Annotated in this window: 49 protein-coding genes (2 of these 49 only partly in view); 17 read left to right on the top strand and 32 right to left on the bottom strand. The window is 66.6% G+C overall.

Going from position 1 to position 57,671, the window contains the following annotated elements; genetic code table 11:
- Positions 1-381, bottom strand: the 5' portion of a protein-coding gene (locus tag ACIQCN_RS03525; protein ID WP_400604204.1) for a type IIA DNA topoisomerase subunit B. Its footprint begins 1,728 nt before the window's first position; only the first 381 of its 2,109 coding nucleotides appear in the window; its start codon is at positions 379-381; its stop codon lies off the left edge, out of view.
- Between the two features lie 191 nt (positions 382-572).
- On the opposite strand from ACIQCN_RS03525, the gene ACIQCN_RS03520 reads away from it, so the two are divergent.
- Entirely contained in the window at positions 573-794 is a 222-nt protein-coding gene (locus ACIQCN_RS03520; protein ID WP_377215535.1) for a hypothetical protein, read from the top strand.
- Positions 795-969: 175 nt separating this feature from the next.
- Here the strand turns inward: ACIQCN_RS03520 and ACIQCN_RS03515 are convergent, their stop codons facing one another.
- From ACIQCN_RS03515 to ACIQCN_RS03500, 4 genes are all read right to left on the bottom strand, one after another.
- On the bottom strand, positions 970-2,277 hold the full coding sequence (locus ACIQCN_RS03515) for an RNA polymerase sigma factor (RefSeq protein WP_400604206.1): 1,308 nt from the start codon (positions 2,275-2,277) through the stop codon (positions 970-972).
- Between the two features lie 293 nt (positions 2,278-2,570).
- The gene (locus ACIQCN_RS03510) at positions 2,571-3,776 is read right to left on the bottom strand and encodes a DUF4192 domain-containing protein (protein WP_400609427.1); all 1,206 of its coding nucleotides are present in this window, start codon (positions 3,774-3,776) and stop codon (positions 2,571-2,573) included.
- Between the two features lie 94 nt (positions 3,777-3,870).
- A complete protein-coding gene (locus ACIQCN_RS03505; RefSeq protein WP_400609425.1) occupies positions 3,871-5,217 on the bottom strand; it encodes a nitrate/nitrite transporter in 1,347 nt (448 codons plus the stop codon).
- Between the two features lie 60 nt (positions 5,218-5,277).
- The gene (locus ACIQCN_RS03500; RefSeq protein WP_400604212.1) at positions 5,278-6,216 is read right to left on the bottom strand and encodes a proteasome assembly chaperone family protein; all 939 of its coding nucleotides are present in this window, start codon (positions 6,214-6,216) and stop codon (positions 5,278-5,280) included.
- A gap of 251 nt (positions 6,217-6,467) precedes the next feature.
- Between ACIQCN_RS03500 and ACIQCN_RS03495 the strand changes: the two genes are divergently transcribed.
- The 5 genes from ACIQCN_RS03495 (at position 6,468) to ACIQCN_RS03475 (ending at position 12,474) form a co-directional block, all read left to right on the top strand.
- On the top strand, positions 6,468-7,991 hold the full coding sequence (locus ACIQCN_RS03495) for a leucyl aminopeptidase (RefSeq protein ID WP_400604214.1): 1,524 nt from the start codon (positions 6,468-6,470) through the stop codon (positions 7,989-7,991).
- A 249-nt stretch (positions 7,992-8,240) separates the two neighbouring features.
- Complete coding sequence (lpdA, locus tag ACIQCN_RS03490) at positions 8,241-9,623, top strand: dihydrolipoyl dehydrogenase (protein ID WP_400609423.1); 1,383 nt, start codon at positions 8,241-8,243, stop codon at positions 9,621-9,623.
- A 115-nt stretch (positions 9,624-9,738) separates the two neighbouring features.
- Complete coding sequence (gene sucB / locus ACIQCN_RS03485; RefSeq protein ID WP_400609421.1) at positions 9,739-11,472, top strand: 2-oxoglutarate dehydrogenase, E2 component, dihydrolipoamide succinyltransferase; 1,734 nt, start codon at positions 9,739-9,741, stop codon at positions 11,470-11,472.
- 152 nt (positions 11,473-11,624) lie between these two features.
- On the top strand, positions 11,625-11,975 hold the full coding sequence (locus ACIQCN_RS03480; RefSeq protein ID WP_400604220.1) for a hypothetical protein: 351 nt from the start codon (positions 11,625-11,627) through the stop codon (positions 11,973-11,975).
- A 70-nt stretch (positions 11,976-12,045) separates the two neighbouring features.
- Complete coding sequence (locus tag ACIQCN_RS03475) at positions 12,046-12,474, top strand: OsmC family protein (protein ID WP_400604221.1); 429 nt, start codon at positions 12,046-12,048, stop codon at positions 12,472-12,474.
- Between the two features lie 96 nt (positions 12,475-12,570).
- On the opposite strand, the gene ACIQCN_RS03470 is transcribed toward ACIQCN_RS03475, so the two are convergent.
- The gene (locus ACIQCN_RS03470) at positions 12,571-16,029 is read right to left on the bottom strand and encodes a S41 family peptidase (RefSeq protein WP_400609419.1); all 3,459 of its coding nucleotides are present in this window, start codon (positions 16,027-16,029) and stop codon (positions 12,571-12,573) included.
- A gap of 72 nt (positions 16,030-16,101) precedes the next feature.
- Between ACIQCN_RS03470 and ACIQCN_RS03465 the strand changes: the two genes are divergently transcribed.
- Complete coding sequence (locus ACIQCN_RS03465; RefSeq protein ID WP_400609418.1) at positions 16,102-16,998, top strand: TIGR01777 family oxidoreductase; 897 nt, start codon at positions 16,102-16,104, stop codon at positions 16,996-16,998.
- A gap of 68 nt (positions 16,999-17,066) precedes the next feature.
- Here the strand turns inward: ACIQCN_RS03465 and ACIQCN_RS03460 are convergent, their stop codons facing one another.
- Positions 17,067-18,764 carry a serine/threonine protein kinase gene (locus tag ACIQCN_RS03460; protein WP_400609416.1) on the bottom strand — a complete coding sequence of 566 codons (1,698 nt, stop codon included), beginning with the start codon at positions 18,762-18,764 and terminating at the stop codon, positions 17,067-17,069.
- 138 nt (positions 18,765-18,902) lie between these two features.
- Between ACIQCN_RS03460 and lipB the strand changes: the two genes are divergently transcribed.
- From lipB to ACIQCN_RS03440, 4 genes are all read left to right on the top strand, one after another.
- Entirely contained in the window at positions 18,903-19,571 is a 669-nt protein-coding gene (gene lipB / locus ACIQCN_RS03455; RefSeq protein ID WP_400609414.1) for a lipoyl(octanoyl) transferase LipB, read from the top strand.
- Positions 19,568-20,581 (top strand): lipoyl synthase, encoded by a 1,014-nt coding sequence (gene lipA / locus ACIQCN_RS03450; protein ID WP_377215124.1) that lies wholly within the window; start codon positions 19,568-19,570, stop codon positions 20,579-20,581. The genes lipB and lipA overlap by 4 nt, the downstream gene beginning before the upstream one ends.
- A 120-nt stretch (positions 20,582-20,701) precedes the next feature.
- Complete coding sequence (locus ACIQCN_RS03445; RefSeq protein ID WP_400608440.1) at positions 20,702-21,454, top strand: DUF4191 domain-containing protein; 753 nt, start codon at positions 20,702-20,704, stop codon at positions 21,452-21,454.
- An 81-nt stretch (positions 21,455-21,535) separates the two neighbouring features.
- Positions 21,536-21,907, top strand: a complete 372-nt coding sequence (locus ACIQCN_RS03440) for a DUF3817 domain-containing protein (RefSeq protein ID WP_400608438.1) — start codon at positions 21,536-21,538, stop codon at positions 21,905-21,907.
- 25 nt (positions 21,908-21,932) lie between these two features.
- Here the strand turns inward: ACIQCN_RS03440 and ACIQCN_RS03435 are convergent, their stop codons facing one another.
- Positions 21,933-22,370: an RDD family protein gene (locus tag ACIQCN_RS03435; RefSeq protein ID WP_400608436.1), complete on the bottom strand. Its 438-nt coding sequence runs from the start codon at positions 22,368-22,370 to the stop codon at positions 21,933-21,935.
- Positions 22,371-22,666: 296 nt separating this feature from the next.
- On the opposite strand from ACIQCN_RS03435, the gene glnA reads away from it, so the two are divergent.
- Both glnA and ACIQCN_RS03425 read left to right on the top strand, forming a co-directional pair.
- Positions 22,667-24,091 carry a type I glutamate--ammonia ligase gene (gene glnA / locus ACIQCN_RS03430; RefSeq protein WP_018763577.1) on the top strand — a complete coding sequence of 475 codons (1,425 nt, stop codon included), beginning with the start codon at positions 22,667-22,669 and terminating at the stop codon, positions 24,089-24,091.
- 188 nt (positions 24,092-24,279) lie between these two features.
- Positions 24,280-24,948: an HNH endonuclease family protein gene (locus ACIQCN_RS03425; protein WP_400609412.1), complete on the top strand. Its 669-nt coding sequence runs from the start codon at positions 24,280-24,282 to the stop codon at positions 24,946-24,948.
- 14 nt (positions 24,949-24,962) lie between these two features.
- Here ACIQCN_RS03425 and ACIQCN_RS03420 read toward each other — a convergent pair whose 3' ends face one another.
- Together ACIQCN_RS03420 and ACIQCN_RS03415 are read right to left on the bottom strand one after the other, a co-directional pair.
- Entirely contained in the window at positions 24,963-27,974 is a 3,012-nt protein-coding gene (locus ACIQCN_RS03420; RefSeq protein WP_400608432.1) for a bifunctional [glutamine synthetase] adenylyltransferase/[glutamine synthetase]-adenylyl-L-tyrosine phosphorylase, read from the bottom strand.
- Between the two features lie 10 nt (positions 27,975-27,984).
- Entirely contained in the window at positions 27,985-29,325 is a 1,341-nt protein-coding gene (locus ACIQCN_RS03415) for a glutamine synthetase family protein (RefSeq protein WP_400608431.1), read from the bottom strand.
- Positions 29,326-29,512: 187 nt separating this feature from the next.
- Between ACIQCN_RS03415 and panB the strand changes: the two genes are divergently transcribed.
- Positions 29,513-30,421, top strand: coding sequence for a 3-methyl-2-oxobutanoate hydroxymethyltransferase (gene panB / locus ACIQCN_RS03410; RefSeq protein WP_400608429.1), 909 nt, complete (start codon positions 29,513-29,515; stop codon positions 30,419-30,421).
- Positions 30,422-30,442: 21 nt separating this feature from the next.
- Here the strand turns inward: panB and ACIQCN_RS03405 are convergent, their stop codons facing one another.
- Positions 30,443-30,607 (bottom strand): SPOR domain-containing protein, encoded by a 165-nt coding sequence (locus ACIQCN_RS03405; RefSeq protein ID WP_400608427.1) that lies wholly within the window; start codon positions 30,605-30,607, stop codon positions 30,443-30,445.
- Between the two features lie 118 nt (positions 30,608-30,725).
- Here ACIQCN_RS03405 and map point away from each other — a divergent pair, with 118 nt between their 5' ends.
- Positions 30,726-31,604, top strand: a complete 879-nt coding sequence (map, locus tag ACIQCN_RS03400; protein ID WP_400608425.1) for a type I methionyl aminopeptidase — start codon at positions 30,726-30,728, stop codon at positions 31,602-31,604.
- Positions 31,605-31,719: 115 nt separating this feature from the next.
- Entirely contained in the window at positions 31,720-32,523 is an 804-nt protein-coding gene (gene ppgK / locus ACIQCN_RS03395; RefSeq protein WP_377217054.1) for a polyphosphate--glucose phosphotransferase, read from the top strand.
- Between the two features lie 53 nt (positions 32,524-32,576).
- On the opposite strand, the gene nrdR is transcribed toward ppgK, so the two are convergent.
- From nrdR to ACIQCN_RS03380, 3 genes are all read right to left on the bottom strand, one after another.
- Complete coding sequence (gene nrdR, locus ACIQCN_RS03390) at positions 32,577-33,080, bottom strand: transcriptional regulator NrdR (protein ID WP_400609410.1); 504 nt, start codon at positions 33,078-33,080, stop codon at positions 32,577-32,579.
- 116 nt (positions 33,081-33,196) lie between these two features.
- Positions 33,197-34,567 (bottom strand): histidinol dehydrogenase, encoded by a 1,371-nt coding sequence (hisD, locus tag ACIQCN_RS03385; protein WP_400609409.1) that lies wholly within the window; start codon positions 34,565-34,567, stop codon positions 33,197-33,199.
- A 10-nt stretch (positions 34,568-34,577) separates the two neighbouring features.
- Positions 34,578-35,105: a hypothetical protein gene (locus ACIQCN_RS03380; RefSeq protein WP_400608419.1), complete on the bottom strand. Its 528-nt coding sequence runs from the start codon at positions 35,103-35,105 to the stop codon at positions 34,578-34,580.
- Between the two features lie 132 nt (positions 35,106-35,237).
- Between ACIQCN_RS03380 and ACIQCN_RS03375 the strand changes: the two genes are divergently transcribed.
- Positions 35,238-35,738, top strand: coding sequence for a flavin reductase family protein (locus tag ACIQCN_RS03375; protein WP_377217050.1), 501 nt, complete (start codon positions 35,238-35,240; stop codon positions 35,736-35,738).
- Positions 35,739-35,801: 63 nt separating this feature from the next.
- On the opposite strand, the gene dnaE is transcribed toward ACIQCN_RS03375, so the two are convergent.
- The 18 genes from dnaE to ACIQCN_RS03285 all read right to left on the bottom strand — a co-directional run.
- A complete protein-coding gene (dnaE, locus tag ACIQCN_RS03370; protein WP_400609407.1) occupies positions 35,802-39,359 on the bottom strand; it encodes a DNA polymerase III subunit alpha in 3,558 nt (1,185 codons plus the stop codon).
- A gap of 36 nt (positions 39,360-39,395) precedes the next feature.
- Positions 39,396-40,322: an RluA family pseudouridine synthase gene (locus ACIQCN_RS03365; RefSeq protein ID WP_400608416.1), complete on the bottom strand. Its 927-nt coding sequence runs from the start codon at positions 40,320-40,322 to the stop codon at positions 39,396-39,398.
- The gene (gene lspA / locus ACIQCN_RS03360; RefSeq protein WP_400608414.1) at positions 40,315-40,917 is read right to left on the bottom strand and encodes a signal peptidase II; all 603 of its coding nucleotides are present in this window, start codon (positions 40,915-40,917) and stop codon (positions 40,315-40,317) included. The genes ACIQCN_RS03365 and lspA overlap by 8 nt, the downstream gene beginning before the upstream one ends.
- A gap of 91 nt (positions 40,918-41,008) precedes the next feature.
- The gene (locus ACIQCN_RS03355) at positions 41,009-41,692 is read right to left on the bottom strand and encodes a DivIVA domain-containing protein (protein ID WP_400608412.1); all 684 of its coding nucleotides are present in this window, start codon (positions 41,690-41,692) and stop codon (positions 41,009-41,011) included.
- Positions 41,693-41,869: 177 nt separating this feature from the next.
- Positions 41,870-42,157: a YggT family protein gene (locus ACIQCN_RS03350; RefSeq protein ID WP_400608410.1), complete on the bottom strand. Its 288-nt coding sequence runs from the start codon at positions 42,155-42,157 to the stop codon at positions 41,870-41,872.
- A gap of 119 nt (positions 42,158-42,276) precedes the next feature.
- Positions 42,277-42,807 (bottom strand): cell division protein SepF, encoded by a 531-nt coding sequence (locus tag ACIQCN_RS03345; protein WP_400608408.1) that lies wholly within the window; start codon positions 42,805-42,807, stop codon positions 42,277-42,279.
- Positions 42,808-42,896: 89 nt separating this feature from the next.
- A complete protein-coding gene (locus ACIQCN_RS03340; RefSeq protein ID WP_400608406.1) occupies positions 42,897-43,637 on the bottom strand; it encodes a YggS family pyridoxal phosphate-dependent enzyme in 741 nt (246 codons plus the stop codon).
- Entirely contained in the window at positions 43,630-44,319 is a 690-nt protein-coding gene (locus ACIQCN_RS03335; RefSeq protein ID WP_400609405.1) for a polyphenol oxidase family protein, read from the bottom strand. The genes ACIQCN_RS03340 and ACIQCN_RS03335 overlap by 8 nt, the downstream gene beginning before the upstream one ends.
- An 8-nt stretch (positions 44,320-44,327) precedes the next feature.
- Complete coding sequence (gene ftsZ, locus ACIQCN_RS03330; protein ID WP_400608402.1) at positions 44,328-45,566, bottom strand: cell division protein FtsZ; 1,239 nt, start codon at positions 45,564-45,566, stop codon at positions 44,328-44,330.
- 183 nt (positions 45,567-45,749) lie between these two features.
- Complete coding sequence (locus ACIQCN_RS03325; RefSeq protein WP_400609403.1) at positions 45,750-46,757, bottom strand: cell division protein FtsQ/DivIB; 1,008 nt, start codon at positions 46,755-46,757, stop codon at positions 45,750-45,752.
- Positions 46,747-48,135 carry a UDP-N-acetylmuramate--L-alanine ligase gene (murC, locus tag ACIQCN_RS03320; protein ID WP_400609401.1) on the bottom strand — a complete coding sequence of 463 codons (1,389 nt, stop codon included), beginning with the start codon at positions 48,133-48,135 and terminating at the stop codon, positions 46,747-46,749. Before murC ends, ACIQCN_RS03325 begins: the two co-directional genes overlap by 11 nt.
- Complete coding sequence (gene murG, locus ACIQCN_RS03315) at positions 48,132-49,232, bottom strand: undecaprenyldiphospho-muramoylpentapeptide beta-N-acetylglucosaminyltransferase (RefSeq protein WP_400608396.1); 1,101 nt, start codon at positions 49,230-49,232, stop codon at positions 48,132-48,134. The genes murC and murG overlap by 4 nt, the downstream gene beginning before the upstream one ends.
- Positions 49,233-49,238: 6 nt before the next feature.
- Positions 49,239-50,525 carry a putative lipid II flippase FtsW gene (ftsW, locus tag ACIQCN_RS03310; protein ID WP_400608394.1) on the bottom strand — a complete coding sequence of 429 codons (1,287 nt, stop codon included), beginning with the start codon at positions 50,523-50,525 and terminating at the stop codon, positions 49,239-49,241.
- 2 nt (positions 50,526-50,527) lie between these two features.
- The gene (murD, locus tag ACIQCN_RS03305) at positions 50,528-52,048 is read right to left on the bottom strand and encodes a UDP-N-acetylmuramoyl-L-alanine--D-glutamate ligase (protein WP_400608392.1); all 1,521 of its coding nucleotides are present in this window, start codon (positions 52,046-52,048) and stop codon (positions 50,528-50,530) included.
- On the bottom strand, positions 52,030-53,139 hold the full coding sequence (mraY, locus tag ACIQCN_RS03300) for a phospho-N-acetylmuramoyl-pentapeptide-transferase (protein WP_400609399.1): 1,110 nt from the start codon (positions 53,137-53,139) through the stop codon (positions 52,030-52,032). The genes murD and mraY overlap by 19 nt, the downstream gene beginning before the upstream one ends.
- Positions 53,136-54,602 (bottom strand): UDP-N-acetylmuramoyl-tripeptide--D-alanyl-D-alanine ligase, encoded by a 1,467-nt coding sequence (murF, locus tag ACIQCN_RS03295; RefSeq protein ID WP_400609397.1) that lies wholly within the window; start codon positions 54,600-54,602, stop codon positions 53,136-53,138. The genes mraY and murF overlap by 4 nt, the downstream gene beginning before the upstream one ends.
- Before the next feature lie 6 nt (positions 54,603-54,608).
- On the bottom strand, positions 54,609-56,243 hold the full coding sequence (locus tag ACIQCN_RS03290) for a UDP-N-acetylmuramoyl-L-alanyl-D-glutamate--2,6-diaminopimelate ligase (RefSeq protein WP_400609396.1): 1,635 nt from the start codon (positions 56,241-56,243) through the stop codon (positions 54,609-54,611).
- A gap of 79 nt (positions 56,244-56,322) precedes the next feature.
- Positions 56,323-57,671, bottom strand: the 3' portion of a protein-coding gene (locus tag ACIQCN_RS03285; protein ID WP_400609394.1) for a peptidoglycan D,D-transpeptidase FtsI family protein. 454 nt of this gene lie beyond the right edge of the window; 1,349 of the gene's 1,803 nt are visible here — the last part of the coding sequence; the start codon falls outside the window, past its right edge — the gene reads right to left on this strand; its stop codon occupies positions 56,323-56,325.

Below are 57,671 nucleotides of genomic sequence, written 5' to 3'. Positions count from 1 at the left end.
CAGGGCGTTCACCACGGAGGCGCCCACGCCGTGCAGGCCGCCGGAAGCGGTATAGGACCCGCCGCCGAACTTTCCACCGGCGTGAAGCTTGGTAAACACCACCTCGACGCCGGTGAGTCCCGTCTTTGGTTCCTTGTCGATGGGGATGCCGCGGCCGTCGTCATGAATCTCCACGGAGTTGTCTGCGTGGAGGATGATCTTGATGTCATGCCCGAAGCCGGCCAGTGCCTCGTCCACGGAGTTGTCGATGATTTCCCACAGGCAGTGCATGAGGCCGCGGGAGTCGGTGGAACCGATGTACATGCCCGGGCGCTTGCGGACTGCTTCGAGTCCCTCCAGAACGGACAGGTGCCGGGCAGTGTACTCAGAGCTGGGTGCCACCGGTAATGAACTCCTTCAGGGGACGGAACTGCGGGCGCCGGGAGCGCCTTCTCTAGGATAGTCGGCCCGCAGGGTGCGCCGAACTTGAGCAAACTTTGCAGATACGCGCACAGCGAACTTGCCCCATCCTTGCGATGGATCTGTTACGAATACTGGTTATATAGACGTACAGATCTACTAAGGAGGCCGACATGACTACAGCAGTGGCAGACCGCACACTTGATGCACTCGACCGGTGCGACCGTTGCGGGGCCCAGGCATATGTCCGGGTAGTACTCGAGTCCTCCGGGGGTGAGCTGCTCTTCTGCGGCCACCACGCGCGTGCCGTGGAGCCCACGCTCAAGCCGCTGAGCTCCGACTGGCACGACGAGACGGGCCGGCTGCATGAGAAAGCCACCGTCGAGATCGACTAGCTTATCCAGGAAAAGGGACCCTGCCGGAAACGGCGGGGTCCCTTTCTCTCTGTGCCGGGTGCCTGTCCTGCTTCAGGTCCCGGCTCTCCCTTTAAAACCGAACACGGGGCCACCTCCGGCCCTCCCCGAAGGGTTTTCCGGGCAGGAACTGACCCCGCATTGCGGTACGTCCGGCTTAGTCCAGGTAGTCGCGCAGCACCTGTGAACGCGACGGGTGGCGCAGCTTGGACATGGTCTTCGATTCGATCTGGCGGATCCGCTCGCGGGTGACGCCATAGACCTTTCCGATTTCGTCTAAAGTCTTCGGCTGTCCGTCGGTGAGGCCAAAACGCATGGCCACCACGCCGGCTTCGCGCTCGGACAGGGTGTCCAGAACGGAGTGCAGCTGCTCCTGCAGCAGCGTGAAGCTTACGGCATCAGCGGGAACCACGGCCTCGGAATCCTCGATCAGGTCACCGAACTCGGAGTCGCCGTCCTCGCCAAGCGGCGTGTGCAGCGAGATGGGCTCGCGGCCGTACTTCTGGACCTCAACCACCTTTTCGGGGGTCATGTCCAGTTCGAGAGCCAGTTCTTCCGGCGTGGGTTCGCGGCCCAGGTCCTGCAGCATCTGGCGCTGCACGCGGGCCAGCTTGTTGATGACCTCCACCATGTGCACCGGGATGCGGATGGTGCGGGCCTGATCAGCCATGGCGCGGGTGATCGCCTGGCGGATCCACCAGGTGGCGTACGTGGAGAACTTGAAGCCCTTGGTGTAGTCGAACTTCTCCACTGCACGGATCAGGCCGAGGTTGCCTTCCTGGATCAGGTCCAGGAAGAGCATTCCGCGTCCGGTGTAACGCTTGGCCAGCGACACCACCAGGCGGAGGTTGGCCTCGAGCAGGTGGTTCTTGGCCCGCTTGCCGTCGTGGATGATGAATTCCAGCTCGCGCTTGTACTTCGGATCCATGGATCCGTCGTCAGCGTTGATCTTCTCTTCGGCGAACAGCCCGGCCTCGATGCGCAGCGCCAGGTCCACTTCCTGCTCGGCGTTGAGCAGGGCCACCTTGCCGATCTGCTTCAGGTAGTCCTTGACCGGGTCCGCGGTGGCGCCTGCGGACATGACCTGCTGGACCGGGGCGTCGTCGTCGTCGGCGTCGGAGTAGACAAAGCCCTTGCCGCTGCCGACTGCGCCCTTGACGGCCTCGGCTTCGGTGTCGTCGGCCGCGTCGGGGCCGTCTACGGGCATGTCGTCGAGGTCCGCCTCAACGTCCTCGACCTCATCCGGTTCGGTTTCCCCGGCGGCGGCCTTTGCGGCGGCAGCCTTGGCTCCGGGCTTGGGCCCGCGCTTCTTCGGTTCGCGCTTGCCCTCGTCCGCTCCCTGTCCGGCGGAAGCCTTATTGGCTGCACGCGTGGCTGCACGCTTTGCGTTGGCAGCAGCCTGCTTCTCCTCAGCGGACAGTTCGTCCTTTGCGGCGGGGTCCTTCTTCGTGGAAGACGGGGTCACAGAAAACCTTTCTAGCGGCGGTCTGTGGAATCACCATACGGGCAACACCACTATGACCCTGTCAAGTCCGTGGTGGAAACCAAGCGCCACCACGGCCCGGCAGAGTCACTCGAGACAACTGACGGAGCGGCGATAATGTTCCCATTGCGGAACACCACCAGGCACTCAATACACGGACCCAACCGGGTCTCGGCATCCATTGTCTCATGATTTCGCCGTTTGGGGCCTCCCCCGCCGCTAAGAAGTCTGCCGCACCGGCCGGCACCAGCGCATGCGCCTGCAGCCCGCAGGCGTCAGGCAGCGTCCGGTCCGAACCTGCGCCATGCCGCCTCCCGCCGCCCCGCCCAGCCGCAGAGCGTCCCGCGCCCTGCCATTTCCAGCAGGAGCCCGGCCAGCCTGTACCCGGGAGCGATCTCCAGGGACTGTTTGAAGTAGGCGGCGGCGTAGGACCCCCGGCCCCGGCACCAGGCGATCCAGCCGCGCCCGGTCAGGGAGGCGGCGGCCGCGGGCCCGCCGAATGCCGCCAGCTGTTCCAGGACCGCGTCGAGTGCCTCCATGCGCCCCCAGTGCGGTACGGCCGGTTCGATACCCAGCAGCACCTCGCCGTAACCGGGAGTCTCGCTGCCGGCCGCGGGCCAGTCGTCCAGCGCGTCGGCGCCGGCGCCGGGCCCCACGGCGTCCGCGTCTTGGCCGCGGCTGAATAAGCCGAAGCGCTCCGCCCCGGCCTCGGCTGCCTCCGTTCCGGCCGCTGCCATCACCAGCACCGCATCGCGCCAGGCCGGGACCAGCAGCGTGGCCCGCAGGAAGGCGTCGCGCTGCGGGACCTGGCGCAGCGGCGGCCCCGCCGGCCGGGCGAGGACCTCGAGCCAGGTACGGAGCACGGCCCGGAACTGCGCCCTGCTTTCCCGGCGCGGTTCCAGGTCGGCCGACCACGCCGCCTCGGCCTGAAGCACCTCCTCGCGGTACTCCGCGGGAACCTGCAGCGCCGTACCCGGCAACTCTCCCGGAGGCACGCCGATACTGCTTCCCAGGTAGACCATCTCGGCATTGAGGGTGCTGTCCTTGATCTGCTGCACGGGATGTCCGGGCAATGGACAGCAGGAGAGGTCCTGGCAGAGGGCGTCCCGCCAGAACGTCTCGCCGACGTACCACGCTTCAAGGACCGGCATCCCCGCATCGCCAAGGACATCCCGCAGCAGGGCCAGCAGACCGTCGTACCCGCACGGTGCAGAATTCCGGCTCCGGGGCGTGAAAACTGCCAGGAGCGTCCCGGTGGCATCCCGGTCCGCCCGCAGGTAGGAGCAGACGGAACCGGCGAAACCGGTGGGATCTGCCAGGACGTCCGGTCCGGGCAGATCCACGCGCAGCGTCGCGCCCAGGGATCTGCCCTGCATGGTCATGGCCACCAGGCTTGAGGCCGGCCAATAACCGAGCGAGTGGGGTATGAACCCAAGGATGTCTTCCGGACCGCGTACTTTCAGGTGTTGGGGCTTTGTCATGGCATTAGCTTTCGCGCTGCTCAAAGCCGGCGGGAGGGGGCACCGTGGCTATGTGGACAAAAGGCCCAGTGGAGGACAGGCCAGGCGCGGACGGTCAGTCCTCGAACCGGGCTGCCTGCCGCCGGCGGGCCAGGATCCCGCGGCGCTGCCTGGCCAGGGCGCTGCGCAGGGGCGGGACCACAATGCCCTGCTCCGCCATTTGCCTGCGGACCTTCCGCCGGCATGCAATGATGGCGGCTGCACCGGATCCCAGGAGGACGAACTGGGTACTCAACGCGATCCGGAAAGGGTCCAGCCCATACAGGATGCCGCCGGAGAAGCCGGCGGCATACAGGATGTCCAGCACCAGTCCGATCAGGAAGATGGCTACCAAGGCGGCGATGAACCCGCCGACGTTGACGATTCCGGTCGCGGTTCCGATGCGGTGCGCGGGATTGAACGTCCTGGCAAAGTCGAAGCCGATCATGGAACCCGGGCCGCCCACGGCCAGCACCACCACCAGCGCGGCCAGCAGCCAGAGGGGCGCCGGCCCCGGCAGCGCCAGGACAGCCGCCCAGGCAGCGGCCGTACCGCCGGCAATGAGGAGAACCATCGTGGAACGGCGCAGCGGATGCCGCGAGACAAAGCGGCCAATGAACGGCCCCACGGCGAGGGCGGCCCCCACATAGAGAGCCATCAGCGCAGCGACCGTTCCGCCGTCGAGCCCCTGCCCCGAAATCAGGAAGGGGTACCCCCATGTCATGGCAAACACCGTCCCGCTGAACTGGATGGTGAAGTGGCTCCACAGGCCCAGCCTGGTCCCTGGCTGGGCCCATGCCCTGGCCAGCGAAACGCCGGTTGCCTTGAGCCCCTGCCCTGACTGCGGGCGCGCGGTGCCGGGCGGGACATCCTGCAGGAGCACCAGGACAAGCACGACGGCGGCCGCGGACATCCCGGCAAGCATCAGGAACGCTGCGGTCCACCCCGCCAGATGGAGGACGTAGGCGAACGGGATGACGCTGAACAACTGGCCCAGCTGGCCGGACATGCCGGTCAGCTGGGTCACCAGCGGAACCCTGGCGGGAGCGAACCACAGGGGGACCAGCCGGATGACGGAAATGAAGGTCATGGCATCGCCTGCGCCCACCAGGACCCGCCCGGCAACGCCCCCCGGAACGGTGTCCGCGAAGGCGAGCTGGAGCTGGCCCAGGCCCATGAGCACGGCGCCGCCGGCGATCATGGCACGGGAGCCAAACCGGTCCACGAGCAGGCCGACCGGGATCTGCAGCCCGGCGTATACCAGCAGCTGGAGGACAGTGAAGAATGAAATGGCAGAGGCGCCGGCCTGGAACCTTTCCGTGGCTTCGAGACCCACCACGCCGAAGGAGGTGCGCTGGGCCACCGCAACCAGGTACCCGAAAATGCCGATGGTCCAAATGAGCCAGGCGCGGGGTGCAGTCATCAGTTCATTATGCCCGCGCCATGGTGCGGGAACGGCAGTGCCACGGCTTATTGCGTCCTGCTACGCAGGCGGGTTTTCCCTCGCCAGATAGGCCTCCACGGCGGCGCCCAGCACGTCGGCGTCGGGCAGTTCATCGTTCTCGTCGGCCAGGAGGGAACGGCGCACGGTTCCTTCCGCTTTCTCGTCGTATCGCTCCTCAAGGCGCGAGACCACCTGGCGGACGTCGTCGGACGCGTCCATCTGCTCATCGATCTGCCGGGTGACGTCCCGGCCCGTTTCGCGGAGCCGGTCCGACGGAAGCATGAGGGACGTCGCCGCACCCAGGTATTCCAGCCCGGCGACAGCAGCGGTGGGGTATTCGGCCTCGGCCAGGTAATGCGGCACGTGGATGACGTAGCCGGCAACGCTGCGGCCGGCCTCTGCCAGACGCAGCTCCAGGATGTGGCCCACGGCGGCGGGAACCTCCACGGTAGGCTTCCACACCGATATTCCCTCGATGAGGTCCGGCCGGTTGCCGTGGACCGTCACGCCCACCGGCCGGGTGTGCGGGACGGGCATGGGAATGGAATGGATCCACGCCACGAGATTGACGTCGAGGTGCTCCACGATGCCGGCCACCGCCCGGGCAAACCGTTCCCACTGCAGGTCCGGCTCGAACCCCGCCAGGAGCAGGAACGGCTTGCCCAGCCCGTCCACCAGCCGGTACAGCGCCAGCCGCGGTTCCTGGTAGTCCTGCAGGTGGTCCTCGACGAACGTCAGGTGCGGCCGGCGCGACCGGTAGTCGATCAGCTGGTCAGCATCGAAGACGGCAACGGGCCGGGCATCCAGGGAATCGAGCAGCTCGGCATTGATCTGCCTGACAACGTGCCCGGCGTCGGCGAATCCAGTAAAGCCCATCACAAGGTCCAGGCCGCGCAGGGACGGGTCGTAGAACAGTTCGGTGTCACGCGCGTACAGCGCTTCGGGGTCCAGCAGGGAGCCGGAAATTCGTTCAAGCACGGCTTGTTCCTTTCATGGACGCAGTCGGACATCGTCTTTAACGCGGATCCGGCGCTGCCCATTCCGGGGCACCGTGTGTCGCGTGTCTCAAAAATCCCGGCGCCTGCCGGGCGGACGGGCTACGATCGGAATTGGCTGCCCGACGGCCTGCACTCCCCCGGACTGTGCCCGACCGGCAGGATCCGGGCACTGCGCAGAGAGCCGAAAATGCCTCCCTGCCAACCGAAGTCGAGAATTGAGGACTCATCCCTGTGGTCAAAAATACTGAAATCAACCTTAGTACCCTCTCGCGGGACCCGAAGAAGGCGCCCAGCGACGCAGTGGTCATCGGGGTGGCGCAGGGGGCCGGCGGACCTGTCCTCCTGGACAACCCGCTGACGGCCAAGTCCGCCGAGGCCCTGGCCGATTCCCTCAAGGCCCTCGGCGTCACCGGCGCCGCGGACCAGGTGGTGCGGCTTCCCGGCCTTCCGGAGACCGGCGCCGGCATCCTCGTCCTCGCCGGCGTGGGCAAGCTCGAGGCCGGCGAGGCGGCCACCGGCGAGGCGCTCCGCCGCGCCGCGGGGTCGGCCATCCGGCAACTGGCCGGCCTGCCCACCGTAACGCTGACATTCCCGACGGCGTCCGTCGCCGACGTCGCGGCAGTTGCCGAAGGTGCCGCGCTCGGCGCTTACGCCTACACCGAGTTCCGCTCTTCCCGGGAGGGCCTGAAGGACCCGGTCCGCAACGCGATCATCTTCACCGAACTGTCCGGCCGAGAGGTGGACGCGGCACTGGAGCGCGCCGCAGTCGTGGGCGCGGCGGTCAACGCCACCCGTTCGCTGGTCAACCAGCCGCCGAGCCACCTGTACCCCGAGTCCTTCGCCGAGGCTGCCCGTGAGCTCGCGAAGGGGCTGCCCGTCAAGGTCACGGTCTGGGACGAAAAGCGGCTTGAAAAGGAAGGCTTCGGCGGCATCATGGGCGTGGGCAAGGGTTCGGCCCGCCAGCCCCGCCTGGTCAAGGTGGAATACTCCCCCGCCAAGGCAGCATCCAAGGTGGCGTTCGTCGGCAAGGGCATCACCTTCGACACCGGCGGTATCTCCATCAAGCCGGCCCAGGGCATGGGTGACATGAAGAGCGACATGGCGGGCGCCGCCGTCGTCCTCAATACGGTCCTGGCCCTGGCCCGGCTCCGCGTGCCGGTCAAGGCGACCGCATGGCTCTGCATCGCAGAGAACATGCCGTCCGGCGCCGCATCGCGCCCCGCCGACGTCCTCACCATGTTCGGTGGCAAAACCGTCGAGGTTCTTAATACGGACGCCGAAGGACGCCTCGTGATGGCGGACGGCATCGTCGCCGCGAGCCAGGAATACCCGGACGCCATCATCGACGTCGCAACCCTCACGGGTGCCCAGCTGATCGCCCTGGGCAACCGGACGGCCGGCATCATGGGTTCGGACAAGGTCACCGGAGCCCTCAAGGCCGCCGCGGACCGCGCGGGCGAACTCGTGTGGCCGATGCCGCTGCCGGAAGAACTGCGGCCCAGCCTGGATTCGCAGGTGGCGGACCTTGCCAACATCGGCGAACGTCACGGCGGCATGATGACCGCTGCGGTCTTCCTGCGGGAGTTCGTTGGCAAGGACAAAGCGGGCGGACAGATCCCCTGGGCCCACATCGACATCGCGGGCCCGTCCTTCAACAACGGCAGCCCCTATGGCTACACACACAAGCAGGGCACCGGCTGCACGGTCCGCACGCTGCTGGCCTACGTTGAGGACCTTGCCGCAACTGCGGCCTGACGCCGGCGCGGGCCGGGAAGCCCGGCGGCACTTCCGCCCGGTTTCCCGGCCCCGGCGCCGCGTGACACTCGACACAAGCGCTCCACAAAAGCGGCGCCAAGGTGGAGCATAGACAAGTGGTTCGCTAAGGTGAACCACGGTAGTCACAAATGCAAGAAAACCCGCCTGCTGGCATAATCGCGGCAGTTCAGGTTCCAAGACCAGATGATGCGCAGGACCGCGTCATCGTTCACGCGAGGGAGCGTCTAAGTGGCCGATCAGGCAACTGCGCAAGAATTCGACATCCTGGTACTCGGCGGCGGCAGCGGCGGATATGCTGCGGCGCTGCGGGCCGTACAGCTCGGCCTCACCGTCGGCCTCGTGGAGAAGGCAAAGCTGGGCGGCACCTGCCTCCACAACGGCTGCATCCCCACCAAGGCGCTGCTCCACTCCGCCGAGCTGGCAGACCACGCCCGCGACTCCGCCAAGTACGGCGTCAACGTCACCCTGGACGGCATCGACATCAACGCGGTCAATGCATACAAGGACGGCATCATCGCCGGCAAGTACAAGGGCCTGCAGGGACTCATCAAGTCCAAGGGCATCACCGTCATCGAAGGTGAAGGCAAGCTCCAGGGGACCGACACCATCGTGGTCGACGGCACCGCCTACAAGGGCAAGAACATCATCCTGGCCACGGGTTCCTACTCCCGCACCCTCCCCGGCCTGGAAATCGGCGGCAAGGTCATCACCTCCGACGAAGCCCTGAAGATGGAGTCCATCCCCAAGAGCGCCATCATCCTGGGCGGCGGCGTCATCGGCGTCGAATTCGCTTCGGTCTGGAAGTCGTTCGGCGTGGACGTCACCATCGTTGAGGGCCTGCCGTCCCTGGTCCCCAACGAGGACGCCACCATCGTCAAGAACTTCGAGCGTGCGTTCAAGAAGCGCGGCATCAAGTTCTCCACCGGCGTGTTCTTCCAGGGCGTCGAGCAGAACGACGACGGCGTCAAGGTCACCCTGGTGGACGGCAAGACGTTCGAGGCAGACCTTCTCCTGGTCGCCGTCGGACGCGGCCCCGTCACCGCCAACCTGGGCTACGAGGAAGCCGGCATCACGATCGACCGCGGTTTCGTCATCACCAACGAACGCCTGCACACCGGCGTCGGCAACATCTACGCCGTGGGCGACATCGTGCCCGGCGTGCAGCTGGCACACCGCGGGTACCAGCAGGGCATCTTCGTGGCCGAGGAAATCGCCGGCCTGAAGCCGGTCATCGTTGAGGACATCAACATCCCCAAGGTCACCTACTCTGAGCCTGAAATCGCCACCGTCGGCTACACCGAAAAGGCCGCCAAGGAAAAGTTCGGCGAGGACCAGGTCCAGACGCAGGAATACAACCTGGCCGGCAACGGCAAGAGCTCCATCCTGGGCACCGCCGGCCTGGTCAAGCTGGTCCGCCAGAAGGACGGCCCCGTAGTGGGCGTCCACATGATCGGCGCCCGCATGGGCGAGCAGGTGGGCGAGGCCCAGCTGATCGTCAACTGGGAAGCCTACCCCGAGGATGTGGCACAGCTGCTGCACGCCCACCCCACCCAGAACGAGTCGCTCGGTGAAGCCCACCTGGCACTCGCGGGCAAGCCCCTCCACGGCTGACATCCCCCAGCAGTAAAAGGGCCTGGTGCACCCGGCGCGATATGCCGGGTGCACTAGGCTTCCACCTAAGCAGCAACCATCCGCACTAAAGATCAATAAGGAGAACGGGGACGACATGTCTGAATCCGTTAACTTGCCCGCCCTCGGTGAGAGCGTCACCGAAGGAACCGTCACCCGCTGGCTGAAGCAGGTAGGTGACCGGGTAGAGGTGGACGAGCCGCTGCTCGAGGTCTCCACCGACAAAGTCGACACCGAAATCCCCTCTCCTGTCGCTGGCGTGATCGAGGAAATCCTGGTCGCCGAGGACGAGACCGCCGAAGTGGGCGCTCCCCTGGTCCGCATTGGCGACGGCTCCGGCAGTGGTTCCGCCGCGCCCGCCGACGAAGCACCGGCCGAGGAAGCCCCTGCTGAAGCCCCCGCACCGGAAGCAGCCGCCGAGGAGGCGCCTGCCCAGGAAGCTCCGGCCGAAGAAGCACCGGCCCAGGAGTCCCCGGCAGCGTCCGGCGAAAGCCACGAGGTTACCCTTCCCGCCCTGGGCGAGAGCGTCACCGAAGGCACCGTCACCCGCTGGCTCAAGGCCGTCGGCGACACCGTAGAGGTTGACGAGCCGCTGCTGGAAGTTTCCACAGACAAGGTTGACACCGAGATCCCGTCCCCCGTGGCCGGCACCCTTCAGGAAATCCGCGTGAACGAGGACGAGACCGCAGAGGTGGGCTCCGTCCTGGCCGTCATCGGTTCCGGGGCCGCACCCAAGGCCGAAGCGCCGAAGACGGAGGCTCCGAAGGCAGAGGAAGCGCCGAAGGAAGAAGCTCCCCAAACGGAGGCACCGAAGCCCGCTCCGGCACCTGAAGCACCCAAGGCGGAGGCACCGAAGGAGGAGGCACCGAAAGCCGCTCCGGCACCCGCCGCTGCTGAAGGCGGCACCGAGTCCAGCTACGTTACTCCCCTGGTCCGCAAGCTGGCCAACCAGCACGGCGTGGATATCGCCGGACTCTCCGGCACGGGCGTGGGCGGCCGCATCCGCAAGCAGGACGTCATTGCCGCGGCCGAGGCCAAGGCCGCTCCCCCAGCAGCACCGGCAGCCGCAGCATCCGCGCCGGCAGCAGCCGGCGCCGCAGCGTCATCCCTGCGCGGTACCACCCAGAAGGCACCCCGCATCCGCCAGGTCATCGCCCGCCGCATGCGCGAGTCCCTGGAAATCTCCACGCAGCTGACCCAGGTGCACGAAGTGGACATGACCAAGGTGGCCAAGCTCCGGGCCCGGGCAAAGAGCTCCTTCCAGGCCCAGAACGGCACCAAGCTGACGTTCCTGCCGTTCATCGCCAAGGCTGTTGCCGAGGCCCTCAAGCAGCACCCCAAGCTCAACGCTGCCTACGACGAGGACAAGCAGGAGATCACCTACCACAACGCCGAGCACCTGGCGATCGCGGTGGACACGGACAAGGGCCTCCTGGTGCCGGTTATTTCCGACGCCGGCAGCCTGAACCTCGCCGGCCTGGCCGGCAAGATCGCCGACGTAGCCTCCCGCACCCGCGACGGCAAGATCGGCCCGGACGAGCTGTCCGGCGGCACGTTCAGCATCACCAACATCGGTTCGGTTGGCGCGCTGTTCGACACCCCGATCATCAACCAGCCGCAGGTGGGCATCCTGGGCACCGGCGCGATCGTCAAGCGTCCCGTCGTGGTTGCTGACGAAAACGGCGATGACTCCATCGCCATCCGGTCCATGATGTACCTGTCGTTGACGTACGACCACCGCCTGGTGGACGGCGCGGACGCCGGCCGTTTCCTGCAGACGCTGAAGGCACGCCTCGAAGAGGGCGCCTTCGAAGCCGACCTGGGGCTGTAACAGGCTGATTGCACGACGGCGGTCCGGCGCCTGGCGGGGAAACCCGCCAGCTGCCGGGCCGCCGTCGCTCTTAACGCGTTGGGAAGGCACCGCGCCGGTGGCGGTGCGCGTGGCCTACTACCGGGCGTAGAAGCACTGGCTACACTGGTCCCATGGATATCGTCTATAACATTGTGGTTTTCCTGCACATCGTCGGCGCGGCCATGATTGTCGGCATCTGGATCGGCCAGATGAAGAAGCCGACCGTGCACCCGCGCCAGTTCGACGGGGCCATGCTCCAGCTGCTCACGGGGATCGTGCTCATGGGCCTGATACCGGCCTTGGACATGGACGCAAACTACTTCAAGCTCGGCATCAAGTTCGCCATTGCCCTGGCCGTGGGCGTTCTCGCCTTCATCGGGCGCCGCAAGTACAAGAAGGACGAACCGGTCAGCGCCGCCCTGGCGCACGGGGTAGGCGGCCTCGCACTCCTCAACATCGCGATCGCCACCATCTGGCAGTAACCGCCTAGGATGGGATGCGGCGGGCCCGGCACCAGCCGGGGCCCGGTGGATATCGATTCAAGGAGTGGACATGGCAGCAGTACGTACCGCACACACGGTCTGGAACGGCAACCTGATGGACGGCGCCGGCAGCACCACACTGGACAGCTCCGGACTGGGCACGTTCGACGTCACCTGGAAGGCCCGCACCGAAGCTGCGGGCGGCAAGACCAGCCCCGAAGAGCTGATCGCGGCCGCCCACTCGGCCTGCTTCTCCATGGCGTTCAGCCACGCACTGGCACAGGCCGGACACACGCCGGAGGAAGTCCACACCAAAGCTGACGTCACGTTCGTCCCCGGCACCGGCATCACCGGCAGCCACCTGACAATGACGGCACGGATCCCCGGCATCTCGGAGGACGAATTCCAGAAGATCGCCGCGGACGCCAAGGTGGGATGCCCGGTTTCCGGCGCGTTGGCCAGCATCGACATCACGCTGGATGCCACGCTGCAGTCCTAGGTTTCGCGCCCGCGCCGGCAGCGTCTCCTGCGTTTGGCAAAGGCCCTGCGGAAACCGGATCTCCCGGTTCCCGCAGGGCCTTTGCCGTTCCCGGGGCTATGCCTTCGCGTGCGGCCTTGCCGGCAGCGGGGCCGGGCGCACCAGGCGGTAGCCTTCACGGGCCGGCGGCCGGTCCGTGGGCAGTTCCTGGATCATTTCCTTCAGGGCGCCGATGCCATACTCCAGTTGCGGATCGCGCCCGGCCGCGTAGGCATGCGGCGGGAAGATGACCTCGATGTCCGGATCAACGCCGTAGTTCTCCACGCTCCAGCCCACTCCGCCGCCGAACCAGGTGGCGTAGCGCGGCTGGGTGACGCCTGTTCCGTCGGCGAGGGAAAACCGGTTGTCGATGCCCACCACACCGCCCCAGGTGCGCGTTCCAATGACGGGACCGATACCGCGAAGCTTGGACACCTGGGTGATGATGTCCCCGTCCGAACCGGCGAACTCATCGGCCAGGATGATCACTGGCCCACGTGGCGCGTGGTGCGGGTACGTGCGCGGCTTCTCGCCACGCGGCATGCTCCACCCGGTGACCTTGCGGCCGATCAGCTCCGCCACCAGCTGCGAGGTGTGGCCGCCGCGGTTGCGGCGCACGTCCACGATCAGCCCGTCCAGGGCGGTCTCGGTGTCCAGGTCGCGGTGCAGCTGTGCCCAGCCGTTGGCCATCATGTCCGGGATGTGCAGGTATCCGAACGTACCTCCTGAAGCTTCCCGCACGGTCCGGCGGTTGCCGGCCACCCACTCCTGGTAGCGCAGGCGTTCTTCGTCCTTGACGGGGACGACGGCGACACGGCGTTGGGTGCCTGCAGCATCGCCATGCGAGGGGCCATTGAGCAGGGTCAGTTCCACGGCGCGCCCCGCGGCCCCCACCAGCTGCATGGCCGGTGTCACGTCTGCGGAGAGCGGGACGCCGTCGATCGCCAGCAGGATGTCCCGGGCCTTCGCACCGACCCCGGGCCGGGTCAGCGGCGACGTTGCGAGGGGATCCGACGACTCTCCGGCCAGGATCCGGGTGATTTCCCACCCGGACGCCGTCAGGGTCAGGTCGGCGCCCAGCCGGCCCTGTCCGCGGCTGCCCTTCTCCGTCACGGGTGCGGGCCGGACGTAGGCGTGGGACGTGCCCAGCTCACCGTGCAGCTCCCACAGCAGGTCCACCAGGTCGTCGTGGGAACCCAGCCGGTCCACCAGCGGGCGGTAGCGCATCCGTACCGACTCCCAGTCCTGCCCGGCCATGTCCTCAGCCCAGAAGAAGTCACGCTGGAGCCGCCATGCTTCATCGAAGGCCTGGCCCCAGACGCTGACCGGGTCCATCATCACCCGGATGCGGCCAAGGTCCACCTTCACCAGCTTCCCTGATTCCTCGTCCGCCTTCGCGTCCGCCGGAACCGCCGTCACCTGCTTGTCCTTGATGAAGACTACAGTGGCGCCGTCGCCGGAGATCCGGTAACTGTCCAGCGCCTCCACCAGGGTGGTCTGCTTCCGGCGGGCGAGGTCGAAGCGGGCCAGCGACGGGCGGGCATCCTTGTCCTCCTGGCTGGCCTTGCCGTCGCCGGTCACGCCGGCAAGAGCCCAGTCGAGCCACAGGAGCGCGCCGGCGGTGGCCGTCAGGGCCGTGTAGTTGCCCTGGGGCACGGGGACCGTGATGACCCGGTGCGCCAGTCCCTCGGCATCGACCCGCACGGCCGGCGCCACACCGCCGTCGGCCTCCTCCGTTGCCTTCTCCGGGTGCGCTACCCCGGCGGGGTCCACGTCCGGGCCAAAGGGCGAGGGCGTGTCCGCGGCCAGCGCCACGAGGTAGGGCTTGATGGGAGTGGGGAAAGAGAGATCGAACGAGTGCCCGTCGTACACGGGGTCGAAGCTCCGGTTGGACAGGAACGCCAGGAACTTGCCGTCCGGGGTGAACGCCGGGGAGGCGTCCCGGAAGCGCCCGTCCGTAACATCCACGGGTGCGCTGTCCGAGGCGGTGGCGTCCACCAGCCGCAGCCGGCTGCGCGAGCCGAAGGAAGTCACCGGCTCCGACCACGCCAGCCAGCGCGAATCGGCGGACCAGGCAAGGTCGGACACCGTCCCCTCACCGATGCTGGCCCGCAGGCCGAGTTCGCCGGTTCCGGTGTTGGCCAGGAAGACCTCACCAAAGGTGGTTCCTACGGCAATCCACTGGCCGTCGGGGCTGGCCTCCAGTGCGCTGGCACGCGAGGGCCCTGGGAACGCAATCCGCTGGCCCCGGGATGGGCTCTGCTGGGCTGCCGCTGCGCCAGCGGAGTCGCCGGGCGCCACGTCGGCCCGTTGCTCATCTGGCACGGGAACGACGGGGGCCGCGGTGACGGCGGATCCGGCAGCCGGGACGGGCCGCGGCAGCGGCACCGCATCCCCTGCCGGCGCCGGCGCCGCTGCCGCACGGAAGGCCGTTGCCGCCGACGGAAGATCGGGCGCAATGTCCTTGATGTACAGCGCTTCCTCGCCGCCGTGGTCCGCTATGTAAGCAATCCGGCCATCGCCCAGGGGGCGCGGCAGGCGGGCGCGCACGCCCGGGCTGGCCTCAATAATCCGGGAGGGGCCGTCCTTGTGCCGCACCCAGTGGACCGTGCCGTGGGATTCGACGGCACTGGCCAGTCCCGCCGTGTCCGGGACGACGTCGCCCAGGTGCCGTGCGGCGTCGAGCAGCGCCGGGCGCCGGGACTGCGAAGCAGATCCCAGGGTAATGTCGAGGCGGACAGCTTCAGCGTCCAAGTGGGGCAAAACCCAGAGTTCGCCTGCGGACTCGAAGATCACGCGCTCTCCGTCCGTGGACGCATGGCGGACGTAGAAATCCTGGTGGTCCGTGTGCCGGCGCAGGTCCTGCCCGTTCGGCAGCACCGAATACAGGTTCCCGTACCCTTCGTGGTCGGAGAGGAACGCGATGCGGCCGTCCACCCAGAGGGGATCAGTGAGGTTCCCCTCCAGCTCAGGGAGGAGCCGCTCGAATTCCCCGTTTCCGTCCGCATCAAGCCAGAGCTTCCCGGCGGTGCCGCCGCGGTAGCGCTTCCACCAGGCCGGCTCGCGCGAGAGCACGCTGGCCAGCACCACCGGGCGTTCGTCCCCTACTTCCGGGCCGAAGGCCACGGACTCGACGGGCCCGAACGGCAGTTCCTCTGCCGAGCCGCCGTCGACAGGGACGCTGTACGCATGGGTGTGCCGGCTTTCCGCTTGGCGAAAGGCGCTGGTCACCACCACGTCGCCTTTCGCAGTGAAGGCCTTCACCCGGGTGGTGGCATGGCCGAAGTAGGTCAGCTGGCGGTACCCGCCGCCGTCGACCTCGGCGGAAACAACCTCGGGAGCGGCGCCCTGGACGACCGTCCACACCAGCCGCTTGCCGTCCGGGGTGAAACGGGGGTTGCGTGCGGGAAGCTGCAGCGCGGAGACACGCCATGCACGTCCCCCGTCCAGGGGCGCGGTCCACACGTCGTCCTCGGCCACGAAGGTGACCAGATCGCCGTGCAGATGCGGGAAACGGAAGTAGCTCGAAGAGGTCATCGTACGATCATAGTCAACCGCTCCGGGCCCGGCGGCGTCCGCGGCTGCGCCCCCAACGTGATGGGATGGACCATGCGCATCGTCATTGCCGGCGCCTCCGGCCTTCTCGGCACCCACATGTCCCATACCTTCCGGGACGCAGGACACGACGTCGTCCGACTCGTCCGCGGGAAGCCGGCCGGCCCGGCGGAAATTGAGTGGGACCCGGCGGCAGGGCGGCTCGACGCTACGGCCCTCCAGGGCGCCGACGCCGTCGTGAACCTCTCCGGTGCGGGCATCGGGGACTGGCCGTGGACGCGCACGCGGGTGGCCGAGCTGTTCAACTCGCGCATTGGACCCACCCGGACCCTGGCGGCGGCGATGCACCGCCTTGATTCGCCCCCGCCGGTGTTCCTCAGCCAGTCGGGCTCCGGATACTACGGCGACGGCGGATCTACGGTCCTGCGCGAAACCTCGCCGCCGGGAACCGGGACCCTGGCCCGGATCTGCCGTGAGTGGGAAGCGGCGGCAGCGTCCGCTCCCGATGGAGTCCGCGTGGTGACCCCCAGGACCGGCGTGGTACTCAGCCGTTCCGGCGGAGCGCTGGGCCGGCTGATGCCCCTGCTTCGGGCAGGAGTAGGAGGACCGTTGGGGAACGGCCGGCAATACTGGCCGTGGGTGACGCTGCCGGATGTCTCCGCGGCGTTCCTGTTCCTGCTCACCGCACCCGTGAGCGGCCCCGTAAACCTCTGCGCCCCGGAACAGGCCGATGTCAACACGCTGGTCCGCGCCTTGGGACGGGCACTCCACAGGCCGGCCGCGCTGCGCGTCCCCGCTCCGGTACTGCGGCTGCTCATGCGCGACCTCGCCGAAGAACTCCTGCTGGCCAGCCAACGCATGGAGCCGGGCGTACTCGCCAGGCAAGGATTCCAGTGGGAGCACCCGGACGTGGAATCCGCAGCCGCGTGGGTTGCCAACCGGAAGGGATGACGGGAGCCAGGTGCGCTGTGTGCCCGCGGCGGGATTGGGCGCGGTTGCAAGTCAGCTGCGTCCCGGGGTCAAGGGCCGGAAAGGACCTCGCTGACCCGCCAGCTTCCGGCGTCGGAGACCAGCACCAGCCTCAGTGACTGCGGCCGGCCTGCCGGGCCCACGCCCACCACCGCTCCGGCGGCATCCCGTTCCTCGTAAGCCGTTGTTCTGGACTTCACCTGGACTATGGCCCGCGTCCCGGTGGCGCCGGCTTCGGTGCTGACCGCGGAAAGAGCTGTCGTAAAGCCCGTAAGGGCCGTGTCCAAGGCCATCAGCCGATGTGCCGTCTTCCGGTCCGCAGCGTCCGCGGGTGAACCGGTCCGGTTGACTTCGTCCAGCAGTTCAGGCCGGCCCAGGCTGAAGGCCAGGCTGCGGAGTGCTGCCAGCCCAAGGACAGCTTCCGAGGGATCCGACGCTGACGCAAGCTTCCTGGCCGCCTCCAGTTCCGCGATGGCCTTATCTTCCGCGGCGCCTGCGGCCCTCTTTGGTTCCTCCGGCAGTCCCGTCCCCGGCGACGGCACGGCGCCGGGGATCGATGCCGGGGCGCCTTGTGGCGCCGCCGCTCCGCCGGAGAGCCACCAGCCGGCGGCGGCCGTCAACCCAAGCATGCCCACAACCCATGGCCGCACGCCGGTGAGCCCTGACGCACGTCCCGCGCCGCGGCCACGCTCCCGGGGGGCCTGCTGTTCCGCGGCGTGCCTTCCTCGGACGGGTGCTATGGCAGGTCCTGCTGCGGGAAATGGCATTCGCGGCGGACGGCGGTCCTGCCCGGGAAACCTCGCGGTGAACGTCCTGGTCATTCCTTCGAATCGCCCCCGCAGCACGCTGGTTCGCCTAGCCGGGACATGCCGGCGCGTCAGCAACTCGGGGATCACGGTGGGGTGGACCGCCGGAGCGAGGTCCAGCGGCAACGGCGAGGCGCTCCGGAAGATGGCCGTGGCAAGTTCCGTCGCTGCGGGCCGTGACCGGCGGTCTTCGTTCAACCCCGATTCCAGGGCCACGGCCAGTTCCCTGGGCACCTCAGGACGCAGCAGGCTGAGCGGCGGGCGCACCGCGGATCGCGGAGGTGCGCTGCCGGTCAGGCAAAACCAGCCCACGGCAGCAGCCGCGTAGACATCGCCCTCGGGGTGAAGGCCCGCCCGCACCGCATCCACCGGCACCGGATCCGTAAACCCAGGTGTGCCGTGCCCTGCGCCCCCGCCGGGCTCCCCCACCATGCGCGCAATACCGAGATCGGCAAGCAACGGTTTGCCCTGCCCGGTGAACAGTACGTTCCCCGGTGAGACGTCCGAATGGGTCATGCCCTTCCCGTGCAGGTAGCCAAGGACCTGCGCGAGTGGCGTGAGGACGGTGACCACCTCCCCCACGGTCAGCTGTCCGCGGGCGGACACGAGCGAGGCCAGCGAACCGCCGGAGGCGTAATCCATCAGCAGCGCCTGGCGTTCACCGCAGGAATCCATCACCGTGACCGCCTCGTGAGCCCGTACCAGGTGAGGGTGTTCCAGGACAGAGAGTATACGGATTTCGCGCCGGATCCCGTCCGCGGTTAATGACTCCGGAAGAGCTTCCCCGGCACCCTGAAGCGGGGCACCGCCGTCAAAGCACTTCATCGCGAACCTGAGTCCTGTCTGCTCCTGGCGCACCAGCCATACAGTGGCGCTGCTGCCCCGCCCCAGCAACCGGTCAACGCTGAATCCGGGAACCTCCGGAGCCTTTGCATCATCCATGCCTTATGTCTAGCGGAATTCCCGGCCGCCTGCAGAAGTTATCCACAGGCTGCAGGACCGGCGTAGCAAAGTGCCCGGCCACGGTGAGTTTAAGCACTAAACCGGGCGCCATACGCTGGGGGGTCTAAGCTTGAAGTCATGACTCTTGAGTTTTCACAGCTCGGTCTTGCCCCTGATTTCATCGACTACACCCGTGGTTGGGAAATCCAAAGCGAACTCCACGCCAAAGTGGTGGCTGGCGAAGCCCCGAGCACAGTCCTCCTCCTGGAACACGCAGCCGTGTATACAGCCGGCAAACGGACAGAGGACCATGAACGGCCTTTTGACGGCACACCCGTGGTCCCCGTGGACCGCGGCGGCAAGCTCACCTGGCACGGCCCCGGCCAGCTGGTGGGCTACCCGATCATCAAACTTAAGAACCGCGCCGGGATCCGTGACTATGTGGAGCGACTCGAAGCGGTGATCATCGCCGTCCTGGCGGACTATGGCATCAAGGCGGACCGGATCAAGGGCCGGGCCGGAGTCTGGATCAAGGCTGATGCCAATGGTCCGGACCGCAAGATCGCTGCGATCGGGATCCGTGTCCACGAGAGCGTCACCATGCACGGATTTGCCATTAACTGCAATAACGATCTTGCCCCCTATGGTCAGATCATCGCGTGCGGAATCACCGACGCAGGTGTTACTACCATTGCCCGCGAAACGGGCAGGGATGTGGCCCCCGCAGACCTCGTCGACAGGATCGCCGAGGAATTGAAGAAGCACGAAGAAGCCCTGGTGGCCGCCCCTGAAGGAGTTTTACAGTGACATTGGCACCTGAGGGCCGGAAGATGCTGCGGATTGAGCAGCGTAACGCGGCTGTCCCGGTGGAGCGGAAGCCGGAGTGGATCAAGGCGAAGGTCCAGATGGGCCCGGAGTTCGTCGGGCTCAAGAACCTGGTGAAGAAAGAGGGCCTGCACACGGTGTGTGAGGAGGCCGGCTGCCCGAATATTTTCGAGTGCTGGGAGGACCGGGAAGCGACGTTCCTGATCGGCGGGTCCGAGTGCACCCGGCGGTGTGATTTCTGCCAGATCGATACCGGCAAACCGTCCCCGGTGGACATGTTCGAGCCGACCAAGGTCGCCCGGTCGGTGCAGTCGATGAACCTGCGCTACGCGACCGTGACCGGGGTGGCCCGGGATGACCTGGCCGATGAGGGTGTGTGGCTGTACGCCGAGACGGTCCGGAAGATCCATGAGCTGAACCCCGGTACCGGGGTGGAGCTGCTGATCCCTGACTTCTCCGGCAAACCGGAACACATCGCGGCGATCTGCGACTCGGCCCCGGAGGTGTTCGCGCACAACGTCGAGACCGTGCCCCGGATCTTCAAGCGGATCCGGCCGGCGTTCCGGTACGAACGTTCCCTGGATGTGATCACGCAGGGGCGGAACCTGGGCATGGTCACCAAGTCCAACCTGATCCTGGGCATGGGCGAAACCCGCGAGGAAATCAGCGAGGCCCTCCGGGACCTGCACGCGGCCGGGTGTGACCTGATCACCATCACCCAGTACCTGCGCCCGTCCGAACGGCACCTGCCCGTGGACCGGTGGGTCAAGCCGCAGGAATTCCTGGACCTGCAGCACGAGGCCGAGGAAATCGGTTTCCTCGGCGTCATGTCCGGGCCCCTGGTCCGCTCCTCCTACCGCGCCGGCCGGCTCTGGGCCACCGCCATGCGCAAAAAGGGCCGCGAAATCCCCGAACACCTCGCCCACATCGCCGAAGGCATCCAGGACTCCGGCACCACCCGCCAGGAAGCCGCCAGCCTCCTGGCCCGCTAAACCCCAACACCCCAACGCGGGGTCACTCCCGGCCCAATAAACCACCATTATCGGACCGGGAGTCACCCCGCGTTGTTTTTTGGAAAGGCAGGGGCCCGGGTCACGTAGAATTAAGGAACTATGGCGAAATCCCCTGACTCCAGCAATTCCCCTTCGGCAGACTCCGGCGCACAGAAGCGCGGTCTGTTCTCCCGCAAGCCCAAGGCGCCCAAAGCCAAGAAGCCGAGCCGGCTCAAGCAGATCCGCGAGGTCTTCAACATGACCCGCCGGCACGACCCCATGGTTCCGTGGCTGATGCTGGCGGTCTTCCTGGGGATCGTGGCCGTCAGTTTCCTGGTGGGCTTCCTGTTGGATAACTGGATCACCGGCCTCATCATCGGTATTCCGCTGGGCCTCCTGGCCGCCACCTTCATCCTGTCCCGAAGGGCGGAGCGTGCCGCTTTCGCCCAGATCGAGAACCAGCCCGGCGCCTCCGGCGCGGCCCTCGGCACCCTCCGCCGCGGTTGGATCACCGAAGAGCAGCCCGTTGCTGTAAACCCCCGCACGCAGGATGCCGTGTTCCGCGCCATAGGCCGTCCCGGCGTCGTACTGATCAGCGAAGGCCCCACGCACCGCGTCAAGCCGCTCCTTGATGCCGAGCGCAAGCGCCTGGCCCGGATCCTTCCCAACGTCACCGTGCACGTGATCGAGAGCGGCCGCGGCGAGGGACAGGTGCCGCTGAGCCAGCTTGCCAGGCACATGGGCAAGCTGAAGAAGGAACTGACCAAGCTTGAAGTGAACGCCGTATCCAAGCGGATTTCCTCGCTGGGCAACCGGCTTCCCATTCCGAAAGGCATCGATCCGTACAAGGCGCGTCCCAGCCGCGGACGTTAGTCCCTCCGCCCCGGTTCCGGCTCCTGCCTGGACCGGGGCTTCTTACTGCCTGGCTTCTTCCACAGCACCTAAGGAACCGTCTTGCCATTCAATAACGCCCTGCTCCGCACCTTCCGTTTCCTCGCCGTGGGCGAGGCAATCAGTTGGGCAGCCCTTCTGGTGGGCATGTACTTCAAATGGATCGCCGGCACCACCGAACTTGGCGTGCAGATCGCCGGCCCCGTCCACGGGGCGCTCTTCGTGGCCTACGGCCTCGCCGCACTTGCCCTGTGGCGGGTGCAGCCGTGGCCCTTCCGGGTGGCCTTCTTTGCAGGCCTTTCGGCCGTGTTCCCGTTCGCCACGGTGCTCTTTGAACGGTGGGCCGGCAGGCGGGGTTTCCTGGATGCTGCGGGCCCGGCTGAACCGGCGAAGGACCCTGCCGGGGAGGCGGCGCTCGAAGGCAGCCGCCAATAGCCGGTCGTGGGCTTCGGCGAAGCCCTCAGTTCCGGACGAGGACCGTATTCATGGCCTTGTCGTGCAGTCCACGCTGGTCGGCGTCGAAAATGACTGCAGGAACCACCAGGCACAGCAGCAGCGCGCGGACCAGGCCTGCCAGCGGCCCGGGCGCCCCGCCGGCCAGACGCCGGACTGAGACCCCCATGGCCCGGTGGCCGATGCTGTATCCGAGCGTTCCGACCAGAAGTGCCTGTTCGATGGCGAAAATCGCCAGGGTTGCCCACCGGTCCCCCTCGAACGCGAAACCCGCGATGAGCATGGCCACGCCCCAGTCGATGATGATCGCTACGATCCGCCGGCCTGCGCGGGCGATGGAACCTGGCCCTGATTCGGGAAGTCCCAGCCGCGCTCCGGGGTACCTCGAGATGCCGGAAGTGTCCGGCCCGGTCAGCCATGAGCCAATGTCTTTGCGATCTACCACCGTCCAAGTTTACCGGCAGAAGCCGCCGCCCATACTGTGGATGCTTCTGGACCACAGTATGGACACCGGATAGCGTGGACATATCAGGGCATTCTGTAACCTGCCCGAAACAATGCGGACATGGACGGGAAATGCCGTGTCCATAGGCTGTTAGCAGTTTCAAGCGATCCCGCCAGGCGGGGCGTGAACCCCGCAGGACAACACGCGCAGGGTATGCCGCACCGGCTCCCTGCGTTTGGATTGCGCTGGATCAGTTGGCTGCAAGCCACATATTTACATATGCGTTAGGAGCATAGATGTTCAAGACTGCGGACGAAGTCCTCAAGTTCATCAAGGACGAAGATGTAAAGTTCGTCGATATCCGCTTCACCGATCTTCCGGGCGTCCAGCAGCACTTTAACGTCCCCGCCAAGAGTGTTGACGCAGATTTCTTCGTCAACGGCCAGCTCTTCGATGGATCCTCCATCCGCGGCTTCCAGGGCATCGCCGAGTCCGACATGCAGCTGATCCCGGACGTGACCACCGCGTTCCTGGACACCTTCCGCATGGAGAAGACGCTCGCACTGAACTTCTCGATCGTCAACCCGCGCACCGGCGATCCCTACCACCGCGATCCCCGCGGCGTGGCCGAAAAGGCTGAAGCCTACCTGGCCTCCACCGGCATCGCTGACACCGCGTTCTTCGCTCCCGAAGCCGAATTCTTCGTGTTCGACAACGTCCAGTACCAGTCCTCCCCGCAGGGCAGCTTCTACAAGATCGACTCCGAAGAAGCCCACTGGAACACCGGCCGTGAAGAAGAGGGCGGCAACCTGGGCTACAAGACCCCCGTCAAGGGCGGTTACTTCCCCGTCTCCCCCACGGACAAGCAGGCCGACCTGCGCGATGCTATGTGCGTCGCCCTGGACGAAGCCGGCCTTGAGGTCGAGCGCAGCCACCACGAAGTTGGATCCGCCGGCCAGGCCGAGATCAACTACAAGTTCACCACCCTGACCCACGCTGCCGATGACCTGCAGAAGTTCAAGTACGTCATCAAGAACACCGCTGATGCCTGGGGCAAGTCCGTTACCTTCATGCCGAAGCCTGTCTTCGGTGACAACGGCTCCGGGATGCACTGCCACCAGTCGCTGTGGAACGGCGGCGAGCCGCTGTTCTACGACGAAAAGGGCTACGCCGGCCTGTCCGACACCGCCCGCTGGTACATCGGGGGCCTGCTCAAGCACGCCTCCGCCGTCCTGGCCTTCACCAACCCCACGGTGAACTCCTACCGCCGCCTGGTCAAGGGCTTCGAGGCCCCGGTCAACATGGTCTACTCGCAGGGTAACCGCTCCGCCGGTATCCGTATCCCCATCACCGGTTCCAACCCCAAGGCAAAGCGCATCGAATTCCGCGCTCCGGACCCCTCCTCCAACCCGTACCTGGCGTTCGCTGCCCAGCTGATGGCCGGCATTGACGGTATCCGCAACCGCATCGAGCCGCCGGCTCCGATCGACAAGGACCTCTACGAGCTCCCTGCCGAGGAAGCCAAGGACATCCCGAAGGCTCCGGGCACCCTGGAGGAAGCACTGGAGGCCCTGCGCGAGGACAACGAGTTCCTGCAGGCCGGCGGCGTCTTCACCCAGGACCTGATCGACACCTGGATCGAGTACAAGTACGAGAACGAGATCCGCCCGCTGTCGCTCCGCCCGAACCCCTACGAGTTCGAGCTCTACTACGGCGTCTAGCCGCAACGCGAGGCTGAAGCAGGCATAGTCCTGCAGAGTCCGCTGCATCTGACAAGAGAAGGGCAGGTCCCGGGCGCAGTCCGCCCGGGACCTGCCCTTTTCTGCTGCCAGAATGGCAGCGCAGGATTTGATCAAGGTATGCGCAATTTCGGTCAGCGGTTCCCCTCCGCGTGGAAGACTCAACAGCTATGGGGAATAACTTCACACTTAAATCGGCGCTTGTAGCCTTTCTGGCATCGGGCCTCCTGGCTGCCGGCTTCTCCGCCCCGGCGGAGGCCGCTACGACGTACACCACGAGCCTGCGCGCGGCGGTGCGCGCCCTGCCCGTGGCCGCCGAAAACAACGCAGGGTACGACCGCGACCGTTACTTCGGACAGTGGATCGACCAGAACAGGGACTGCCAGAATACGCGTGCCGAGGTCCTCATCGCCGAAAGCAAAGTCGCCCCCCGGTACACGACCACCCGCAAATGCACGGTGGCCAGCGGCAGGTGGATCACAACATTCGATAACCGGGCGCATACATCTGCCACCACGGTCCAGATCGACCACATGGTGCCGGTCCATGAGGCATGGGGGTCCGGCGCCCGGGCCTGGACGCAGGCCCGCCGGGTTGCCTTCTACAACGACCTCGGTTACGCGGGCTCCCTGAACGCCCAGACAAGCAGCCTGAACTCCTCCAAGCAGGCGTCCGGTCCGGAGAGGTGGATGCCTCCGGCCAACAGGTGCCTTTACATCGCCCAATGGACCACAGTGAAGGCCCGGTGGGGACTGAAGGTGGATACGGCGGAGCGGGCCGCGCTGATCAAGTATGCCGACAGCTGCCCGCAGGTGCAGCTCACTATCACCAGGGTCTAGCTGCTGTCCACCGTTCAGTGGCCGTAGAAGACCCGTTCGAACACCGCGCGCGCCTGCCGGCTGACCCGTAGGTAGTCTTCCTCCAGTGCCGCCGCCTGGCCGGGTTCGTAGCCGCACCAGCGGGCCACGGCCTCAAGGTCCCGCCGCGAAGACGGCAGCAGGTCCGAAGCCTTTCCGCTCCAGATGACGTTGGCCGAACGGATCCTGCCCGCCAGCCGCCACGACCTGGCCAGGATGCCGGCGTCTTCCCGGGCTACGAGGCCCAGGCCGGCGGCTGCCTCCAGTGCTTCCATGGTGGAGGTGGTCCGCAGCTCCGGGTGCGCGCCCGCGTGCTGCAGTTGCAGGAGCTGAACGAGCCACTCAACGTCGCTGAGGCCGCCCCGGCCCAGCTTGAGGTGGCGGGCGGGATCGGCCCCGCGGGGCAGTCGTTCCGACTCGACCCGGGCCTTGACCCTCCTGATTTCCCGGACGTCCTGGTCCGTCACCGATTCGGGGTACCGGATGGGATCGATCAGCTGGGTGAAATCGTCAGCGAGCCCGTCATCGCCGGCCATGGGCCGGGCGCGGAGCAGCGCCTGCGCCTCCCAAATCAGCGACCATCGCCGGTAGTACTCGGCGAACGAATCCAGGGAGCGGACCATGGCCCCGTTCTTTCCCTCCGGGCGAAGGTCAGCGTCGATCTGGAGGACGCGCTCAGCCATAATGGCAGGCTTCAACGGCTGCGTCAGCAGGCTGGACACCTTGCCGACGATCCGAAGGGCCTGTTCCCGGGCCTCCTCCTCGGAGTAGCCCGGCAGCGCGCGGTGGACATACATGACGTCGGCGTCAGAACCGTATCCGATCTCGCGGCCGCCCTGGCGTCCCATGGCCACCACCAGCACAGCGGTCTTCAGCGGACCCGTGCCGGAGACGATGCCTTCGGCAACGCGCAAGGCACCAAGCACGGCCGCCCGGTCCGCGTCCGCCAGTGCCGTGCCCACCCGGTCCTGGTCCACGAGTCCGGCCGAATCGGCGATGGCTATGCGGAGGGTTTCCCTGCGCCGGATCAGCCGGATCAGGCGCATCGCGCTCTCCGGCTCGGAGTGCCGTGCCATCTTGGCCGTGATTTCCTGCCATTGCGCCTCGAAGGACAGCGGCGCAAGGTCTTTGTCCTGGCCAAGCCATGCGACTGATTCGGGCGAAACCTCCAGGAGGTCAGAAATCAGCCGGGAGTTGGAAAGCATGTGGCAAAGCCGCTCAGCGGCGGCATTCGAGTCCCGCAGCAGGCCCAGATACCAGTGCGTGGTGCCCAGGGCCTCGCTGATCCTACGGAATGCCAACAGGCCGGCGTCCGGGTCCACGCCCTCGGCCAACCAGTCCAGCAGGACCGGCAACAGCTGCCTCTGCAGGGCCGCGCGGCGGCTCACGCCGGCGGTCAGCGCCTCGATGTGGCGCATGGCGCCCTGCGGATCGCGGTAGCCCAGCGCGGCCAGCCGCCCCTGCGCCGCTTCCGGGGTGAGACGGGCATCCTCGCTGCTGAGCTTGGCCGCAGTGTTTAGCAGCGGCCGGTAGAAGATACGTTCGTGCAGTTCCCGTACCGATTTCTTGGTTTTCTGCCAGGCGGCCACGAGGGCGTCGGGGTGCGGACGCTCGGTGGAGAACGGCCCGAGCACGCCCTTGGCCAGGGCGCGCAGCGCCGGTTCCGCTACGGGCATCAGGTGGGTGCGCCGGAGCTGAAACAGCTGGATCCGGTGCTCCAGGAGGCGAAGGTAGCGGTAGGCGTTGTCGAACGCGGCGGCGTCCGCGCGGCCAATGTAGCCGCCGCTTGAGAGGGCGGCTATCGCCGAAGTGGTGTCCCGCCGTCGTAATGATTCATCCACTTTGCCGTGCACCAGCTGCAACAGCTGCACGGTGAACTCGACGTCCCGCAGGCCGCCCCTCCCGAGCTTGATCTGGCGGGCCTCCTCGGCCGGCGGTATATGTTCGGTTACCCGGCGCCGCATGGCCTGGACGGACTCCACGAACCCGTCGCGTCCGGCCGAACTCCAGATCAGCGGTGCAACCGCTTCCTCGTAGCGCCGCCCCAGCCCGGCATCTCCGGCGATGTGCCGCGCCTTGAGCAGCGCCTGGAACTCCCAGCTCTCCGCCCACCGCGCATAGTAGGACTCGTGCGAGGCCAGCGTCCGCACCAGCGGACCGGACTTCCCCTCCGGCCGGAGGTTCGCGTCCACCTCCCACAGCCCGGGTTCGCGCGCAACCGAAGAAATGGCGCGGGAGATGCCGCTGGCCAGCACGGTGCCAATGGTGTTGGCCTGCGCGTCCGCCAGGCCGCCGGCGTCGATGACGTAGATGACGTCGACGTCGGAGATGTAGTTCAGCTCCCGGGCCCCGCATTTGCCCATGCCAATAACGGAAAGCCCGACGCCGGCCACCTCGCCTTCGCCGAATTGGCCCGCCGCTTCGGCGCGGGACACCGCCAGGGCGGCCTCGATGGCAGCCCCCGCCAGGTCGGCCAGTTCGCCGCCGACGGAGGGCAGGAAGTCGAGCGGGTCGGCGGCGCAAAGGTCCTTGACCGCCAGGTCCACCACTCCCCTGCGGTAGGCGGTGCGGAGGGCCACGTAAGCCTCCACCCCGGTCATGGCCGACACCGGCCTCGCTGCCCGCGGATCCGCGCCCACTGCCCGCAGCAGGGCCGCCCGAAGGACCGCAGGATCGGACTGGAGCGGCTCAGGGCTGGCCCGGACATCGAAGGCTTCCAGGTGTTCGGGATGCCGGATCAGGAACTCGCCCAGCGCCTCGGAGGCACCGAGCACCCGGTACAGCGGTTCGCTCGCCTCTGGATCCGCCCCGGCCAGGTCCCGCAGCGCCGGGTGCTTCTCGATCAGCCGGACCAGGGACTGCAGCGCGGTGTCCGGGCTCGCCGCCATCTGGAGACCGGCAAACAGCCTGTCCCGGTCCAGGCCGTCCAGTTCCCGGGCAGCAAGGAACCGCTCCCCTTTGTCGAGGTCGCTGAAACCGGCCGCGATGAGGCGGCGTGCCAGGCTCACGCCCGCGGCCCTAGAGGATGCCGAGGTTGCGCTGCAACTCGTACGGCGTCACCTGGAGGCGGTAGTCCTGCCACTCAGCCCGCTTGTTGCGCAGGAAGTGCTCAAAGACCTGCTCGCCCAGGATCTGCGGCATCAGCTCGGATTCCTCCATGGACCGGATCGCGTCGTGGAGGCTTGCCGGCAGCGGGTCATGTCCCATGGCCCGGCGTTCAGCGGAGCTGAGCGACCAGACGTCATCCTCCGCCGCGGCCGGCAGGTCGTAGCCTTCCTCGATCCCCTTCAGGCCGGCGCCGAGGAGGACGGCGTAGGCCAGGTAGGGGTTGGCTGCGGAATCGATGCCGCGGTATTCGATCCGGGCGGACTGGCCCTTGCCGGGCTTGTAAAGCGGAACGCGGACCAGGGCGGAGCGGTTGTTGTGTCCCCAGCTGAGGTAGCTGGGCGCCTCGCCGCCGCCCCAAAGCCGCTTATACGAGTTCACGAACTGGTTGGTGACCGCCGTGAACTCCGGCGCGTGCTTGAGGATGCCGGCGATGAACTGGCGGGCGGTCCGGGACAGCTGGTATTCGGCGCCGGCCTCGAAGAACGCGTTGGTGTCGCCCTCGAACAGCGAGAAGTGGGTATGCATGCCGGAGCCGGGGTGGGCGGTGAACGGCTTGGGCATGAACGTGGCGTAGGTGCCCTGCTGGAGGGCCACTTCCTTGATGACGGTGCGGAACGTCATGATGTTGTCCGCCGTCTGGAGCGCGTCCGCGTAGCGCAGGTCGATCTCATTCTGGCCAGGCCCGGCCTCATGGTGGCTGAACTCCACCGAAATCCCCACGGATTCGAGCATCGTCACGGCCGTGCGGCGGAAATCCTGTGCCACGCCGCCCGGAACGTGGTCGAAGTAGCCGCCCTCGTCCACCGGCACGGGCGCCCCGTCGGGCCCGGGAGCCTGGGACTTCAGCAGGTAGAACTCGATCTCCGGATGGGTGTAGCAGGTGAATCCCATGTCCGCGGCCTTGGCCAGGGTCCGTTTCAGGACGTTCCGCGGATCCGCGGCGGAAGGTTCGCCGTCCGGCGTCAGGATGTCGCAGAACATGCGCGAGGTCTGCTCGGTTTCGCCGCGCCACGGCAGGATCTGAAAGGTGGACGGGTCCGGCTGGGCCAGCATGTCCGATTCGAAAACACGTGCCAGTCCCTCAATCGAGGAACCGTCGAACCCCAGGCCTTCCTCGAACGCGCCCTCCACTTCAGCCGGAGCCAGCGCCACGGACTTCAGGGAACCCACGACGTCGGTGAACCAGAGGCGCACGAAACGTACGTCGCGCTCTTCGATCGTGCGCAGGACAAACTCTTGCTGGCGGTCCATGGTGGCCTCTTCTCCGGTCAACGTCCATGCTCACGGTCCGGGGTGGGCAGCCGGGAGCAGTTCACAAACACTGTACTAAGCATTCCGCGCCGCTGCTTGAGCCGCCGCCGCGCGTAACACAGCGTTAACACGCCCCGCTGCCGTGCCACGGTAGCTAGGACGGCCGGTACCGCATTAAGCTCGTCCTATGGCCACCAGCAACAGCTCAGATTCCAGCATGCCCGCAGAACACCCCGCCCCATACGGGAGCGGGCCGAGGCAGCAGGACAGGCAGCCAGGCGCGCCGGAAGCCGCGCGGACGCCGGCCAAGATCCGGGTGCACCACCTGCAGCAGGCCAAGCGCGACGGCACCAAGTTCGCGATGCTCACTGCCTACGAACAGTATTCAGCCGGGATCTTCGACGAGGCGGGCATCGAGGTGCTTCTGGTGGGTGATTCGGCGTCGAACAACGTCTTCGGCAACGAGACCAGCCTCCCTGTGACGGTGGACGAACTGCTCCCCCTGTGCCGTGCCGTTGCCCGGTCCGCCAAGCGCGCGCTGATCGTGGCCGACCTTCCCTTCGGCAGCTACGAGGTCTCGCCGGAGCAGGCCGTGGCTACGGGGGTCCGCTTCCTGAAGGAGGGGCTGGCCCACGCCGTCAAGATCGAAGGCGGGAAGTACTACGCCCCCACCGTCCGGGCCATGGTCCAGGCGGGCATCCCCGTAATGGCGCACATCGGCTTCACGCCGCAGAGCGAGCACGCCCTGGGGGGCTACCGGGTCCAGGGCCGCGGGGAGGATGCCCGGCGGCTGGTGGATGACGCCGTTGCGTTGGCGGATGCGGGCGCGTTCAGCGTCCTGATGGAAATGGTGCCGGCCGGGGTTGCGGCAGCAGTGGACGCCGCCGTCACCGTTCCCACCGTGGGCATCGGCGCAGGCAAGGAAACCACCGGGCAGGTCCTGGTGTGGCAGGACATGGCTGGCCTGCGCGGCGGGAGGATGGCCAAGTTCGTTAAGCAGTACGCGGACCTGCGCTCCATCCTCCTGGAAGCGGCAACCGCCTACGGGGAAGATGTCCGCTCCGGTGAATTCCCCGGACCGGAACACACCTTTTAGCATGCGGCCTGGCGGCGGCGGTCAGTCGTCGTCGCCCTTTTCCCAGGCTTCATTGCGCGCGTGGACCTTTTCCATCGCGTGTTCCGCCTCTTCCCTGGTCTTGTAAGGGCCGATCAGCTGGCTCCAGTCGGAAAGCCTGTCCTCTTCCACCTGGTGCGTGTTCACGTTGTACCAGTACTCAGTCATCGTCGCTCCTTGGTTCCCGCGGCGGAGCCGGAGGTGATCCGCGTAACTTAAATCCATACGCGGACCTTCCCGGCGTCCCGGTTGTTAGGCGTTCTGCCCTGCCTTATATGATCAATCTATGCCTTCCCTTGCCTCGACTGCACCCATCGGCACCCTCACCCCGGGAACCGTGGGCCCGCAGCGTCCCGTCCCGGCGTCAATCCCCCGCCCCGAATACGTGGGCAGGCCGGCACCGGCAAAGTTCACCGGCTCTGAGGTCAAGACGCCGGAAACCATCGAAAAGATCCGTGTCGCCGGGAAGATTGCCGCGCAGGCCATCGTCGAAGTGGGCAAGCACATCCGGCCCGGCGTCACCACGGACCAGCTGGACAGGGTGGGCCACGAGTTCCTCCTGGACCACCACGCCTATCCTTCGACCCTGGGCTACCGGGGCTTCCCCAAGTCCCTCTGCTCTTCCCTCAATGAGGTCATCTGCCACGGCATTCCGGACAGCACCGTGGTCCGTGACGGCGATATCCTCAACATTGACATCACGGCCTACATCAACGGCGTCCACGGAGACACCAACTACACGTTCCTGGTGGGCGACGTCGATGAGGAATCCCGCCTGCTGGTGGAGCGGACGAGGGAATCACTGAACCGCGCCATCAAGGCAGTCGCCCCGGGCCGCGAGATCAACGTCATTGGCCGGGCCATCGAGTCTTACGCCAAGCGCTTCGGCTATGGCGTGGTACGCGACTTCACAGGCCACGGGGTGGGCGAGGCATTCCACACCGGACTCATCATCCCGCACTATGACGCCGCTCCCGCCTACAACACCGTGATCGAGGCAGGGATGGTGTTCACTATTGAACCCATGCTCACCCTGGGCACGGTGGAATGGGACATGTGGGCGGACGACTGGACCGTAGTGACCCGTGACCGCAAACGCACGGCGCAGTTCGAGCACACCCTCCTGGTGACCGAGTCCGGCGCCGAGGTGCTCACCCTGCCCTAGCTTCCAGCGGCGGGGCGGTCCGGTACCGCCCACGCGCTGACTCCGGCACTGCCGGACAACCCCGGCCGGCACCGGCCGCACATCCACTGACCGCACCTGCCAGAACGGAATCCCATTGGCCAAGAAGGACGAGAAGTCTCCAAAGAACGCACCGCTGATCGGCATCGACATCGGAGGCACGGGCATCAAGGGCGGCATCGTCGACCTGAAGAAGGGCAAACTCCTGGGCGAACGCTTCCGCGTCCCCACTCCCCAGCCCGCTACGCCGGAGGCAGTGGCCGAGGCCGTGGCCCTGGTGGTGGCGGAGCTGTCCGCCCGTCCCGAAGCTCCTGCCGCCGGCTCCCCGGTGGGCGTCACCTTCCCGGGCATCATCCAGCACGGCGTGGTCCACTCCGCGGCCAACGTGGACAAGAGCTGGCTGGACACTGACATCGACGCCCTCCTCACGGCCCGCCTGGGCAGGCCGGTGGAGGTCATCAACGACGCCGACGCGGCAGGCCTCGCCGAGGCACGCTACGGCGCGGGTGCCGGGGTCAACGGCACGGTCCTGGTCATCACGCTGGGCACCGGAATCGGATCGGCCTTCATCTTTGACGGCAAGCTGGTCCCCAACGCAGAACTGGGCCACCTTGAGATTGACGGGCACGACGCCGAGACCAAGGCCTCCGCCGTAGCCCGGGAACGTGACGGCCTCTCCTGGGACGAATACAGCGTGCTGCTGCAGCGCTATTTCTCCCACGTGGAGTTCCTCTTCTCCCCGGAGCTGTTCATTGTGGGCGGCGGCATCTCCAAGCGCGCCGACGAGTACTTGCCCAACCTGAAGCTGCGCACCCCGATCGTGCCGGCTGTCCTTCGTAATGAGGCAGGGATCGTGGGAGCTGCCATTGAGATTGCGCTTCAGCACAAGCTTGCCAAGTAAGGCGTGATGCCGGTGGCGGCCGCGGCTTCCCCTCCGCTGCCGCCACCGGGAGATTAGAGCGGGCTCTTCTCGGAGTTCCCGCCGCCCTTCGCTGCGGCACCCCTGGCGTCATCGGCTTCGTGGCGGAGCAGGGCGATGGCGGTTTCGAAGTCTTCGAGGGATTCGAACGCCTGGTAGACGCTGGCAAACCGCAGGTAGGCAACCTTGTCCAGTTTTTGCAGCGGTCCCAGGATGACCAGGCCTACCTCGTGGGCGTCAATCTCCGCAGCGCCGGACGCCCGGATCTGCTCCTCGACCTCCTGGGCCAGCAGCGCAAGGTCGTCTTCGCTGACCGGACGGCCCTGGCAGGCTTTGCGCACGCCATTGATGACCTTGCTGCGGCTGAAAGGCTCTCCCACGCCGGAGCGCTTGATGACCGACAGGCTGGTGGTTTCCACCGTGGTGAAACGGCGGCCGCACTCGGGGCACTGCCGGCGGCGCCGGATTGACGAGCCGTCGTCCGCCATGCGGCTGTCGACGACCCGGGAGTCGGGGTTGCGGCAGAACGGGCAGTACATGTCGTCCCCTCTCTCGCATTGACCGGCAGGGCGCGTGCTTCAGCGGCCCCGTGGCGTCTTCCAGTCTACGGCCACATGTAGGGTAATAACAAGCCTGTAATTACTACATGTAGTGGCTAGGACGGTGTTGTGAAGCGCACTGTAACAGCGTCTCCGTGAGCAGGAAGGTCCTCCGCGCGGGAGAGGCTGACAATGTGGCCGCCCACTTCCTCCAGCGCCTGCCGGGTGTAATTGACCACCTGGATGGCGCGCAGGAAGGTGGTGACGTTCAGGCCCGAGGAAAAGGCCGCGGTTCCGCTGGTAGGAAGGACGTGGTTGGATCCCGCACAGTAGTCGCCCAGGCTGACCGGGCTGTAGTCCCCCACGAAGATGGCGCCGGCATTGCGGATCCGGGCCGCAACGGCGGGCGCGTCCGCCGTCATGATCTCGAGGTGTTCCGCCGCGTAGGCGTCGCACGCCGCGATTCCCTGTTCCAGGCCGTCCACCAGGACCACCCCCGACTGCGGCCCCGACAGCGCCTCCTGCACCCGTGCGGAGTGCCTGGTTGCAGCGGCCTGACGGTCCAGTTCACTGCGCACGGCGGCCACCAGGTCCTCCGAATCGGTGATCAGCACGGACGCTGCCTTGGGATCGTGTTCGGCCTGGCTGATGAGGTCCGCGGCCACCAGCGCCGGCTTGGCGGTAGCGTCCGCCAGGATGGCGATCTCGGTAGTCCCGGCCTCGGAGTCAATGCCCACCACGCCCTTGACCAGCCGCTTGGCTGTGGCCACGAAGATGTTCCCTGGCCCGGTGACGACGTCTACGGGTTCAAGGGCCGGTCCCGATGCCGAAGCTTCCACCCCGTAGGCAAACGCGGCGATGGCCTGCGCGCCGCCAATGGCATAGACCTCGGTGATACCGAGCAGGTGGGCCGCGGCCAGGATGGTAGGGTGCGGAAGCCCGCCAAACTCCTTCTGCGGCGGCGAAGCCAGCGCAATGGAGGCCACGCCTGCGGCCAGGGCCGGCACCACGTTCATGACCACGGAGGACGGATAGACGGCCAGGCCGCCGGGCACATAGAGGCCAACACGCGCCACCGGAACCCAGTTCTGGCTGACCACGGCACCGTCGCCAAGTTCAACGTCCACGTTGCGCGGGCGTTGGGCATCCGCGAATTTCCGCGCCCGGCTGATGGATTCCTCCAGCGCCCGGCGGACTGCCGGATCAAGCTGCTCCAGGGCAGTCCGGAGGGCATCGGCCGGAACGCGCGGGTGCTGCTGCTCCACGCCGTCGAACCTTTCCGCCAGCTCGGACAGAGCTGTGAAGCCACGCCCGCGGACCGCGGAAATGATCGATTGGACCTTATCTTCGGCGTCCGCTGCGGTGCTGCCCTGCGCCCGCGGAACGGCTGCCCGCAGCCCGGCGAGGGACAGGGCCCGCCCGCGGAGGTCGACAGTACGGAAATTCACGGCTGAAGTGGCGGGCACGGCGTCCGGGGAGATAGTCACGGCTCCTATTTTACGGCTCCGCCACCAGGCCTTTTGCGCTGCCGGCAGTCCCGGACTTCCTGCGGCCGCCACCATCGAGCACTTCCAGCGCGAACACCGCGATGGCGGTGGCCGCAGGCCACAGCAGCAGCACCGGCCAGGCGCGCAGGGAAAAAGCGATGCTCGCGTTCGCCGAGGCGTCCACCGGCGGGCTCCACAGCCGTGCCGCCGCCATGCCCGCCTGCCATGCCAGGACGGCGCCCAACGTTGCTCCGGCCAGCGCGAGCAGCAGCGCGGCCTGCCGCCGTGGCCGCCGGCCGTCCACCAGGAACACGGCCAGCAGGCACCCTGCGAACAGCAGGACTGCGCCCAGGGTCAGGTCCCGGGGCAGCCAGGTTAAGGGGTTTGCGCCCGTCCCCAGGGCGGGGTCGCGGGTGATGAGGTTGAGCCCGCCGGGCGACAGGAGCCACCACAGGATTCCGGCCGGAATTCCCGCCAGGGCAGGAACAGCCAGCATGGCCCAGGGCAGGCGGTGGACCCCGCCGCTACTTTTACGCATGCAACAAACCTTAACAAACCCCCGCCGCCGGTCCTTCCGGGCGGAACCTGCGCGGGCAGTTTCCGGGGGCCGGCCGCCGGCAAATACCCTAGGAAGGGGAAACACCAGACATTTATCTTTCAGGAGCACCAGGTGACTGACAATACCGTGCCGTTCGGGCCGACGTTCAAGGAGATCTTCCGCCGCCACGCCGCGGGCGTCGCCATCATCACGGCCAACTACCAGGACCGGCCCTACGGGTTCACGGCCACGTCCGTCGCGTCACTGTCCGCAGAGCCTCCCCGCTTCACCTTCAACATGGCCCGCAGCTCGAGTTCCTGGCCGGCGGTGGCCAACACCACCTACATCGGCGTGCACATGCTGGGCCTGGAAAACCACGAACTCGCGGACCGGTTCGCGCGCACCAGCAACAGGTTCGAAGGCGACCACTGGGAAACCGGACCGCACGGCGTGCCCATCCTCAAGGACGTTGCCGGCTGGCTGATCGGTGAAGTCCAGATGCGGCTGTCCTTCGAAAACAACGCCGTGGTGGTGGTCCAGGTGGTGGACGGCCAGGTGGGCGGCGATGGTTCTCCGCTGCTCTACCACGGCGGCGGCTACAGCCAGCCGGTCCCCCTGGACTACGAAATCTAGCAGCCCCGGCAGTACAGCGGCCGACGGCGGGAGTCTCCTCCCGCCGTCGGCCGCTGTTGGTTTTCAGGCATCCAGGCAGGCCGGACCCAGCAGGACTTTCAGGTCGCCAAAGAGGGAGGGGCTGGGGTTGACCCGCAGGTGCACCGGCAGCGCCATGATTTCCGTCCGGGTGTCGCCCTGCAGGTGCAGGCGCACCTCGGAGTTGCCGCGGTGGGTACGGAGGACGTCGCCGAGTTCGGTGACCACGGGCTCGGTGGCCTTGTGCGTGGGCATGGTGATGACCAGCGGCCCGTTGAGGCCCTCGCTCAGGTCCGGCACCGAAAGCTCCATGCAGTTCAGCGTGATGGCGCCGTCGTCCCGTTTCTGCAGGCGGCCCTTCACCACCACGATGAGGTCTTCGGCCAGCACGGAGGCGATGGGTCCGTAGACCTGGCCGAAGAACATGACCTCGATCGAGGCTCCGAGGTCCTCCACTTCCGCGCGGGCGTACGCGTTGCCGCTGGCCTTGGCGATGCGGCGGCTGAGCGAGGTGATCATGCCTGCGATGGTAATGATGGCGCCGTCCTGCGGTCCGTCCTCACCGAGCACCGAGGTGATCGTCTGCTCCGCGTGCTGGCTCAGGACCCCCTCGAGCCCCTGCAGCGGATGGTCCGAAACATAGAGGCCGAGCATGTCCCGCTCGAAGGAAAGCTTGTCCTTCTTCTCCCACTCGGGCAGGTCCGGGATTTCGATGCTCAGGGATGCCTCGGACTCGGCTTCCTCGAAGCCGGCGAACAAATCGAACTGGCCAATGGCCTCGTTGCGCTTCAGCGTGATCACCGAGTCGATGGCTTCTTCGTGGATCATGGCCAGGGCACGGCGGTGGTGGCCGAGTGAATCGAAGGCGCCGGACTTGATCAGCGATTCTATGGTCCGCTTGTTGCAGACGACCGCCGGGACCTTCATCAGGTAATCCTTGAAGGACGTGAATGCCCCTTCGCTTTCGCGGGCGGCGACCATGGCCTCCACCGCGTTGACGCCCACGTTGCGGATGGCGCCCATGCCGAAGCGGATGTCGTTTCCGACCGGGGTGAAGTTAAGCGCCGACTCGTTCACGTCCGGGGGCAGCACGGTGATGCCCATGCGCCGGCACTCGTTGAGGTAGATGGCCGACTTGTCCTTGTCGTCACCCACGGACGTCAGCAGTGCGGCCATGTACTCCGGGGCATAGTGCGCCTTGAGGTAGGCGGTCCAGTAGGAGATGACGCCGTAGGCCGCCGAGTGCGCCTTGTTGAAGGCGTAGTCGGAGAACGGCAGCAGGATGTCCCACAGGGTCTTCACGGCCTCCATCGAGTAGCCGTTGTCCTGCATGCCCTGGGAGAAGCCGGCGAACTGCTTGTCCAGTTCCGACTTCTTCTTCTTGCCCATGGCGCGGCGCAAAATGTCTGCCTGGCCCAGCGAATAGCCTGCGAGCTTCTGGGCCACCGCCATGACCTGCTCCTGGTACACGATCAGGCCGAACGTGCCGCCGAGGATTTCCCTGAGGGGCTCTTCGAGCTCCGGGTGGATGGGAATGACTTCCTGGATGCCGTTCTTGCGCAGCGCATAGTCCGTGTGCGCGTTGGCGCCCATGGGGCCCGGACGGTACAGCGCCAGGACGGCTGAGATGTCCTCGAAGTTGTCAGGCTTCATGAGCTTGAGCAGGGACCGCATGGGCCCGCCATCGAGCTGGAACACGCCCAGGGTGTCGCCGCGGGCCAGGAGTTCGTAGGAGGCGGCGTCGTCCAGTTCCAGGTTTTCCAGGTCCAGGTCGATGCCGCGGTTCATTTTGATGTTCTCGAGGGCGTCGGAAATGATCGTCAGGTTCCGCAGGCCCAGGAAGTCCATCTTGATCAGGCCAAGGCCCTCTGACGTGGGGTAGTCGAACTGGGTGATCACCTGCCCGTCCTGGAACCGGCGCATGATCGGGATGACGTCGATGATCGGGTCGGAGGACATGATCACGCCGGCGGCGTGGACGCCCCACTGGCGCTTCAGCCCTTCAATGCCGAGCGCTGTTTCGAACACCTTCGCCGCTTCGGGATCGGTGGCGATCAGCTGGCGGAAGTCGCCCGCCTCGCCGTAGCGCTTCGCTTCCGGGTTCTGGATGTCCGCCAGCGGGATGTCCTTGGCCATCACCGCAGGCGGCAGCGCCTTGGTCAGCTGCTCGCCCATGCTGAACGGATAGCCCAGGACCCGTGAGGAGTCCTTGAGCGCCTGCTTGGTCTTGATGGTGCCGTACGTGACGATCATTGCCACGCGCTCATCGCCGTACTTCCGCGTCACGTAGTCGATAACTTCGGAGCGGCGGCGGTCATCGAAGTCGACGTCGAAGTCGGGCATGGAGACACGGTCCGGGTTGAGGAACCGCTCGAAGATCAGGCCGTGCCGCAGCGGGTCGAGGTCGGTGATGCGCATGGCGTAGGCCACCATGGAACCGGCGCCGGATCCACGGCCGGGACCCACCCGGATGCCGTTGTTCTTGGCCCAGTTGATGAAGTCGGCCACCACCAGGAAGTAGCCGGGGAAGCCCATGGAAGTGATGACGCCCAACTCGTAGTCGGCCTGCTTGCGTACCTCGTCCGGCACGCCTTTCGGGTAACGGTACTGCAGGCCCTTGTCCACTTCCTTGACCAGCCATGAGGTCTCGTCCTCGCCGGGCGGGCAGGGGAAGCGCGGCATGTAGTTCGCATCGGTGTTGAAGGAGACTTCGCAGCGCTCGGCGATGAGCAGCGTGTTGTCACATGCCTCGGGGTGGTCGCGGAAGAGCTCGCGCATCTCGCGCGGCGATTTCAGGTAGTAGCCGCTGCCGGAGAACGCGAACCGGGACCCGCCGTTGTCGTACGTCGGTTCCAGCAGGGTGGAACCGGACTGGATGGCGAGCAGGGCCTCGTGGGCCTTGGCGTCATGCTCGTGGGTGTAGTGGAGGTCGTTGGTGGCCACCAGCGGAAGGTTGAGTTCCTTGGCCAGCCGGAGGAGGTCGCCGGTGACCCGGCGTTCGATGTCCAGGCCGTGGTCCATCAGTTCGCAGAAGTAGTTCTCCGCGCCGAAGATGTCCCGGAACTCGGCGGCCGCCTCCAGCGCTTCGCGGTACTGGCCCAGCCGCAGGCGGGTCTGCACCTCGCCTGACGGGCAGCCGGTGGTGGCGATGAGCCCTTCGGAATAGGTGTTGAGCAGTTCGCGGTCCAAGCGGGGCCACTTGCCGAAGACCGAGTCCAGCGATGCGATGGACGATGCCCGGAACAGGTTGCGCATTCCCGCGTTGTTGTAGCTCAACAGGGTCATGTGCGTGTACGAGCCACCGCCGGAGACGTCGTCCTTGCGCTGCGACTCGTCGCCCCAGCGCACGCGTTCCTTATCCGTGCGGGCGGTTCCAGGTGTCACATAGGCTTCGACGCCGATGATGGGCTTGATGCCCTTGGCCTGGGCCTTCTGCCAAAAGTCGAAGGCCCCGAACAGGTAGCCATGGTCCGTGGTGGCCAGGGCCGGCATGCCCAGGCGCTCCGTCTCGTCGAACAGTTCCCCCAGCCGGGCGGCCCCGTCCAGCATGGAATATTCCGTATGCGTGTGCAGGTGGACGAACGAATCATTGCTGGAAGTCACCGCACTATTCTATGCGCTGGCCTCCGCGGGACCCGGTCATGCCCGGCCGGACTCCAGGACTTCGAGCGCGTAGGCGAGGTCCTGCGGATACTCGCTGGTGACCCGTACACGCTCGCCCGTCACGGGGTGGTCGAAGCCGAGTTCCCGGGCGTGCAGCCATTGCCGGGTCAGCCCGAGGTTTGCCGCCAGCCGCGGGTCGGCACCGTAGGTGAGGTCGCCGGCGCAGGGGTGGCGCAGTGCTGAGAAGTGCACACGGATCTGGTGGGTGCGGCCGGTTTCCAGGTGCACTTCCACCAGGCTCGCCTTTCCGAACGCCTCCAGCACCTCGTAGTGGGTCACGGACGGCCTGCCGTCCTCGATGACGGCGAACCGCCAGTCATGCCCCGGATGGCGTCCGATCGGCGCGTCAATGGTTCCGGTCAACGGATCGGGCAGGCCCTGCACCACGGCATGGTAGACCTTGTCCACCGTGCGCTCCTTGAACGCCCGCTTCAGGGCGGTGTAGGCGCGTTCGGATTTGGCCACGACCATGACCCCGGAGGTTCCGACGTCGAGCCGGTGGACGATGCCGGCGCGCTCGGGCGACCCGGACGTCGAGATCCGGTATCCCGCCCCGGCGAGGCCTCCGACGACGGTAGGTCCCACCCAGCCCGGCGACGGATGGGCGGCGACGCCCACGGGTTTATCGACGACGACGAAATCATCGTCGTCGAGCAGGATGTTCAGGCCTTCCACTTCTTCCTCCACGACTTTCAGGGGGTCCCGGCGCTCCGGCAGGGTTACCTGAAGCACGTCCCCCGCCACCAGCTTGGCCGACTTGCCCAGGGGTCTGCCGGCGCTCAGCACATGCCCGCCGGCGATGAGCCCGGCCGCAGCAGAACGCGAGATCCCCAGAAGCCCCGCCAGTCCGGCATCGGCGCGCTCCCCGGCAAACGTGTCTGGAACCACCAGGCGGTCAGTCATCTTCATCCCCGTTGCTGCCCTGCTCCGCGCCCTTGTCCTCGTCCCGGTCCGCGGAGGCCGCCCGTGACCCGTCGAGGGCTATCCCCCGCAGCGTCAGGACGCAAATGATCGCCACAGCGGAGACGACCGCTGAATCGGCGATGTTGAAGATGGCGAAATTGGGGAGCTGGATGAAGTCCACCACATGACCCATGCCGAACGACGGTTCACGAAACAGCCGGTCTGTCAGGTTCCCCAGCGCCCCGCCCAGGAGCAGGCCCAGAGCCAGCGACCACCACACCGAGCCGAGCTTGCGGACCTGGAAAAGGATGGTCAGCGCCACCCCGGCCATGATGATGGAAAACAACCATGTGACGTTTTCACCGATGGAAAAAGCCGCGCCGGAATTCCGGATGAAGTACCAGTGCAGCAGCGGGGGAAGGACCGGGATCCGTTCGCCTTCCACCATGGTGGAGGTCACCCAGATCTTGGTCAGCTGGTCCAGCGCGTAGGCGAAGACGGCGCATCCGGCAAAAAGGGACAGCAGCACCGCGCGGCGCGGGCGGCGGGCGGGCGGATGGGGCGGTGCCGCACCAGCGGCAAGTTCGTCTGTCATGGTGCTTTCATTCGTAAAAACAGGTGGCAAGCAGAAAGCCGGCGGCCGAGGAGTCCTCAGCCACCGGCTTTCAGAATACGTGCTTGAAGCGTTAGTTGGCTTCGCTGACTTCGGGCGTTGCCACGGAACCGCGGGCGTCCAGGTCACGCAGCTGGCCTTCGATGTAGGCCTTCAGGCGCGAACGGTAGTCGCGTTCGAAGCCGCGGAGCTGTTCGACCTTGCGCTCCAGGACCGAGCGCTGCTGCTCCAGGGCACCGAGGATCTTGCGGGACTTTTCCTGGGCGTCGTTGACGAGGCTGCTGGCTTCGATCTGCGCCTCGGCGATGATCTTTTCCTTCTGGGCCTGGCCTTCGGCGACGTGGCGGTCGTGCATCTGCTGGGCCATGGCGAGCAGGCCGGCAGCGGACTCGGCCGAGGGAGTCGAAACAGGAGACTGGGCTGCTGCGGCCTGCGCGGGGACGGGCGCGGCAGCTTCCTTCTTCTTGGCTGCTTCAGCGGCCTTGGCTTCGGCTTCAGCCTTCTCGCGGGCCTCGTCCTTCTCAGCCTTGGCGGGAGCGGGGACCTTCTCCACAACAGGAGCTGCTGCGGAGCTGGCGGGGACGCTGGAACCGGCTTCGGCGAGCTTCTTGCGGAGCTCGTCGTTTTCCTGGTTCAGTCGGCGGAGTTCAACAACGATCTCGTCCAGGAAGTCATCGACCTCGTCCTGGTCGTAGCCCTCGCGGAACTTGGTCGGCTGAAAGCGCTTGTTGACAACGTCTTCTGGCGTCAAAGCCATCTGGTCACCTCACTGGTCTAGTTAGTCAGTAGGCCTTCCGGCCGTCAAAACTACGGTACCTAAATTATGTCTGGTTACTCTAATTCAACACCGGGGTGTCAAACGCGAGGTTTCCTCGCTTTACAGTAACCGTTCAACGCGGGTTCGGCCCGCATTGGGTTGATTGGTCAAGCGAAATTATGCGAGATTCCTTGTGATCCCCATCGCAATGCTCACGGCGATGAAGAGGACCAGGAAACCGAGATCCAGCGATATCCCGCCGAGCCGCAGCGGCGGAATGGCCCGGCGCAGCACCCTCAGCGGCGGATCGGTGATGGAATACACGGCATGGGCTGCCACCAGCGCGGCCCCGCGGGGCCTCCACTCGCGGGCAAACATCTGCACCCAGTCGAACACCAGGCGAATGATAAGAGCCACAAAAAACAGCAGCAGGGCGAGATAGACAAGTCCGAAAACAATTCCCATGACTTAACTCATATCTCCAAGTCCTTTGTTGCCACCGCGGCACCGTGCCGGGCGGTCCTATCCATTTCAGCACAGATGCCAGGCAGGTGTCCCTGCCTGGCATCCCTGATCAGAGCGGGTCAGCTCTGGTTGAAGAAGCTGGCCTGCGTTTCGCTGGCCTTCTTGTCGTCGCCGATGACCTCGATGTAGGAGGGCGAGAGAAGAAAAACTTTGTTGGTGACCCGCTCAATGCTGCCGCGCAGGCCAAAGACCAGCCCGGCGGAGAAGTCCACCAGGCGCTTGGCGTCGGCTTCACCCATGTCGGTGACGTTCATGATTACCGGGATCCCGTCGCGGAAGCTCTCGCCGATGAGCTTGGCGTCGTTGTAGGAGCGCGGATGAATGGTGGTGATCTGCCGGAGTCCGGAGGATTCCTCGCGGCTGGAGGCCGCACGCTTAATCGGAGTCACAGGGGCGCGGTATTCCTCTTCGGGGGCGTGGGACGATTCGCGGCCGGCCTCGCGGACGGGTGCGGGCGCACGGCGCTCCTCGCGGTCAGCTTCCATCGTTTCGTCCTCATCCTTACGTACAGTCTGGTGCTCGGACTCGTAGTGCTCATCGCCATCGGCGAGCCCAAGATAGATCATTGTCTTGCGCAGAGTGCCGGTCATGGTCGACTCCTTATCGTGTCCCTGTCGCGGGCCGCCCAATGACTTGACAGCACTGGTGTCCCCGCCCATCACTTCCAACAGGTCCGACGCTACCCCACCGCCGGACGCGATCCGAGAATATCGGAACCGATTCTGAGGTGTGTCGCCCCAAACCGCACAGCGGCTTCCAGGTCCTGGCTCATGCCAGCCGAAATCCCGCCCGCACCGGGGTAGGCAGCCACAAGATCAGCGGAAATGCGGGACAGCTTTTCAAAGGCCGGTTCGGGCGGAGCGCCCAGCGGCGCAACGGCCATAACCCCGGCCAGGCGGAGACCGGAAGCCCCGGCAATGCGTTCTGCCAGCCCGGGAACATCGCCGGGGGCTGCCCCGCCGCGGTGCGCTCCGGCGTCGTCCTCCAGGCTGACCTGAATGAAGCATTCGAGGGGAAGCCGGCCGCTGGCCGCAATTTCCGTGGCCATGGCACGATCCAGGGCGTCGACGAGCTGCAGACGGTCCACAGAATGTACTGCTGTGGCGTACTTGGCCACGGATTTGGACTTTTTGGTCTGGAGCTGGCCTACGAAGTGCCAGTTCAGCCCACAGTCCGACAGTTCGGCAGCCTTGCCCGCCGCCTCCTGGTCCCGGTTTTCGCCGACGTCGGTAATCCCCAGCGCGGCGAGGCGCCGGATGTCCGCAGCAGGATGGAATTTGGTGACGACGATCAGGGCCGGAAGGGAATCGCCGCGCCCGGCCGCAGCGGCCGCGGACGCTATCCGGTGGCGCACCACAGCGAGCCGCCCGGCCAGTTCCCTGGTCCGCTGGTCGGCCGCCTCCGGCAACCGCTCAGTCATGGCACCAGACGATTCCGGCGAACCTGCCGGTGTTCTTGTTGCGTCGGTACGAATAGAGTGACTCCGTTTCCAGCGTGCAGGGGCCAGAATATTCGACGCCCACTCCGGCGTCCTCCAATTGGCTTCGGGCTCCCGCGGGAAGGTCCAGTCCCGGAGTCCCCCACGAGGTCGTGGCCCTCGCGGCAGGCACTGCCGCAGCAACCTGTTCCTGGAGGGCTTCGGGAACCTCATAGCAGCGGCCGCAGATGGACGGTCCGAGCCATGCCCGGATGTCCGTGGCACCCATGGCCCGCATCCGGCCAACGGCGGCAGGCACAATTCCGGCCGCCAGACCCGGGCGGCCGGCGTGGACCGCGGAAAGGACCGGCCCCGAGGGAGACAGGCCGGCAAGCAGCAGCGGAATGCAGTCCGCCACCATGACGGCCAGCGGCGCTCCAAGGGACACCATTGCATCGGCTTCGGGTACCGGCGCTTTCCCGTCCGCAAGCGCAACGGTGGCACCGTGGACCTGGTTCATGAAGTTCAGCGAACCTGCCGCGACGCCCATGGCAGCTTCCAGCCCGCGGCGCCGCTGCAGCACGAGCGACGGGTCATCCCCCACATGCAGGGCAAGGTTGCCGGCAGCCGTATCCGTAAAAGCGGCCGAGACCCCAGGAAGGATCCCGGCCCGCCAGTGGAACAAGCCGGAGCCTACTTCAGGAAGTCGGGGACATCCAGGTCATCAGGGTGGTTGCCGGTCAGGTCCGGCTCCACCACGGAGGGAAGGTCTACGTCGAACCCGGAGTCAGCGGGGATGGACGAGGGGTGCTGCTGCCCCCAGTTGCTCAGCCCGGCCGCTCCAACCGTAGCGGGCACCGGACGGGCGTTGACCTGCTGATTGCCGGCAGCAGGCTGGTGGGCAGGCGCCGACGCCGGAGCAGCGGACGGTGCTGCCGGAGCTGCGGCGGCCGGCTGGGACTGGTCCATGGACGGCGAGGTGGCCTTGACGTCGTCGAACCCGGCAGCGATGACCGTGACACGCGCCTCATCACCCAGGGCATCGTCAATGACAGCACCGAAGATGATGTTCGCCTCGGGGTGGGCCACTTCCTGTACCAGGCGCGCGGCTTCGTTGATTTCGAACAGGCCGAGATCAGACCCGCCCTGGATGGAGAGCAGGACGCCGTGGGCGCCGTCGATCGAGGCCTCAAGCAGCGGCGATGCAATGGCAAGCTCCGCGGCCTTGACGGCACGGTCTTCGCCCCTGGCCGAACCGATGCCCATGAGGGCGGAACCGGCACCCTGCATGACGGACTTCACGTCCGCGAAGTCGAGGTTGATCAGGCCGGGGGTGGTGATGAGGTCCGTGATGCCCTGCACGCCGGACAGGAGTACCTGGTCCGCCGAACGGAAGGCGTCCAGCACCGAGACGTTGCGGTCGCTGATGGACAGCAGGCGGTCATTCGGGATGACGATCAGGGTGTCGACTTCATCGCGCAGCGCGTCGATGCCCGCCTCGGCCGAGCCGGCGCGGCGGCGGCCTTCGAAGGTGAAGGGCCTGGTGACGACGCCGATGGTGAGAGCTCCGAGGGACCGCGCAATGCGCGCCACCACAGGGGCGCCACCGGTGCCGGTTCCACCGCCTTCGCCTGCGGTCACGAAGACCATGTCGGCGCCGCGCAGGACCTCTTCGATCTCGTCGGCGTGGTCCTCGGCTGCCTGCTTGCCGACCTCCGGGTTGGCGCCGGCACCAAGGCCGCGGGTCAGTTCACGCCCGACGTCGAGCTTAACGTCGGCATCGCTCATCAGCAGGGCCTGGGCATCGGTATTGATGGCGATGAATTCAACGCCTCGGAGGCCGACCTCGATCATGCGGTTGACTGCGTTCACGCCACCGCCGCCGATGCCGACGACTTTGATGACGGCCAAGTAATTCTGCGGAGCTGCCACGTTACGTGTCCCTTGTTCGTGTTTATTGCGAAAACTGATGGAGAGCTTGAAGCTTTACAACCTTAACCTTCGAGTTGAAGGTTATAGTTATGTCAAGTAACTCATGTCTGTGACGGTATTTCGTCTGCTACCCACATTCAATAACCGGGTCCGCGTGTCGTATTAATACCGAAAGAATGCCGCTCACCGGGTCACCGGATGGCGCGGAACGCTGACGTCATACACCCGGACCGGGTTCCTGGGGTCCGCCGGCACCTTCAGGAGCGCGGCCAGTACCTTTGCCTTCAGTTCCCTGTCCGAGGCGTTTCCCCAGATAATGGTCTGGCCGTCAACCAGCTTGAGCTGCACTGCGTCCACGGACTGGGCCGAAGCGTTGGAAAGCCTGGCAAGCACGTCGGCAGGCAGGGCGCCAAGGACTGCTGCCGTGGCACGGAAGAGGTCCTTCCCGATGGTTCCGGCACCTCCGTCGATCACGGGCAGCTTGACCGTCGTGGGATCGGCCGTCACAGCCAGGCGCACGCCTTCGACATCCACCAGTTGGTATTGCTTGCCCCGCTTGACCAGTGCCACGGGTACTCGTTCGCGCACTATCACGGCCAGGCCCGAGGGAGGCCGGGCCTGGACGGACACGGACTTCACCTGGACCAGCGGCTCGAGCAGGGTGGCCACCTCCTGGTCCGTGATCTGCGGAAGGGGCTTTCCCCTGAGCGGTTCCAGGGCAGTCTGGACCTGCGCCTGCGTCAGGAGCCGGGTGCCGCTGACCGAGACGCTGTCCATCGCCAGCCAGGGCGAATAGACGGCGGCTACAAGCAGCGCCGCCACCGCGGCCACCACCGTTCCCATGGCCACCAGCACGTTCCGCCGGATCCGTCTGGCCCTGGGCTCAGGGAACGCCACCACGTTCGGAGCATCGGGGGAAGCCGCCGCGGGGCGCTCCTTCCGGCGGAACGCGGGGAAGCCGCGGGGCGCCCTGGGCGCCTTGACCGGGTCTTTGGGCGGCTTGGGGGCCACACCCGGCCCGTTGCCCTTGCGGGGCCCCGGTGCCTTGTCCGGATTCGAGAGCTTGCACGCCATGCCGGCCGCCGCGGGCGGCGCTGTCTCCGGGACCTCGCGCGAGGCGGAAATGACGTCGTCGCCCTTGCCGCCCTGGCTGCCGGCGGGTGTGTAGGTGGGGCGCCGGTTACCTGCCATGCAGGGCCTCGACAATGCGCGGACCAAAAGCGGTAACGTCACCGGCTCCGGCGGTGAGGATAACGTCGCCGTCCCGGGCAGCGGCCACCATTTCGGCCACGGCATCTTCGCCCGCCACGAGGCGGCCGCCGTGGTGCAGGTGGTCGGCAATCAGCCGGCTTGTGACGCCGGGGATCGGGTCTTCCCGGGCCGGGTAGATGTCCAGGACCAGGGCGGTGTCCGCGAGATTGAGGGCGTCGGCGAAGTCCCGGGCGAATTCGCGGGTCCGGGAGAACAGGTGTGGCTGGAACAGGACATGGACCTTATGCCCGGCAGCCACCGTCCGGGCGGCAGACAGAGCGGCACGGACTTCGGTGGGGTGGTGGGCGTAGTCATCGAAGACCCGCACGCCGCGTGCCGATCCCTTGAACTCGAACCGGCGCGAGGCGCCGGAAAAGCGGGCCAGGGCCGCCGCCGCAGCAGCCGGCTCCACGCCGAGTTCCAGCGCCACGGCGAACGCCGCCGCAGCGTTCAGCGCGTTGTGCCGCCCGGGAACCTGGAGGGCCAGGCTGAAGCTCCCCTCCGGTGTGGAGACTGCGACGTCGCCCGGGCCGCCGTCGTGCAGCCTCAGCGCAGCGCCCTCCCCCGTCCCGTAAAGGACCACGCGGGTGTTTCCCCGCCCTCGGGTGCGTTCAGCAAGGGCCAGCGCGCCGGGATCGTCGGCGCACGCGACCAGTACGCCGTCCGCCGGCAGCAAGGCGGTGAACCGGTCGAAGGATTCGTAGACGGCCTCGGCGGTACCGTAGTGGTCCAGGTGGTCCGGCTCCACGTTGGTGACCACGGCGATCCGCGGCCGGTAATTGAGGAACGAGCCGTCCGATTCGTCAGCCTCGGCCACGAATACCGGGGACTTGCCGTGCGCGGCATTGACGCCCAGCGCCGGCACGTTGGCGCCAATCGCGAAGGACGGGTCCAGCCCGGCACCTTTGAGGAGGACGGCCACCATGGCCGTGGTGGTGGACTTGCCGTGCGTGCCGGCAACCGTAACCACTGTGTCGTCCCCCATCGTCGCGGCCAGCGCCTCGGAGCGGTGCAGGACCGGCAGTCCTGCAGCCCGCGCGGCAGCGAGTTCGGGGTTGTCCGGGCGGATGGCCGAACCGGCCACCACGGTCTGGGCGTCCCCGAGGTTGACGGCGGCGTAACCGACGGCGATCCGCGCGCCGGCCGCTGCCAGGTCCGCCATCACGGGAAGGTCCTTGGCGTCCGAACCGCTGACGGGGACACCGCGCGCCACCATGATCCGCGCCACGGCGGACATACCCACGCCGCCGATGCCGATGAAATGGACGTTCCCCAGCCCGCTGAGGCCCGCGGGGGCGGGATTGTTGTGGTGGTTCATGCGCCTACCGCTTCCAAGACAAGACCAGCCATCTGCTGGTCGGCGTTCCGGACGCCAAGCCGGTATGAGTTTGCCGCCATGGCGGCCAGGCGTGCTTCGTCGGTGAGGAGCGGAATCAACTGCTCCGCCACCCACGCGGGGCTGAAGTCGCGGTCCGCCACCAGGAGGGCACCGCCTGCCTCCACGAGGCCGGCGGCGTTCAGCGCCTGTTCGCCGTTGCCGATGGGCAGGGGCACCAGGACGGCGGGGACGCCGACGGCGGCAGCCTCGGAGACGGTGGCCGCACCGGCGCGCGCCAGCAGTACGTCCGCAGCGGCATACACGGTTTCCATCCCGTCCACGTACTCCACCTGGCGGTAGCCTTCGGCGGCAAGCGGCTGACCTGATGCGTCGGTGACGGTCTTGCCGCGGCCGGTGATGTGCAGGGTCTGGATGCCCGCGTCCGCGAGCAGCTGCACAGAGGCCGCGATGGTCCGGTTGATGCTCAGCGCACCGGAGGATCCGCCGGTCACGATCAGGGTGGGCCGCTCTCCATCCAACCCCAGGGAACGCCGTGCCCCGGCTCGCGCCGCTGCCCGGTCCAGTTGTGAAATCCCGGTGCGCATGGGCATGCCCACATGCCGGGCGTGCCGCAGCCGCGTGCCCGCGAATGCCACGGCCACGCGGCGTGTGAACAGGGCGCCTACCCGGTTGGCCAGGCCCGGCCGGGCGTTGGCTTCATGGATCACGATGGGGATCCGGCGGCTGCGGGCGGCGAGGTACATGGGCGTGCAGACGTATCCGCCGACGCCCACCAGGACGTCCGCGGCGGCGCCGTCCAGGATCGCCCCGGCCTGCTTGACCGCTCCGGCCAGGCGGCCCGGCAGGCGGAGCAGGTCCAGGGAGGGTCGGCGCGGAAACGGCACCCTGTCGATCGTGGCAAGCTCAACGCCGGCAGCAGGAACCAGCCGGGATTCCATCCCGGAGGACGTGCCGACGGCGAGGATTGACGATTCCGGGGCAGCCTCACGGACCGCGGCGGCGATGGCAAGCAGCGGGCTGATATGCCCTGCGGTGCCGCCTCCGGCAAGGACGATGGAAGGATTCTTGGAGGTCATCTGGGGTCAGGCACGCTTTCTGGCAGTCTTCGTCTTGCGGCCGGCGGCCCAAGCGGGCGCGGCCTTGAATTTGAGGATCCGCTGCGGCCGGATGGCCGGTGCCATCTGTTCCCTGGCCAGCGACAGGACCACGCCGATGGCGCACAGTGACATCAGCAATGCGGAACCGCCATAGGAAATGAACGGCAGCGGCACGCCGATGACGGGCATCAGGCCGGTGACCACGGACATGTTAACTGTTGCCTGTCCCAGCAGCCATACCATGATGGTCCCGGCCAGAACGCGGTGGAACATGTCTTCCTGCGCCACCACTACGCGGTAAATTGCAGCACCCAGGATGGCGAACAGAACAAGTACGACGACGGTGCCCACCAGGCCGAGTTCCTCGCCGATGATGGCGAAGATGAAGTCGTTGTGGGCTTCCGGGATCCAGTTGTACTTGAGCCTGCTTTGCCCCAGGCCCACGCCGAACCAGCCGCCCGACGCCAGCCCGTACAGTCCGTTGGTGGCCTGGTAGTTCACGTCAGTGCCGTCGGCGCAGTTTTCGCCGCTCCACCATGAGGTGATGCGGCACATCCGGTTGGGGCTGGCCATGGCCATGGCCGCGGTTCCTGCCGCGGCAACCAGCCCGGCAAGGCCAAAGAAATAGAGCGGGACGCCGGCAAAGAAAAGCGCAGCAGCAGCGAGCATCATTATGATCATCGCCGTGCCCAGGTCATTGCCCCAGAGCACCAGCCCGATGATGAGGCCCGCCATCGGAACAACCGGCACGGCGATGTGCAGCCACTGCCTCAGCAGCCTGCCCTTCCTGGCAAGGACGGTCGCCATCCACAGGGCCAGGGCCAGCTTGGACGCCTCGGACGGCTGGAAGGTGAACCCGCCAACGTTGATCCAGTTCCGGTTGCCGTTAATTTCGTCGCCCACCAGCTGGACCAGGACCAGGAGCACCAGGGCAACCCCGATCCCCAGCCAGGCAAGCCGTTTGAGCCAAACCACGTTCACCCTGGAGAGGACGAACATGAGGAAGATCCCCAGCGTGGCGAAGATGCCCTGCTTCATGGCGTCACCGTAGGGCGATTTGCCCGCGGCAATGGATTCCACGCTGGAGGCCGAAAGGACCATCATGATCCCGATGGCGGTCAGCGCCAGGGTGGAGCCCAGGATGAGGTAGTAGGTGGAGCCGTTCCTTGATGTGCCGGTGCCCTCGAGGGCGGACCAGAACTTCTGGTAGGCCGACCGGACCCGGGCGCCGCCCTTGCTGACCGGCGGGCGTCGCGTTGCGGTGTTGGCCATATCTACTCCTCGCCGGTCTCGTCCTGCCCTTCCACCAGCCCGCGGACGGCCTCGATGAAAGCGTCGCCACGATGCGCGTAGGACGTGAACTGATCCATGGATGCGGCTGCGGGGGCCATGAGCACGGTGTCACCCGAGCCGGCCACGCCGGCTGCCGCCGCCACCGCCTGCGCCATGACATCTCCAGTCTGGTCCTCTTCCGGCCTGATGACCGGGACGTGCGGAGCGTGTCGCGCCAGGGCGGCGGCAAGTTCCGAAGCGTCCTTGCCGATCAGTACCACCGCCTTGAGCCGGTGCGCATGGCCGCTGACGAGGTCATCGTAGGAAACGCCCTTGGAGAGGCCACCTGCTATCCAGACCACGTTGGTGAAGGCTGCCAGCGAAGCCGCCGCAGCGTGCGGGTTCGTGGCCTTGGAATCGTTGATCCACAGCACTCCCTTCCAGCGGGCCACCGGCTGGATCCGGTGGTCGCCCGGCAGGTAGTCCTTGATGCCCTGCTTCACCGCGGCGGGCTCAACGCCGTAGGCTCTGGCCAGGCCGGCCGCTGCGAGGGCGTTGGCCACCATGTGCCGCGGAGCGATGGGGCCCAGATCTGCCATAGCGGCCAGTTCGGCCGCGCTGTCCCGGCGTTCTTCGATGAAGGCCCGGTCCACCAGGAGCCCTTCAACCACGCCGAGCATGCTGATGGCGGGGGTGAGCGTAGTGAAACCAACGGCCCGGCAGCCTTCCACTACGTCGGCATTTTCCACCATGCGTTCGGTTTCGACTTGTTCGGCGTTGTAGATGCATGCTTTTTGTGTGCGTTCGTAGATCTTGGCCTTGTCCGCGACGTAGGAGTCGTACGAGCCGTGCCAGTCGACGTGGTCCTCGGCGACGTTGAGGCAGACGCTCGCCACGGGCGAGAGGGATGAAGACCAGTGCAGCTGGAAGCTGGACAGCTCCACGGCCAGGACGTCGTACTCCACGGGATCGCGAAGGGCGTCGAGGATGGGCGTGCCCACGTTTCCTACCGCAATGGCTTTCAGGCCGGCAGCTCGAAGGATCGATTCGGTCAGGCCGACTGTGGTGGTTTTGCCGTTGGTGCCGGTGATCGCCAGCCAGTCCGCAGTCTTCCGCCCGGCCCGTTCGCGGACGCGCCAGGCCAGTTCCACGTCACCCCACACCGGAATGTGTGCGCGCGCGGCGGCAGCCAGGAGGGCCTGGTCAGGACGCCAGCCGGGAGAGGTCACGATGAGTTCGGGAAGTTCGCCGTCGATCCGCGGAACGGAGGTCACCGCCTGCGGGCCCAGCAGGACGTCGGCGGCTCCGACGATCCGCAGGGTGTCGGCGTGGGCACGTGCGGTGGCGGTTTCGGCGGCGTCTACGACCACCACCCTGGCGCCGAGTTCAATGAGGGTGTCTGCGGCGGCAAAACCTGACACCCCGATGCCGGTCACCACGACGCGGAGTCCTGACCAGTCGGAGTCCCAGCTGACGAGGTTTTCGAGGCGGGCAGATGTAACGGTCACAGCAGCACAACCCATTCTGCGTAGAAAATTCCCAGGCCCACGGCCACGAAGAGCCCGCACAGGATCCAGAACCGGACGACTACCGTCACTTCTGCCCAGCCCTGGAGCTCGAAGTGGTGCTGCAGGGGCGCCATCTTGAAGACGCGCTTGCCGCCGGACAATTTGAAGTAGCCCACCTGGATAATCACGGAAAGCGTGATCAGCACGAACAGGCCGCCGATGATGCCCAGCAGGAGTTCCGTGCGGGAAAGGATGGCGAAACCGGCAATGGCACCGCCGATGGCAAGGGAACCGGTGTCACCCATGAAGATCTTGGCCGGTGAGGTGTTCCACCACAGGAAGCCCACCAGCGCTGCACTCAGGATGGCTGCGAGCAGCGCCAGGTCCAGCGGGTCGCGGACTGAGTAGCAGCCGCTGCCGGCCTCCCGTGGGGACCCGCAGGCCTGGTTGCTCTGCCAGATACCCATGAGCGTGTAGGCGCCGAACACCATGACCGACGCGCCGGCTGCAAGGCCGTCCAGTCCATCGGTGAGGTTGACGCCGTTTGTGGCGGCGGTGACGATCAGGTTGGACCAAAGGACAAACAGGATGGCGCCGAGGACGGTGCCGCCGAAGGCCAGGTCGAGCCACGGCAGGTCGCGAACCAGGGAGATCCTGGTCGAGGCCGGCGTGATGCCCCGGTGGTCCGGGAAGTTCAGGGCAAGGACGGCGAATGCGATGCCAACGGCAGCCTGCAGGATCAGCTTGGCCTTGGCGTTGAGCCCCAGGCTTCGCTGCCGGGAAATCTTGATGAAGTCATCGAGGAAGCCCACCAGGCCCATGCCTACCATCAGGAAGAGCAGGATCAGGGCGGACGCAGAGGGTCCGGGCGAATTAGGGTTCACCATCATCATGATGAGGTGGGTCAGCCCGTAGCTCAGCAGGACCGCGCCCACCACCACCGTGCCGCCCATGGTGGGTGTGCCGCGTTTGGTGTGGTGTGAGGTGGGTCCGTCGTCCCGGATGAACTGGCCGTAGCCCCGGCGGACCAGGAGCCGGATGAAGAGGGGGGTTCCGACCAGGGCGAACAGCAGTGCCAACCCGGCGCCGATCAAAAGTGCAATCACAGCAGAGTGCTCCTTTCTTCGGCGCTTTGCGGGGTTTGTGGTGGTAATGCTATCCGATCGCCCAGGTGCCTCAGCCCCACGCTGTTGGAGGACTTGAACAGGACAAGGTCGCCGGGCAGGAGTTCGGCGTTGAGGAGTTCAAACGCCTCATCGGCGGTTTCCACAAAGACGCATTCGTCGCCCCAGGAACCTTCCTGGACGGCGGAGACGTAGAGCGAACGGGCTTCCCGCCCCACCACCACCAGCCTGGAGATGTTGAGGCGGACAACCTGGGTGCCAACGGCCGTGTGTTCCCGGATCGAATCTTCCCCGAGTTCCAGCATGGCGCCGAGGACTGCCCAGGTGCGGCGGCCGCGGCCCAGGTCCGCCAGCGTGCGGAGGGCCGCCCGCATGGACTCAGGGTTCGCGTTGTAGGCGTCGTTGATGACGGTGACGCCGTCCGGGCGCTCGGTCAGTTCCATCCGCCAGCGGCTGGCGGCAGCCTGGCTGGAGAGCGAAACAGCGATCGCGTCCCCGGGGATTCCCACAGACCAGGCGGCGGCGGCCGCGGCGAGCAGGTTGCCGGTGTGGTGGCCACCGATAAGTCGGCTGCTGACATGGCGGGCCGGGCCGCCATCCGGCAGCACCAGGTCGAATTCGGGGCCGCCCCCGGCGTTAGTGTCCAGGTTCAGCGCCTGGACAGCGGCGTCGCCGCGTCCTTCGGCGGAGAACCCGACCACGGAAGCAACGGTTCGGTCCCTCATGGCGGCGACCCGGGCGTCGTCAAGGTTGATGATGGCGGTACCGGTTTCCGCGAGGGCTTCAACCATCTCGCCCTTGGCCACGGCAATATTCTCCACGCCGCCGAATTCTCCGGCGTGGGCGGTTCCCACGGCGAGGACAATGCCGACGTCCGGTTCCACCATCCGCGCCAGGTACTCGATGTGCCCGATGCCGGTGGCCCCCATCTCTATCACGAGGTAGCGTGTCTCCGTATCGGCCCGGAAAACGGTGAGTGGCACGCCGATCTCGCCGTTATAGGAACCCTGCGGGGCAACGGTTGGTCCCTGCGCACCAAGGATCCCGGCCAGAAGGTCCTTGGTGGTTGTCTTCCCGGCAGAGCCGGTGATGCCGATGACGGTCAGTTCCAGTCCCGCCGCAGCGCGGACGGCCCGGATCCTGCGCACTGCCTCGGCAGCCAGAGCTCCCATGGCCAGCACGGCATCGGGAACGACGACGGCGGGGTACCGGGTGCCGTCGGGACGGCTGACGGGGCGCTCCACAAGGGCAAGGACGGCCCCTGCCTCGAACGCGGAAGGGAGGAAGTTGTGCCCGTCGGCGTTTTCTCCCGGTTTGGCGACGTAGAGCGAGCCGGGCGTGGCTTCACGTGAGTCCGTGACCACCGAAAGGGGCGTCACTCCAGGATCGGCGTCCAGGCGCCCGCTAGTGATGTCGGCGATCTCCGCCGCAGTAAATGCAATCATGTCGGTCTAGGACTCTATCCGCTCGTCCGGGAGAACGTTGAATCCCCGGGCTGTCAAGGCGCTGCGCAGTTCCACCCTGTCGTCGAGGGCGATGTTCACGCCCTTGACCTCCTGCCACACCTCATGCCCGCGGCCGGCCACGAGGATGGTGTCCTGCGGCCGGGCAAGGTCCACGGCCCTGCGGATCGCCTCGTCGCGAGGGAAGACTTCGAGCACGTCGGCGGTAAGGGACTCAGCTTCCAGCGCCTCCCTGGCGCCGGCCAGGACATCGGCGCGGATTTCGCCGGCGTCCTCGTCATGTGGGTCGTCGTCCGTGACGATCACGGTGTCTGCCAGGCGGACGGCGGTGGCCCCCATTGCCGGCCGCTTGCCCTGGTCCCGCTGTCCGGTGGCACCGAAAACCAGGATGGTGCGCGCCCCTGCCCCGGCCGGCCGCACGGCTTCCAGGGCGCGGGCCAGCGCGTCGGTGTTGTGGGCAAAATCAACAACTGCCGCGGGCTCCCGGCAGACGAGTTCCATTCGCCCCGGTACCGCCACCGTGAAGGGGTCGGCGCGGTCCAGGGCTTCCTGCAGGTCGGCGGGTCCGATCCCGGAGGCCAGGACCATCACGGTGGCAAGGGCGGCGTTGGCCACATTAAAGGTTCCCGGCAGGCCCGTGCGGACGGACAGAGTGGCCGCTCCGGGCCCGGTCAGCGTGAACCGGGTTCCCAAGCCGTCCGGGGCGGTATCCGTCACGGTCCAGTCAGCAGCAGGGCCGGGCGCCGTTGCCAGCGTGGTCACCGGCACCGTTGCCGAGCCGGCAAGCCGCCGGCCCCATTCGTCGTCGACCGTTACCACTGCCCGGCGGGCGCGCGCGGGCGTAAATAGCTGCGCCTTCGTTGCGAAGTACTCTTCCATGGTGCCGTGGAGGTCCAGGTGGTCCTGGGTCAGGTTGGTGAAACCGGCCACGTCGAAGAGCACGCCGTCCACCCGCTGGAACTCGATTGCGTGGGACGAGACCTCCATCGCGGCGGCACCCAGGCCGCGCTCCCCCATGAGCGCCAGGAGCCCGTGGACGTCCGGCGACTCCGGCGTGGTGAGCAGGCTGGGGACGGGCTCGGCCCCGGCAAGGATTTCGATGGTGCCGATCAGCCCGGTGCGGTTCCCGAGCGCACGAAGGAGGGAGGTCAGGAAGTAGGTCGTGGTGGTTTTGCCGTTGGTCCCGGTCACTCCGAACAGCCGCGGCGCGCCGCCCTGCGCCGGCTGGCTGCGGTAGATCATGGCCGCCAGTGGTCCCACCGCGTTGCGCGGGTTCGCGGTGATCAGCACCGGAACGGGGATATCCGAGGACAGCGCCAGCATGCGGGCCCCGGCTTCGTCGGTCAGCACGGCAACCGCGCCGGCCTCGACGGCTTCAGCGACGAAGTCCGCTCCGTGGCGGGAGGCTCCCGGAAGCGCCGCGTAGAGATCGCCCGGCTCCACATTCCGGGAGTTCAGCGAGATGCCGCTGACCAGCACATCCGCTGACGCGCCGGGAACGGGGACCCCCACGGATTCCGCAATGCTCTCCAGCCGAAGCGGTTCAACCGCCGACGGGCGGAACCGGACCATGCCGGCCGTATCCGAGGAAGCAGTGCTGTCGGGCAAATCGAACTCAGACAAGGGGTCTCCGATAGTGCTAGTGAACCGTGCCGGGCGCACCGGGCAGCGCCAGCTGGCGCGGCCTGCTGCGGCCAACGTATTACTTCGCGAACTGGGGCAGCCTTGCCGGCTGGCCGGTGGAGGGCTGGACGTTGTAGGTACGCAACGCCTGGCTCATCACCGACCGGAAGACCGGCCCCTGCGTAATTCCGTAGATGCTGCCCTTGGGCCGCTGGAGTACAACCTCCACAATAAACCGCGGATCGTCCATCGGTGCCATGCCCACCATGGATGCGGTGTATCCGCAGAAGCCTGCGGTGCCGTTGTCGCAGGGCGATTCCGAAGTGCCCGTCTTGGCACCCACCCGGTAGCCGTCAATGGCGGCATCCTTGATCTGGCCCTCGGTCACGGCGCTCTCCAGCATGTCCTGGACCTGCTGGGCGGTTTTCTCGGAGACGATCCGGCGTGCTTCGGCCGCGGGAGCCTTTTCCTCCGTGCCGTCCGGTGCGATGTAGCTGTCAATCAGCCGTGGCTGGAGCATGACGCCGTTGTTGGCGATGGACTGGAAGGCGCGCACTGTCTGGAGCGTGGACTGGGAAACGCCCTGTCCAAAGAGCACGGTGTATTCCTGCCGCCCGTCCCATTGCCGGTACGGAGTGAGGATCCCGCCGGCCGTGGCGGGGAGGCCGATATCGGGTGCGTCGCCGATGCCGAACTTCTTCAGCCAGTCATACCGCTGCTTCTTGTTCAGCCGCTGGCCGGCCATCACCGTGCCGGTGTTCATCGAATAACCCAGGATCCCGGCAAGCGTCCGCTTCTCCGTGCCGTGGGTGAACGAATCGTTGAACGTCTGCCCGTTGACCGTGTAGGAGGGCGGGAGGGTGAACTCGGACAACGGTGAGGCCTTGCCCTCTTCGATAAGCGCGGCAGCCGTCAGGACCTTTTCCACGGACCCCGGTTCGTAAGCCGCTGTCACGGCCCGGACTCCGCGGTCGTGTGGAGCCACGAGCCCGGGGTTGTTCGGATCCGGAGCGTTGGTGTCGGCCATGGCCACGAGGTTTCCGGTCTTGACGTCCAGGACGATGATCACGCCCCACTCGGCGCCCAGCTTGTCCGACTGGCTCTGGATGGCCTGTTGGGCGAAGTACTGCAGGTCGGAGTTGATAGTGAGCTTCACATCCTTGCCGTCCTCCGGCGGCGTCAGTTCATCCACGCCCACTGGAATGCGGAGGCCGTCCGCGCCGATTTCGAAGCGCCGCTCGCCGTCCTTGCCCCGCAGGATTCCATCCTGTGTTTGCTCGATCCCTGCCTGGCCGGTGTTGCCGTCTTCCAGGAAACCGATAATCCCTCCGGCGATGGAGCCGTTGGGATACACGCGCTTACTCACGCCCTGCGTGACGATGCCGGGTATCTGCAGCCTGGAGATCCGGTCTTCGACATCAGGCTTCA

Source organism: Pseudarthrobacter sp. NPDC092424 (assembly GCF_044754925.1).
Lineage (GTDB): Bacteria > Actinomycetota > Actinomycetes > Actinomycetales > Micrococcaceae > Arthrobacter.
This window is presented reverse-complemented; position numbering and strand designations above follow the sequence as displayed.

Bases quoted from the DNA above. Each gene is read 5' to 3' on its own strand.
- lipB (WP_400609414.1), top strand. From the start codon at position 18,903: ATGACTCTTGAGTTTTCACAGCTCGGTCTTGCCCCTGATTTCATCGAC.
- ACIQCN_RS03365 (WP_400608416.1), bottom strand. From the start codon at position 40,322: ATGACTGACCGCCTGGTGGTTCCAGACACGTTTGCCGGGGAGCGCGCC.
- ftsW (WP_400608394.1), bottom strand. From the start codon at position 50,525: ATGGCCAACACCGCAACGCGACGCCCGCCGGTCAGCAAGGGCGGCGCC.
- murG (WP_400608396.1), bottom strand. From the start codon at position 49,232: ATGACCTCCAAGAATCCTTCCATCGTCCTTGCCGGAGGCGGCACCGCA.
- ACIQCN_RS03460 (WP_400609416.1), bottom strand. From the start codon at position 18,764: ATGGATGATGCAAAGGCTCCGGAGGTTCCCGGATTCAGCGTTGACCGG.
- ACIQCN_RS03325 (WP_400609403.1), bottom strand. From the start codon at position 46,757: ATGGCAGGTAACCGGCGCCCCACCTACACACCCGCCGGCAGCCAGGGC.
- ACIQCN_RS03480 (WP_400604220.1), top strand. From the start codon at position 11,625: ATGGATATCGTCTATAACATTGTGGTTTTCCTGCACATCGTCGGCGCG.
- ACIQCN_RS03340 (WP_400608406.1), bottom strand. From the start codon at position 43,637: ATGACTGAGCGGTTGCCGGAGGCGGCCGACCAGCGGACCAGGGAACTG.
- ACIQCN_RS03415 (WP_400608431.1), bottom strand. From the start codon at position 29,325: ATGGACCGCCAGCAAGAGTTTGTCCTGCGCACGATCGAAGAGCGCGAC.
- map (WP_400608425.1), top strand. From the start codon at position 30,726: ATGCCTTCCCTTGCCTCGACTGCACCCATCGGCACCCTCACCCCGGGA.
- nrdR (WP_400609410.1), bottom strand. From the start codon at position 33,080: ATGTACTGCCCGTTCTGCCGCAACCCCGACTCCCGGGTCGTCGACAGC.
- ACIQCN_RS03380 (WP_400608419.1), bottom strand. From the start codon at position 35,105: ATGCGTAAAAGTAGCGGCGGGGTCCACCGCCTGCCCTGGGCCATGCTG.
- ACIQCN_RS03520 (WP_377215535.1), top strand. From the start codon at position 573: ATGACTACAGCAGTGGCAGACCGCACACTTGATGCACTCGACCGGTGC.
- panB (WP_400608429.1), top strand. From the start codon at position 29,513: ATGGCCACCAGCAACAGCTCAGATTCCAGCATGCCCGCAGAACACCCC.
- glnA (WP_018763577.1), top strand. From the start codon at position 22,667: ATGTTCAAGACTGCGGACGAAGTCCTCAAGTTCATCAAGGACGAAGAT.
- ACIQCN_RS03465 (WP_400609418.1), top strand. From the start codon at position 16,102: ATGCGCATCGTCATTGCCGGCGCCTCCGGCCTTCTCGGCACCCACATG.
- murD (WP_400608392.1), bottom strand. From the start codon at position 52,048: ATGGGTTGTGCTGCTGTGACCGTTACATCTGCCCGCCTCGAAAACCTC.
- ACIQCN_RS03350 (WP_400608410.1), bottom strand. From the start codon at position 42,157: ATGGGAATTGTTTTCGGACTTGTCTATCTCGCCCTGCTGCTGTTTTTT.
- murF (WP_400609397.1), bottom strand. From the start codon at position 54,602: ATGATTGCATTTACTGCGGCGGAGATCGCCGACATCACTAGCGGGCGC.
- ACIQCN_RS03345 (WP_400608408.1), bottom strand. From the start codon at position 42,807: ATGACCGGCACTCTGCGCAAGACAATGATCTATCTTGGGCTCGCCGAT.
- murC (WP_400609401.1), bottom strand. From the start codon at position 48,135: ATGAACCACCACAACAATCCCGCCCCCGCGGGCCTCAGCGGGCTGGGG.
- lspA (WP_400608414.1), bottom strand. From the start codon at position 40,917: ATGACAGACGAACTTGCCGCTGGTGCGGCACCGCCCCATCCGCCCGCC.
- sucB (WP_400609421.1), top strand. From the start codon at position 9,739: ATGTCTGAATCCGTTAACTTGCCCGCCCTCGGTGAGAGCGTCACCGAA.
- ACIQCN_RS03510 (WP_400609427.1), bottom strand. From the start codon at position 3,776: ATGACAAAGCCCCAACACCTGAAAGTACGCGGTCCGGAAGACATCCTT.
- ACIQCN_RS03475 (WP_400604221.1), top strand. From the start codon at position 12,046: ATGGCAGCAGTACGTACCGCACACACGGTCTGGAACGGCAACCTGATG.
- ACIQCN_RS03445 (WP_400608440.1), top strand. From the start codon at position 20,702: ATGGCGAAATCCCCTGACTCCAGCAATTCCCCTTCGGCAGACTCCGGC.
- ACIQCN_RS03505 (WP_400609425.1), bottom strand. From the start codon at position 5,217: ATGACTGCACCCCGCGCCTGGCTCATTTGGACCATCGGCATTTTCGGG.
- ACIQCN_RS03405 (WP_400608427.1), bottom strand. From the start codon at position 30,607: ATGACTGAGTACTGGTACAACGTGAACACGCACCAGGTGGAAGAGGAC.
- ACIQCN_RS03355 (WP_400608412.1), bottom strand. From the start codon at position 41,692: ATGGCTTTGACGCCAGAAGACGTTGTCAACAAGCGCTTTCAGCCGACC.
- ACIQCN_RS03425 (WP_400609412.1), top strand. From the start codon at position 24,280: ATGGGGAATAACTTCACACTTAAATCGGCGCTTGTAGCCTTTCTGGCA.
- ACIQCN_RS03470 (WP_400609419.1), bottom strand. From the start codon at position 16,029: ATGACCTCTTCGAGCTACTTCCGTTTCCCGCATCTGCACGGCGATCTG.